At 46.8% G+C, this 57,671-nt stretch carries 51 protein-coding genes and 1 pseudogene (1 of these 52 running past the window's edge); 40 read left to right on the top strand and 12 right to left on the bottom strand.

All coding sequences use genetic code 11. The features are described from left to right. Together ACQSGY_RS26480 and ACQSGY_RS26475 are read left to right on the top strand one after the other, a co-directional pair. A protein-coding gene (locus ACQSGY_RS26480) for an amidase domain-containing protein (RefSeq protein ID WP_427181598.1) crosses the window boundary here: on the top strand, positions 1–311 show its 3' portion. It extends 1,072 nt beyond the left edge of the window; only the last 311 of its 1,383 coding nucleotides appear in the window; the start codon falls outside the window, past its left edge; it ends in the stop codon at positions 309–311. Between the two features lie 102 nt (positions 312–413). After that, entirely contained in the window at positions 414–1,094 is a 681-nt protein-coding gene (locus tag ACQSGY_RS26475) for a hypothetical protein (protein ID WP_427181597.1), read from the top strand. A 243-nt stretch (positions 1,095–1,337) separates the two neighbouring features. On the opposite strand, the gene ACQSGY_RS26470 is transcribed toward ACQSGY_RS26475, so the two are convergent. Both ACQSGY_RS26470 and ACQSGY_RS26465 read right to left on the bottom strand, forming a co-directional pair. Further along, positions 1,338–2,171 (bottom strand): sulfurtransferase, encoded by an 834-nt coding sequence (locus ACQSGY_RS26470; protein ID WP_427181612.1) that lies wholly within the window; start codon positions 2,169–2,171, stop codon positions 1,338–1,340. Between the two features lie 158 nt (positions 2,172–2,329). Then, a complete protein-coding gene (locus ACQSGY_RS26465; RefSeq protein ID WP_427181596.1) occupies positions 2,330–3,274 on the bottom strand; it encodes a DMT family transporter in 945 nt (314 codons plus the stop codon). Between the two features lie 316 nt (positions 3,275–3,590). Between ACQSGY_RS26465 and ACQSGY_RS26460 the strand changes: the two genes are divergently transcribed. From ACQSGY_RS26460 to ACQSGY_RS26450, 3 genes are all read left to right on the top strand, one after another. Then, the gene (locus tag ACQSGY_RS26460) at positions 3,591–4,493 is read left to right on the top strand and encodes a polysaccharide deacetylase family protein (RefSeq protein ID WP_426333146.1); all 903 of its coding nucleotides are present in this window, start codon (positions 3,591–3,593) and stop codon (positions 4,491–4,493) included. 40 nt (positions 4,494–4,533) lie between these two features. Then, positions 4,534–5,187, top strand: coding sequence for a YkyA family protein (locus ACQSGY_RS26455; RefSeq protein ID WP_186323046.1), 654 nt, complete (start codon positions 4,534–4,536; stop codon positions 5,185–5,187). Between the two features lie 153 nt (positions 5,188–5,340). Next, positions 5,341–6,237 (top strand): hypothetical protein, encoded by an 897-nt coding sequence (locus tag ACQSGY_RS26450; protein WP_427181595.1) that lies wholly within the window; start codon positions 5,341–5,343, stop codon positions 6,235–6,237. 193 nt (positions 6,238–6,430) lie between these two features. Here ACQSGY_RS26450 and ACQSGY_RS26445 read toward each other — a convergent pair whose 3' ends face one another. Beyond that, entirely contained in the window at positions 6,431–7,603 is a 1,173-nt protein-coding gene (locus ACQSGY_RS26445) for a mannitol-1-phosphate 5-dehydrogenase (RefSeq protein WP_427181594.1), read from the bottom strand. A gap of 46 nt (positions 7,604–7,649) precedes the next feature. After that, entirely contained in the window at positions 7,650–8,318 is a 669-nt protein-coding gene (locus ACQSGY_RS26440; RefSeq protein ID WP_427181593.1) for an HAD family hydrolase, read from the bottom strand. A gap of 476 nt (positions 8,319–8,794) precedes the next feature. On the opposite strand from ACQSGY_RS26440, the gene ACQSGY_RS26435 reads away from it, so the two are divergent. From ACQSGY_RS26435 to ACQSGY_RS26420, 4 genes are all read left to right on the top strand, one after another. Next, the gene (locus tag ACQSGY_RS26435; protein WP_427181592.1) at positions 8,795–9,742 is read left to right on the top strand and encodes an ADP-ribosylglycohydrolase family protein; all 948 of its coding nucleotides are present in this window, start codon (positions 8,795–8,797) and stop codon (positions 9,740–9,742) included. A 43-nt stretch (positions 9,743–9,785) separates the two neighbouring features. After that, positions 9,786–11,069, top strand: coding sequence for an MFS transporter (locus tag ACQSGY_RS26430; RefSeq protein WP_427181591.1), 1,284 nt, complete (start codon positions 9,786–9,788; stop codon positions 11,067–11,069). 398 nt (positions 11,070–11,467) lie between these two features. Next, positions 11,468–12,415 carry an alpha/beta hydrolase gene (locus tag ACQSGY_RS26425; protein WP_216517018.1) on the top strand — a complete coding sequence of 316 codons (948 nt, stop codon included), beginning with the start codon at positions 11,468–11,470 and terminating at the stop codon, positions 12,413–12,415. Positions 12,416–12,622: 207 nt separating this feature from the next. Beyond that, positions 12,623–12,808: a hypothetical protein gene (locus ACQSGY_RS26420; RefSeq protein ID WP_427181590.1), complete on the top strand. Its 186-nt coding sequence runs from the start codon at positions 12,623–12,625 to the stop codon at positions 12,806–12,808. A gap of 72 nt (positions 12,809–12,880) precedes the next feature. Here ACQSGY_RS26420 and ACQSGY_RS26415 read toward each other — a convergent pair whose 3' ends face one another. Beyond that, a complete protein-coding gene (locus ACQSGY_RS26415) occupies positions 12,881–15,622 on the bottom strand; it encodes a discoidin domain-containing protein (RefSeq protein WP_427181589.1) in 2,742 nt (913 codons plus the stop codon). Positions 15,623–15,966: 344 nt separating this feature from the next. On the opposite strand from ACQSGY_RS26415, the gene sigK reads away from it, so the two are divergent. After that, positions 15,967–16,665 (top strand): RNA polymerase sporulation sigma factor SigK, encoded by a 699-nt coding sequence (gene sigK / locus ACQSGY_RS26410; protein WP_090915017.1) that lies wholly within the window; start codon positions 15,967–15,969, stop codon positions 16,663–16,665. Positions 16,666–16,997: 332 nt separating this feature from the next. On the opposite strand, the gene ACQSGY_RS26405 is transcribed toward sigK, so the two are convergent. Continuing rightward, positions 16,998–17,585, bottom strand: coding sequence for a TetR/AcrR family transcriptional regulator (locus ACQSGY_RS26405; protein WP_427181588.1), 588 nt, complete (start codon positions 17,583–17,585; stop codon positions 16,998–17,000). Between the two features lie 303 nt (positions 17,586–17,888). Between ACQSGY_RS26405 and ACQSGY_RS26400 the strand changes: the two genes are divergently transcribed. From ACQSGY_RS26400 to ACQSGY_RS26380, 5 genes are all read left to right on the top strand, one after another. Then, the gene (locus tag ACQSGY_RS26400) at positions 17,889–19,322 is read left to right on the top strand and encodes a 4-hydroxyphenylacetate 3-hydroxylase family protein (protein WP_427181587.1); all 1,434 of its coding nucleotides are present in this window, start codon (positions 17,889–17,891) and stop codon (positions 19,320–19,322) included. A gap of 38 nt (positions 19,323–19,360) precedes the next feature. Further along, the gene (gene ssuD, locus ACQSGY_RS26395) at positions 19,361–20,518 is read left to right on the top strand and encodes an FMNH2-dependent alkanesulfonate monooxygenase (protein ID WP_427181586.1); all 1,158 of its coding nucleotides are present in this window, start codon (positions 19,361–19,363) and stop codon (positions 20,516–20,518) included. A gap of 173 nt (positions 20,519–20,691) precedes the next feature. Next, a complete protein-coding gene (gene sfnG, locus ACQSGY_RS26390) occupies positions 20,692–21,768 on the top strand; it encodes a dimethylsulfone monooxygenase SfnG (protein ID WP_427181585.1) in 1,077 nt (358 codons plus the stop codon). Between the two features lie 118 nt (positions 21,769–21,886). After that, entirely contained in the window at positions 21,887–23,092 is a 1,206-nt protein-coding gene (locus ACQSGY_RS26385; protein ID WP_289370647.1) for an acyl-CoA dehydrogenase family protein, read from the top strand. Between the two features lie 254 nt (positions 23,093–23,346). Continuing rightward, positions 23,347–24,696 carry an amino acid permease gene (locus ACQSGY_RS26380; RefSeq protein WP_427181584.1) on the top strand — a complete coding sequence of 450 codons (1,350 nt, stop codon included), beginning with the start codon at positions 23,347–23,349 and terminating at the stop codon, positions 24,694–24,696. A 69-nt stretch (positions 24,697–24,765) separates the two neighbouring features. Here ACQSGY_RS26380 and ACQSGY_RS26375 read toward each other — a convergent pair whose 3' ends face one another. Continuing rightward, positions 24,766–25,425, bottom strand: a complete 660-nt coding sequence (locus ACQSGY_RS26375; protein ID WP_427181583.1) for a helix-turn-helix transcriptional regulator — start codon at positions 25,423–25,425, stop codon at positions 24,766–24,768. A gap of 223 nt (positions 25,426–25,648) precedes the next feature. Here ACQSGY_RS26375 and ACQSGY_RS26370 point away from each other — a divergent pair, with 223 nt between their 5' ends. Both ACQSGY_RS26370 and ACQSGY_RS26365 read left to right on the top strand, forming a co-directional pair. After that, positions 25,649–25,948, top strand: a complete 300-nt coding sequence (locus ACQSGY_RS26370) for a winged helix-turn-helix transcriptional regulator (protein ID WP_427181582.1) — start codon at positions 25,649–25,651, stop codon at positions 25,946–25,948. A 62-nt stretch (positions 25,949–26,010) separates the two neighbouring features. Beyond that, on the top strand, positions 26,011–26,370 hold the full coding sequence (locus tag ACQSGY_RS26365) for a HesB/IscA family protein (RefSeq protein WP_248062651.1): 360 nt from the start codon (positions 26,011–26,013) through the stop codon (positions 26,368–26,370). A gap of 73 nt (positions 26,371–26,443) precedes the next feature. Here ACQSGY_RS26365 and ACQSGY_RS26360 read toward each other — a convergent pair whose 3' ends face one another. From ACQSGY_RS26360 to ACQSGY_RS26350, 3 genes are all read right to left on the bottom strand, one after another. Next, positions 26,444–27,265: an alpha/beta hydrolase gene (locus tag ACQSGY_RS26360; RefSeq protein ID WP_427181581.1), complete on the bottom strand. Its 822-nt coding sequence runs from the start codon at positions 27,263–27,265 to the stop codon at positions 26,444–26,446. Positions 27,266–27,373: 108 nt separating this feature from the next. Next, a complete protein-coding gene (locus ACQSGY_RS26355; RefSeq protein WP_188591303.1) occupies positions 27,374–27,796 on the bottom strand; it encodes a MarR family winged helix-turn-helix transcriptional regulator in 423 nt (140 codons plus the stop codon). Positions 27,797–27,927: 131 nt separating this feature from the next. Then, on the bottom strand, positions 27,928–28,998 hold the full coding sequence (locus ACQSGY_RS26350) for an ABC transporter substrate-binding protein (protein WP_427181580.1): 1,071 nt from the start codon (positions 28,996–28,998) through the stop codon (positions 27,928–27,930). Between the two features lie 129 nt (positions 28,999–29,127). Here ACQSGY_RS26350 and ACQSGY_RS26345 point away from each other — a divergent pair, with 129 nt between their 5' ends. Both ACQSGY_RS26345 and ACQSGY_RS26340 read left to right on the top strand, forming a co-directional pair. Then, positions 29,128–30,237, top strand: coding sequence for a FecCD family ABC transporter permease (locus ACQSGY_RS26345; RefSeq protein ID WP_427181579.1), 1,110 nt, complete (start codon positions 29,128–29,130; stop codon positions 30,235–30,237). 1 nt (position 30,238) lies between these two features. Next, positions 30,239–31,006, top strand: a complete 768-nt coding sequence (locus ACQSGY_RS26340; RefSeq protein ID WP_188591301.1) for an ABC transporter ATP-binding protein — start codon at positions 30,239–30,241, stop codon at positions 31,004–31,006. Positions 31,007–31,031: 25 nt separating this feature from the next. Here ACQSGY_RS26340 and ACQSGY_RS26335 read toward each other — a convergent pair whose 3' ends face one another. Then, on the bottom strand, positions 31,032–31,652 hold the full coding sequence (locus ACQSGY_RS26335) for a DUF421 domain-containing protein (RefSeq protein ID WP_427181578.1): 621 nt from the start codon (positions 31,650–31,652) through the stop codon (positions 31,032–31,034). Positions 31,653–32,075: 423 nt separating this feature from the next. On the opposite strand from ACQSGY_RS26335, the gene ACQSGY_RS26330 reads away from it, so the two are divergent. From ACQSGY_RS26330 to ACQSGY_RS26315, 4 genes are all read left to right on the top strand, one after another. Beyond that, a complete protein-coding gene (locus tag ACQSGY_RS26330; RefSeq protein ID WP_427181577.1) occupies positions 32,076–33,278 on the top strand; it encodes a hypothetical protein in 1,203 nt (400 codons plus the stop codon). A 71-nt stretch (positions 33,279–33,349) separates the two neighbouring features. Further along, on the top strand, positions 33,350–34,015 hold the full coding sequence (rnhA, locus tag ACQSGY_RS26325; RefSeq protein WP_427181576.1) for a ribonuclease H: 666 nt from the start codon (positions 33,350–33,352) through the stop codon (positions 34,013–34,015). A gap of 216 nt (positions 34,016–34,231) precedes the next feature. After that, positions 34,232–35,101: an alpha/beta fold hydrolase gene (locus tag ACQSGY_RS26320; RefSeq protein WP_427181575.1), complete on the top strand. Its 870-nt coding sequence runs from the start codon at positions 34,232–34,234 to the stop codon at positions 35,099–35,101. Positions 35,102–35,439: 338 nt separating this feature from the next. After that, positions 35,440–36,429: a serine/threonine protein kinase gene (locus ACQSGY_RS26315; protein ID WP_427181574.1), complete on the top strand. Its 990-nt coding sequence runs from the start codon at positions 35,440–35,442 to the stop codon at positions 36,427–36,429. Between the two features lie 169 nt (positions 36,430–36,598). On the opposite strand, the gene ACQSGY_RS26310 is transcribed toward ACQSGY_RS26315, so the two are convergent. After that, positions 36,599–38,653, bottom strand: coding sequence for a vWA domain-containing protein (locus ACQSGY_RS26310; protein WP_427181573.1), 2,055 nt, complete (start codon positions 38,651–38,653; stop codon positions 36,599–36,601). Positions 38,654–39,223: 570 nt separating this feature from the next. Between ACQSGY_RS26310 and ACQSGY_RS26305 the strand changes: the two genes are divergently transcribed. The 17 genes and pseudogenes from ACQSGY_RS26305 to ACQSGY_RS26225 form a co-directional block, all read left to right on the top strand. After that, positions 39,224–41,392, top strand: coding sequence for a transcriptional regulator (locus ACQSGY_RS26305; protein WP_427181572.1), 2,169 nt, complete (start codon positions 39,224–39,226; stop codon positions 41,390–41,392). Positions 41,393–41,576: 184 nt separating this feature from the next. Beyond that, on the top strand, positions 41,577–42,002 hold the full coding sequence (locus ACQSGY_RS26300) for a membrane-associated protease 1 (RefSeq protein WP_427181571.1): 426 nt from the start codon (positions 41,577–41,579) through the stop codon (positions 42,000–42,002). Positions 42,003–42,126: 124 nt separating this feature from the next. Beyond that, positions 42,127–42,594, top strand: a complete 468-nt coding sequence (locus tag ACQSGY_RS26295) for a J domain-containing protein (protein WP_427181570.1) — start codon at positions 42,127–42,129, stop codon at positions 42,592–42,594. A gap of 42 nt (positions 42,595–42,636) precedes the next feature. Beyond that, positions 42,637–43,188 carry an FHA domain-containing protein gene (locus ACQSGY_RS26290; protein WP_427181569.1) on the top strand — a complete coding sequence of 184 codons (552 nt, stop codon included), beginning with the start codon at positions 42,637–42,639 and terminating at the stop codon, positions 43,186–43,188. A gap of 48 nt (positions 43,189–43,236) precedes the next feature. Continuing rightward, on the top strand, positions 43,237–43,770 hold the full coding sequence (locus ACQSGY_RS26285) for an FHA domain-containing protein (RefSeq protein WP_427181568.1): 534 nt from the start codon (positions 43,237–43,239) through the stop codon (positions 43,768–43,770). An 8-nt stretch (positions 43,771–43,778) separates the two neighbouring features. Further along, positions 43,779–44,636 carry a PP2C family protein-serine/threonine phosphatase gene (locus ACQSGY_RS26280; protein ID WP_427181567.1) on the top strand — a complete coding sequence of 286 codons (858 nt, stop codon included), beginning with the start codon at positions 43,779–43,781 and terminating at the stop codon, positions 44,634–44,636. 3 nt (positions 44,637–44,639) lie between these two features. Beyond that, positions 44,640–46,358, top strand: coding sequence for a PP2C family protein-serine/threonine phosphatase (locus tag ACQSGY_RS26275; RefSeq protein WP_427181566.1), 1,719 nt, complete (start codon positions 44,640–44,642; stop codon positions 46,356–46,358). Next, positions 46,358–47,650 carry a normocyte-binding protein gene (locus tag ACQSGY_RS26270; RefSeq protein ID WP_427181611.1) on the top strand — a complete coding sequence of 431 codons (1,293 nt, stop codon included), beginning with the start codon at positions 46,358–46,360 and terminating at the stop codon, positions 47,648–47,650. Before ACQSGY_RS26275 ends, ACQSGY_RS26270 begins: the two co-directional genes overlap by 1 nt. A gap of 7 nt (positions 47,651–47,657) precedes the next feature. Continuing rightward, positions 47,658–48,347 (top strand): iron-dependent peroxidase, encoded by a 690-nt coding sequence (locus tag ACQSGY_RS26265; protein WP_427181565.1) that lies wholly within the window; start codon positions 47,658–47,660, stop codon positions 48,345–48,347. Positions 48,348–48,380: 33 nt separating this feature from the next. Continuing rightward, positions 48,381–51,032, top strand: coding sequence for a molecular chaperone (locus tag ACQSGY_RS26260; protein ID WP_427181564.1), 2,652 nt, complete (start codon positions 48,381–48,383; stop codon positions 51,030–51,032). Between the two features lie 31 nt (positions 51,033–51,063). After that, positions 51,064–51,837: a DNA and RNA helicase gene (locus ACQSGY_RS26255; protein WP_427181563.1), complete on the top strand. Its 774-nt coding sequence runs from the start codon at positions 51,064–51,066 to the stop codon at positions 51,835–51,837. A 32-nt stretch (positions 51,838–51,869) separates the two neighbouring features. Then, positions 51,870–52,511, top strand: a complete 642-nt coding sequence (locus ACQSGY_RS26250) for a hypothetical protein (protein ID WP_427181562.1) — start codon at positions 51,870–51,872, stop codon at positions 52,509–52,511. 14 nt (positions 52,512–52,525) lie between these two features. Continuing rightward, positions 52,526–53,941, top strand: coding sequence for a phage baseplate assembly protein V (locus ACQSGY_RS26245; RefSeq protein ID WP_427181561.1), 1,416 nt, complete (start codon positions 52,526–52,528; stop codon positions 53,939–53,941). Positions 53,942–53,977: 36 nt separating this feature from the next. Next, positions 53,978–55,084, top strand: a complete 1,107-nt coding sequence (locus ACQSGY_RS26240) for a pentapeptide repeat-containing protein (protein ID WP_427181560.1) — start codon at positions 53,978–53,980, stop codon at positions 55,082–55,084. Continuing rightward, complete coding sequence (locus ACQSGY_RS26235; protein WP_427181559.1) at positions 55,084–55,599, top strand: hypothetical protein; 516 nt, start codon at positions 55,084–55,086, stop codon at positions 55,597–55,599. Before ACQSGY_RS26240 ends, ACQSGY_RS26235 begins: the two co-directional genes overlap by 1 nt. Before the next feature lie 15 nt (positions 55,600–55,614). Then, positions 55,615–56,049: a DUF4280 domain-containing protein gene (locus ACQSGY_RS26230; protein ID WP_427181558.1), complete on the top strand. Its 435-nt coding sequence runs from the start codon at positions 55,615–55,617 to the stop codon at positions 56,047–56,049. 2 nt (positions 56,050–56,051) lie between these two features. After that, a pseudogene (locus ACQSGY_RS26225) lies at positions 56,052–57,671 on the top strand (hypothetical protein); the annotation flags it as partial.

The raw sequence follows: 57,671 nt of genomic DNA, 5'->3' as shown, positions 1-57,671 counted from the left end.
TCTTGGTAAGCAATACTACAAAAGGACCATCTGGTAATGGTATTACATATTCTACTTTCAAATATAATGCTAATACAGGTTATCCATACCAGGTTGGGGATGTGCTGCAATTTTATTTAAGTGGGTCATACAATAACTGGAGACATTCAACAATTATCACTGGTTACTATGAGACGAATACAAATTTAGTTCTTGGTGCATTGGTTACTGGACGATCCGCTAAAAATATTTATAATGATAACCAAAAAGCAGAAGAAGTGTATCCAGGGGAGAGCAAAAGAGTCATAAAATTGACTGGGTACTATAAATAAAACAATGGAAAGTGATCCCCCTCTCTAACTTTTGTATTCGGAGGGGGATCAGATTGATTGCTATGTCATGGAATCGAATAATAGTTTACTGGAGGAAATACAATGAAACGTGTATATCTTTTGTTCATATTAGTTATTGTGTTTACTCTTAGTGCATGTCAAGAGACTGATCTTAATATGGGGATAAGTGAAGAATCAACTGCGGTTGCGGCAGGAGACAACCATACCGAAAATGATGAGGTTTCAGATAGCTTATTGAGTGAGAATAAATCTAATGATTCATCTAATTTTTTGACTATAGAACCCAACAATCTGTCAACATTGGATTTTGAGAAAGCATATAAATTATGTACAGAGGCTTTATCAGAATATTATAAGTCCATCTGGAACGGAATTCAGATGGACGTAAGCAAATATATTGATAATCCAAATCTTAAACAGTTTACTGAAAAAAAGATCACCTCACAATATAATCTGTTTCGCAAAAATAATCTTACCTCTAATCAAATAAAAGAGATCAAGATTGGTGCTGAAAAAGTAGATTATGTTGAAGGGAACAACAGATTTTTCTATCTAAAATTAAATGCACGTATTACGAAGGATGTAGGGAGCTATGCTGAACCTACTGAATTTTTGGTACAAAATTTGAATGGGAAATTAGTGATTGCAGACTGGTATACCTCTGGAAAGGATAGTTACGATTCCACTGTCCGAGGGGAAAATCAGAATATTAATAATCCATATATATGGAACGAAAAAGAATGGGTAAATAAAATAAAATAGTGAATAACATTCATCAATTATTATCAAACTTTACTACAGAGGCCCCTGTTAGCGGGCTTTTTTTATTTCTCTAAAAAAATTAATTTTGTTAACCTGTATATAACCTTTTGGTAAAATCTATATAGAGTTTTCAAGAGGAGATGTTCCTGCTCTTGTGATTGTACAAGCATAGCAAAAGCCGCTTGAAGCTTTTAGTCTCCATGCGGCCATCGCTCAATTTATACGTGTACAAGCTTAGCCAAGTTATTCCCCCGTCGCCACCGGATTCTCCTCATAACTAATCCAGTCGCTCCAGCTCCCGGAATACAGCTTCACATTCGAGAATCCCGCTTCCTCCAGGGCAATCACGTTCGGGCAGGCGGAGACACCGGAACCACAATAAACGATAATGGCATCATCTTTCCCCAGCTTTACGAACCGTTCCTCCAATGCGTCAACACTAGACCAGCGACCATCCGCATTAAGCACGTTTTTCCAAAAATAATTCACTGCCCCCGGAATATGTCCGGCCTTCGCATCGATCGGTTCCTCCAGCCCCGCATAACGGCGAGCATCACGGGAGTCAATCAGCACCGCGCTGCCACTTGCGGAAGCATGCTGTACATCCTCAACACTTGCGAGCATCTGCGGCTGCAACTTCACATCAAATGAAGATGGAATCTGCACCGGCACATCTGTTGTTACCGGGAACTTGGCGTTCTGCCAAGCGGAGAAGCCCTCGTCCATAACATATACTTGTTCATGACCCATATAACGCAGCAGCCACCACAAACGCGAGGCGTTCATTCCGCCTTGATCATCATAGGCGATGATGCGGCTGTTGGAGCCGATGCCCCCTTTGGCAAGGCGGCCTGCAAGCGCAGCCGGATCAGGAAGCGGGTGACGCCCGCCATGCTCGGTTACGGGAGCGGACAGATCCTTTTCGAGATCAAGGTAGATTGCTCCTGGAATATGTCCGGCTTCGTAAGCTTCACGCCCGGCATCCGGCTGACCAAGCAGGAAGCGACAGTCTGCGATGACAACGTCCGGTTCGTACATTCTGGCGAGCAGCCAGCGCATGGATACAATATTTTTCATAACAACAAACACCGCCTTCATATGTAATGATTTTTTTTAAAAACGGATTTCCTTCGCTTAAATTGTTGCATCACCAGAGTCTGCTGTTTGCAGGCTCCGGCCTTTTGCTTTTTTTCATTCCGTATTCCAAAGCGGATCAGCTCTTCCTGGCCCACCCATTACACTGTCTTGGGTTCAACAGAGCCTGGAGCGGCTATGGGAGCATCAGCCGGAATAGGCTGCGGTTTGGTTTTGCCATAACGAATGAAGATCCACACGCCGAACAGGATAACGACACCCGCCGACATTTGCAGTGTACTCAGTGACTCACCGAGCAGCATCCACGCCAGCAGGGATGAGAATACAGGCTCTCCAAGAACACCCATCGACACCGTAGTTGCATTCATATACTGTAACAGCCAGTTAAAGAGGTAGTGGCCGAAGATGGTAGGTACGATCGCGAGCAGCAGGAAGATGCCCCATTCCGAAGCAGCATAACCGCCAAAAGCATGACCCATGAACAGATTGTAAACGGCAAACGTACAGGCAGCAACAAGGAACACCCAGAAATTATACGAAAAGGCACTGAGCCCCGTCCGCAAAAATTGACCCAGAAGCATATGCACAGCTACCGCCATCGTGCCAAGCAAGGATAAAATATCCCCTTTCAGCGCAGTACCTGCCACCTGGAAATCACCAGCACCGATGATGATAGACCCCAACAGCGCTATACCCATGCCGATCAGCATCATGCGGTTGATTTTGGCTTTGAACAGCCAGACCGAGCCTGCCAGAATCAGAATCGGCTCCAGTGCAAGGATGACGGTGGAGCTCGCCACACTGGTTAATCGCAATGATCCCATCCACAGTAGGAAGTGCAGGGCAAGCATGATACCGGAAGCAAGCAGCAAAGCCCACTGACGGAAATCAAGCCGCATCATCTCATGCCTGTGAGGCCAAATGAAAGGAAGCATAACCAGATTGGTTAAAAATAGACGATACATGGCAATGACCGCAACATCTGCGTCAGACCAGCGTACAAAAATAGAGGAGAAAGAAATGGCAATAATGCCGACAAAAAATAACAAATAGATAGATTTGCCGGCACGGTTTATACTTGTCATGGGTGTAGCTCCTTCTTGAAAAATAGATAACCTAAATCATCTCATTATACAGGAGAAGATCATCGCAGGGAAGCTCGAAATAAACTGCCGGAAGCCTGCAAAGTTCGGAGACGTTTTTGCCTGTAACAACGGTTAAAATCAGCTGATAAGCAGTCGTTAGAGAAACATGGAAAAGAGATAAGCAGATTGTAACCGAGCTTGTAACTATTCTGTCATTCACAAGGCCCAGTTTTCTATTAATCTTCTATATAGAGACATTAGTCGAGATAATATTCCATGAATCGGGAAAAAATGAAAGTTAGGAAGTGGGCAGTACGTGAGAGCACAACAAGAAGCAACGAGAGAGTATGGAAATGCGATTCGCAGCATGAGCCGGAAACAAACCCATAGACGAAGAAAAATCCGATACGGCAGGTTAAGTGTAGCTCTTATGCTTATAGTCCTGTTTGTTGCGGGTTTGACATATCTGTTCATTGGTATGACTCACTGGATTAAAACGGTAGCAGCCCCGCCCCCCATTGCGGTAATTGAGCAGCCCGCCAAGCTGGGCATGATTCAGGTTACACCTGAGGCAAAAGAGGAGCCTGCGCGGTTTCTGGGACAGGTTCGCAAGGTGGCGTACATAACATTTGATGACGGGCCAAGTATCTATACAGATCAATTGCTCGACATCTTGAAGCAGCATGAGGCGAAGGCAACCTTTTTCATGGTGGGACGTCAGCTGAATGAGCATCGGGGTGCAGTGAAACGTCTGGTGAAAGAGGGCAGCTATCCAGGACTGCACAGCATGACACATAACTATACAAAGCTCTATAAGAGCGGAAGCTCGGCAAACTTTGTGAACGAGTTCAAAAAAGAGCAGCAGTTGGTGGAGAAGATCATCGGATTTAAACCCCATCTCATCCGCGCGCCATATGGAAGCAGTCCGCAGATCGGTGAAGCTTTCAGAGGGGATATCGCAGCCGCCGGTTTCAAAATGTGGGATTGGACGATAGACTCGCTGGACTGGAACCTGCCGGGTCAGCCGGACAAAATTGTAGCCCGGGTGAGCAGCACTGTACACAGAGATAAAGAAGTGATTCTGATGCATGAACGGGAACAGACCGTACAGGCATTGCCGCGTATTATGAAATTGCTGGAGGAGCGTGGCTACGAGTTCGAGGTCTATGATCCGAATGCACACTGGGTTGTCAACTTCAGCGGAGATACCCGTCTATAACCCATCGTATATAAAGAGTAATGCAAGAGAGGGAGAACAAATGCGAATTACGCGTCAGAACATAATATTTGCAGTCAGCATTCTGCTGCTGCTTCTGCTCAGTGGATGTGGAGATCCGCAGGAGCCGGCAGCTAATCAGGTCAATCGTTTGGTTCAGGGCGGTCAGCAGATTGACCAGAGTCTGAAAGCCATGACCAAATATGAACAAGAGGATATGGAATTATACAAGTCTATTTTAAGCAAAGGTAAAAGTAAAAACAGTAACATCGAACCGCTGCTGGATCAGGCGGAGGCTCATATCAAGGAACGCAGAGAGCTGCTGCAGCAGACTGGCAAGGTCATGCAGGAAACTGCAGAGAAGACGGAGGAGCTTCGTCATTCGCTAGGGGAGCTTACGATCGAGAAGCAAGAGACACTTGCTCACGCAGGGAAAGTACTGGATCAATATGAGGCCAGAGCCAAGACGTTCGAACTGTTTGTTGCCTCCTACGAAAGCAGTCTGGATGCGGAAGAGCAGCTGTACGGACTGATGAGAGCAAAGGCCAAGCCGAATCTGGTCAAAATTAAACGTGCCATTCGAACGCGTAATGAAGAGTACGCCAAGCTGGCTGAAGTACGCAAACAATTCAACCTGCAAACACAGGCGTTCAACGCAGCTCATGCACAACTGGTCAAGCTGGATCAGGCGGGCTAAAGAGCTGACGGGGGATGCGCACTATCCAATACCGTGTTTACGTGATTGATCTGCCTGCCTTTCGTGTAAGTACTAGTATAGAACGAAGCTGTATATTAGTTGGGCAGCAACATGGACAAGCAGCATTGCGTATAAGCTAACGGAGGTGTTCATATGCGAAAAGGGAATACGGTGAAGGTCAGCGCCACATTGCTGGTTCTGCTTATGGGATTCTCGCTTGTGGCTTGCGGCAGCAGTGCACCTGCACTTCAGCCGACTGTGGGGGGTAATACGGAGGAGTCGTCACCAGCAACAGAGCCGCCGCAGCAGGAGAGTGATGCCATTGAAGCGGAAGGAATTCTGACAGGCTGGGCAGACCCGCATACGGTTGAGATTCGTGTGAATGACAAAGCGATGTCCTTCCAGGTGGGAGAGGATATGCAGAAGTCAATGGACGATATGGATGATGAGGATACGGTTCGATTCAAATATGTAGAGAAAACGCTTGACGCTTCTACTAAACAGCTCGTACTCACCGAGATTACCAAGATCGCATCTGCCGATGATGGCAACCAGGGTTCGGGTACAGGAGGAGCTGTAGCGTCTGATCGACCAGCGACGTCAGAACTCGAAGTAACGGTCGAAGGGATAACGGAGAAGCGACCAGTAACGCTGGCGCAGGCCAAAGGATATTCTCTTTATATTTTTGAGCCAATGTCGTTTGATGCAGAAGACCATGAGTTAACGATGAAGATTGATCCTGCATATAAGGTAGAGATTGAGAAGCTGCCTGCGGACTTTAATCTGGATCATTTGAAAATGGATGCGAGGGAAGAGTTGTCCAAGAACGGAGAAGTCAAGGCGTTAACAGCTGAACAACTCAGTAACGGGCCGATGAAAGATGCAAGATTGTTCATGATGTCTCAGAATGAGAAGAAAACGCAATATTTCATCGTTAAAGAACTGGACGGCAACGGATACATTTTCCACATTCATGCACCTGTTGGTGAACCAACCGAAGGTTTCGTGCCTATGGTCTATGCATCAATCAACTCCATAATGAATGAATAGATCAGAGAACTAACAAATACACAGCGCATTTCCTTTCAGTAGAGAGGGATGCGCTATTTTTTTGTTGTCTGGCGGATCGAAGTCAAAAAACCGGAAGGAACAAATAAGACATGGGTTCCTCCCGGCGTTTTTGTCATGGTTCATCTGATGATGATGTTGTAGTTGGGTTGAATCCAGTTTCTGAATAGCGGATTCAGGTGAGAACAGCGTTTATTTTGCTCCTTTGCAGTTCTTCATATCGGGTGAGCACTTGCTGATGAACGGGATGTTCTTCGGGAATACCCATGCGGTCGTGGATGAAAGCAGAGAGGCCATTTTCACGAATGACGTGCTGCATCTTCATGGCTTCCTCATCACGTTTGTCATCAAATAACATCGCGGCTGCCATCGCAGAGGTTAGATGGGGAATAGCAATTCCGAATTCACTGGCCTGCATCGCCGGGCGTACAAGCCGGTCGTGAGGCGAGAGCTTGCGAAGCGGGGAGCGTGCGACCCGGGTGACCTGATCGGTCAGATTCGGATTGGCGAATCGTCCGAGTATCGTATCCATATATTTCTGGTGCTTCTCAGTGTCAAAACCGTGTTTGCGAATCAGCATGGCGCCCGTCTCTTCCATTACATGGCGTACTTTGGCGCGAAGAGCGGAATTGCTCATGACCTGCCTTATCGTTTTGTAGCCTGCAAGATAACCTAAATATGCGGCGACACAGTGGCCCGTGTTCACGGTAAACATTTTTCTTTCAATATAGGGTTCAAGAGAATCGACGTAATGAACGCCATTGATTTCTTTGAAACCCTCAAGCAGAGCCGGGCGGTGTACAACCCATTCATAAAAAGGTTCAACGGTAACCTGCAGCGGGTCCTCGTGGTTTTGTGCCGGAACAATCCGGTCCACAGCGGCATTGGGAAATGAAATATAACGTTCGGCCTTGGACCGTGTGCGCTCATCCAGGAATGGATAGATGCGTTTCTTCAGCCGTGTGCTGCCGCCAATGGCGTTTTCACAAGCGATAATATGCAGAGGATTGTAATTGTTTGCTTTCATGCGGAGATAGATGCCTTTGGCAATAGGCTCGGCAATGTCGCCAAGGGCTGACACACCTACCGCCGTTGTGATCAGATCTGCGGAAGCAATCTCTTCCGCTACGCGATGCTGCTCATTTACGTTAATGGCGGTTACGTTGTTGACGATGGTGGTATCTTGCTGCTTGTTGGCGAGTGTAATGGGATACTCCTGCCTTTGTTGAAGCATGGATATTTTCTTCGGGTTACGTGCGACAAAGCAGACGTCATAGTTGGAAGCGGACAACATATGACCGATAAATCCGCGGCCTATATTGCCCGCACCAAAATGTACAGCTTTCATGTGTGAACTCCCCCTTTGAGATTGGATAACGAAATTCGTTCAGACCTTAGACGGTAGTGACGAGCGGCTTCGAGATCAAATCTTTTAATTCGAGGTCGGTCAGGCAGGATAGCCGTTGGTGTGGCATATCGAATTCAAGTGTCCCGGTAATGGTATTTGTAATGACTACGCAGTGCATACCGGCTGCGGCTGCTGCACGTGCACCGTTAGGTGAATCCTCTATGGCTACAGCTTCGTCCGGATGGACTCCGAGCGCATCAAGCGCCTGATTGTACAATTCGGGGTCTGGTTTTACATGGGCAACATCATCCGCTGTACGAATCACTTCAAAGTAATCTTTCAGTTTCAGCTGCTCCAGATGCTGCTCCACCCAATCACGCCTGGAACTGGAAGCAACGGCGAGTTTGAGTCCAGCTTCGCGTGCCTGCTCCAGATACACCTGAATCCCCGGGCGAACCTGCTCTTTTTCCATTAGCGCAGCATGCTGCAGCTGAACGGATTCCCTGAACGCATCCCGATCAATCGGAAGCTTCAAATCTGTGATAAGGTACTCGTACGGATTAAACGTTTTGAGACTGGTGCCGATACATTGAGAATACATCTCCAGCGTAAGGTCAACCCCATGTTTTTTATACGCATCACGAAATGCAACATACCATGCCGTCTCTGTATCAATAATCGTTCCATCAAAGTCAAAAATCAGTGCCTTGATCATGCATTTATTCCTCCTGTTTTCAGAATTTGTTTTGGGTTTGGAAAATGAAACATTATTTTCGTAAGTTTTCTGCGATTTCATTCCCGAACATTCATTGAATTCGCGGAACATTAGTTGACGCGAAAAGCGATGGATGATAATTAATTTGGGAAAAAATATGCGGTGAAGCTAATAAAACCGTAACATAGGACAAAGTTTAGGGTCAAGCATGTTATGATTATTTACATTGAAAATTTTCATAGAAATGATTTATTTTCAGTAAATTGATGGCTTTGCAAACCGCTAAGCGTTAAGCATGTAAGCGTTATACTGAATAAACGGATTTTTCAGCATCAAAAAAAATAAATTTTTTTATGAAAATAAATGAGATTTGACCGTTCAACAGCTTTCGACACGTTTATAATAGAAGAAATGCATCTGCTTGTCGGGCCGCAAGCATGTAAAGTAAAACAAATAAAGAGGAGGAGCACTACACTATGCTTAACAAGGATCGTTTTGACGGATGTCTCATCGGGCTTGCAGTGGGAGATGCACTGGGAACTACGGTTGAATTCAGTGCCCCGGGTACCTTCGAGCCTGTTGCAGATATGATTGGCGGCGGTGTGTTTGGCCTGGAAGCAGGGCAGTGGACTGACGATACGTCCATGGCTCTGTGTTTGGCGGAAAGCTTGATCCGTCAGCAGGGCTTCGATGCTGCTGATCAGATGCGCCGGTATACGAACTGGTACAAGGTTGGTTATATGAGCAGTACGGGAGAATGCTTTGATATTGGCGGGGCGACACGAAGTGCCTTGGAGCGTTTTGTCCGAACTGGAGAACCTTATAGCGGTTCAAGTGATCCAATGACAGCAGGCAATGGTTCCATTATGCGGCTTGCACCAGTGGCGATGGCTTATGCTCATCAACCCGCAGAGGCTGTTCGCTACGCCGGACTCAGCTCTCGAACGACACATGCTGCGCTCGAGAGTGTAGAAGCCTGTGAAGTGCTCGCGGCGATTGTTGTAGCCGGGCTTCGCGGAGCAGACAAGGCAACTATGTTGTCCCCTGAGACGATGAAGCGCTGGCGTACGGAGCCGGGCATGTCTTTTTCACCTGCGATCGAAGAAGTGGTCTCGGGATCTTATCAGCGCAAAGAACCGCCCGAAATTCAGGGCAGTGGTTATGTGGTTCGTTCTCTGGAAGCTGCATTGTGGGCATTTTATAAGTCATCCAGCTTTGCGGAAGGGGCATTGCTCGCAGTGAATCTGGGAGATGATGCGGATACAACTGGCGCTGTATATGGACAGATCGCAGGTGCCTATTACGGGCAAAGCGATATTCCGGCACACTGGCAGGACAAGCTGGCGATGAAAGAGGATTTTGAACGTTTAAACGAAGCATTATGGTTGAAAGCACACGGCGAAGATGCGCAGGTAAATAAATAGATAAAATAATAGTTATCAGAAAGACGGGAGAAGAGAAATCATCATGAGCAAGACAACACATTCACTCGATGCTTCTGCGGAAGAACCGCAAGAAGGCACAGGGCAATCATCTGCTCCTGTATCGGGTAAAAAGAGGACATTTCCTTTATCGCTGTTATGTTTGACGATCGGAGCATTTGCCATTGGCATGACGGAGTTTATCATTATGGGTTTGCTCCCCAATGTGGCGGCAGACCTGAACGTAAGTATTCCACAAGCCGGGCAGCTTATTACCGGTTATGCGCTGGGCGTAGCTGTGGGTGCGCCGATTCTGACCGTGTTCACTCACAAAATTCCACAGAAAAAACTGCTGGTGCTGTTGATGTGTATTTTCATCCTTGGTAACGCATTGTCTGTCATAGCACCTACTTACGGACTGCTGATATCAGCACGTATTCTGACGGCATTTGCCCACGGTACATTTCTTGGTGTAGGTTCAATTCTGGCTACGAAGCTGGTTACACCAGATCGAAGGGCTGGAGCGGTGTCGGTTGTGCTTGCAGGCCTGACCATTGCCAATATTATTGGTGTGCCATTTGGTACATTTATCGGTCAACAGCTTGGCTGGAGATCTTCCTTTGGAGCGATCACCATCCTGGGTATTATTTCGCTGCTGGGTATTATTCGATTTATTCCAGTTATTCCTCAAGGGCCGCCGGCCAATCTGGGACAGCAATTTCGTAATCTGATCCGGCCGCAGGTATTACTTGTGCTGCTCATCGGGGCAATGGGTTGCGGCAGTTTATTTGCAGTGTTTACGTATATTACACCTCTGCTGGTGGATATTAGCGGTTTTGCCGAGCAAAGTGTAACCTGGATTCTGGTGCTGTTTGGCTTCGGTGTTACGCTGGGCAATATGGTCGGCGGTCGTCTGGCAGACTGGAAGCTCATGCCTTCGCTTATCGTTAACTTTGCCATTCTGGCAGTTCTGCTGGCACTATTAACACTGACACTGCACCATCCGGTTCTGGCGGTCATAACCATTTTCCTCTGGGGTGTTGCAGCCTTTGGCATTATGCCTGGACTCCAGATCCGCATTATGAATATGACCCGCGAGGCGCCCTTGCTGGCGACAACATCAAGCCACTCTGCGTTTAACCTCGGGAATGCAGCTGGTGCTTATATCGGTGGTTTTGCTATAACACACACGGGGTTAATCTCGGTTCCACTCTATGCCGCGGTGATTGCTGCGCTAGGGCTGGCCGGTTTGTTATTCAGTCTGCTGATGCATGATAGGAAGGCTTCGCCTGAAGGTGCAGATGTTATGAATCAGGTCTCGGTGCACTAAAGTCATAGTATTGGACAAGGCCTCTGTTTTCTCTTGAAACGGGAAACGGAGGCTTTGTTGTGCAGCTTATGTAAAGAGAATGAGACGCGCAGACGTATATTCGCATTCTAAAAAGGTATATTTTTCAAAGTAGAAGGTATGATTATTTAAGTATTTGGTTGCTGTACATAACAAGATAGGTGATATAATGAAGTGGTAATTGGAATTCTTTGTAAAATTTGAATGAGTGATGTCTGTTTTTGCATGTCCGTAAAAAGGCAGACAGAGGTGCTACTATTTGAAGAAGGGAGGAACTTCACTTTATATTGTAAGGGCTTTCAATTAGGGGTGCAGCTAAATAGCTGTACTGCAAGGTGAGTGCACGTTTTGAAATCCAATGTTAAAGGAGAATGATATTGATGAATAAACGTCTGTCCCGTGTTTTGAGTCTTTCCATCACAGCTGCACTTCTGGTTCCAACGATGGCATCGGCAGCTGAAACAAGTGAAGGTACTGCTCCGGCCGCGATTCAAGCCACGGTTGATCAGGGTACAGCAAACACCGCTGATATTACAGGTCAGAATGCGCTGGCCAACACTCCGGTTGTGCCTGCACCACCCGGGTATGATGGATATCGGAACAACATTCCGCATGGTAACACAAATCTGATTACGTATTATTCCACGACTGTTGGCAATGCAAGAAAGGCAATGGTGTACACGCCGCCTGGATATACACCAAACAAAAAGTATAATGTTCTGTACCTCCTGCATGGTATTGGCGGGGATGAGTACGAATGGGTTAATGCGATGAAACCGAAGAACATTCTGGACAACCTGTATTCAGAAGGAAAGCTGTCCGATATGATCGTGGTTATGCCGAATGGCCGTGCGATGAAGGATGACCGCCCGATAGGTGACATTTATGCACCGGATAAGGTCGCCGCGTTTGAACGGTTCGAGCAGGATCTGCTCAAGGACCTCATCCCTCATATCGAAGCAAACTATCCGGTGTACAAGGATAAGAACAATCGTGCGCTTGCCGGTCTGTCCATGGGTGGCGGACAATCTCTCAACTTTGGCTTGAAGAATCTGGATACGTTCGCTTATGTGGGTGCCTTCTCGGCAGCACCAAATACGAAGCCTGTGAACCAATTGATCACGAATCCTGGACAGGCAGCCAGCAAACTGAAATTGCTCTGGATTTCCTGCGGAGGAAGTGATGGTCTGTTGTGGGTGAGCCAGAACTTTAAAAATGGTCTTAGCAGTATGAACGTTCCACACATCTGGTATCAAGATGTAGGCGGACATGAGCCAAAAGTTTGGAATAGCGGATTGTATCAATTCTCTCAACGTATTTTCAAATAAGTACACTTCATTCCATCCAAAAGGAATCATCCATAGATCACGTTCAGTGTCGAAGTGAGTCGGATGAGCAGCAGCCTCAGTTCTGTTTGATACAGAATCTGAGGCTTTTGTGTTATCCAGCAATTTGAAGCAGGTTCAAATAAGGAGGAGAGATATTATAATATAGAATGGAGAGTACATAGCGTTGGGAAGAAAGAGAGGGATGAGATGATATATTACAGGGGAGCTTTCCGTGAAACAGACAATGTAATCTATTTCAAAAGTGAGGTGCCGTTGGCTGAAAATGATGTCATTTTGCTGGGGGAGAAAAAATATTTTGTTGAAAGTGTTGAGAAGGAGTTTGTGCTCTTACAGCGAGTCGGATCAATTATTACCGTGCAAATGCCAACATAACAATCTTCCGGGGGAAGCCGCTGCACGTGTTCTGGCGGTTCCCCCGGAGGGTGTTTGATCGATTAGCTCAATTTAGTAAATTTCCAGTTCATTGATTCGAACATATCCGGCTTGATGCGAAGGCCCTTTTCTGCACACAATTTTTATTTTGGAAGTGTTGATCGGACTAAAGCTATGTGAGCGGTATACGTTGGTGTTGTTTGTAATCTTCACAAGTGATACCCAGCTTGAACCGTTCCAGTATTCCACATCATAATCAGACATTACATAACCTTGACTGGTGTACAGATCAACTTTACTTACCTGTTTGCTCTGCCCAAGATCGAGGGTTACGTTCTGTGGTAAAGCAGTGTTGGCATTGTTTGCCCAACTGGAAGCACCGCCAAGAGCTGTACTGCGATCACCATCGTTGATTCTGGCTGTAGAGTATCCGCTGAAGGTGGAGTCTGCTGTTATGGTTGCCGTGCGTGCAAGGTTAGGGCTGCCATAGATTTCGAGCTCATTAATCCGAACATAACCCGGCTGGTGACTTGGCCCTTTGCGAGCAACAACACGAACCTTGGTTGTGTCTACAGCATTAAATGTATGGGAACGCATCAGTTCCTGATTACCTGTAATCTGAACCAGATTCACCCAGGTTGAGCCATTCCAATATTGCAGGTCGTAGTCTGCAAGCGCATACCCTTGGGAAGTGTACAGATCAATGCGGTTGATCGTTTGCGCTGTTTGCATATCTACAACTACATATTGAGGCAAGGGGGTGTTGCGATTATTGGCCCAGCTGTAGCTCTCGCCAAGAGATGTGTTACGGTCACCGTCGTTGATCCGGGAAGCGGAGTAGCCCGGGAAGGTTGAATCTACAGTTATGGATGCATTCCGTGCCAGATTGGTTCCGGTGCCAGGATTGGTTGAAGGATTCTTCACCAGTTTGACCAGATTCCACCGCAGTTCAAACAGCTTGAAGGATTTATTCAGTACAGCCCCTTCCCCCTTTACCAGTGCATCGATGGTTAGTGACATGGTACTTGGTACATCGTTGCTGCTTGTCCATTTGCCCGTTCCCTCAATGCCCGCAAAAACACTCAGCTCCAGTATCTTTTTGCCAACGAGCTTCAGGCCCACTTCAGCTTTGGCGCCTGCCCATGCTGTAATCTGTCCTTCGATCTTATGTGTAACCGTCAGATATCGATCCACACTGCTGTATGGTTTGATCTGGATCGGGATAAATGCGACTGTTTTTCCTTTGACACCTGCCGTGACGGTGTAGCCTTGATCGACCTGAAATTCAAATGTAACGTTTCCGTCAACACCGATGACGAGGAATACCCCGACAGAAACCGAGCCCAGCTTGCCTGCGTCAACATTGAATCCCATGATGGGAACTTTAACTTCTTTCTTGAATTTGGCTTCGCCTTTTAGATAAATATTGGCTTTCTCACCTGCCGTGAATTTAAGGTCATAATTGCCTAAAGCTTTATATTTACCTGTAATTTTAGGCGTGATTAATGTGAGCTTGCCGCCAGCTTCGACAAAGACCTTGTTGCCGTTTGCATTTTGCTGGTTAACGAGCACTTTCTTGAAATCACAGATGAACTCATTCCCGGATTTACGGCAATTGGCAAAATCATTGCTTGCTGTCGCTTGCGTGATCTCGTTCAATTGAATGGCCTCGGCATCATCTGAAGCCGTTTTCGTTTGCGAAGACAAAGACTCACTTTGGAACTCCTCAAAATTTTCGGTTTCGGTCGGACCGGTGACCGATGAGCCGATCTGAATTTGCTTAATAGATGTAGAGTCGGCTTGCTCCGATTCAACGGCTAATGTGTCAGCTTCTGTTGCCTGAATCAGACCCGGTTCATCCAGCACCATATCCGGATCGGGCATTACGATGTTGCGCTCCTCCAAAGAAACTTCCTGCTCGGGGATGTCGTAATAATCGAACAGTTCCTCAACGCCTGGTGTGGTGTATTCAATTAATGCTCCATCCGAGCTGCGGCTGGCACTGGTTATTTTGATCGCACGAGCCGCATTTTCATCAAGAAAAATTTGCCCTGGAGACAGACTGGAGGCTAATGGCTCCGCCTCGTTGGAGGTGAGCAGCAGGCTGCCCTTCTCTTCAACATTTTCAAAAACGTTATCAACTACAGGCAATTTTTGCGAGATGACTGAGGGCATAGGAAGGTTAGACTTGAGCTGGTACTCGACTTGTTCGAACTGTCCTGAGGATTGAAAAGGATTAATAATGGATGCGCCATCTTCGCTAACATTAAACGAAATTCGGAAATAGACCTCAGTGCTTGGTGTATTTATATTACTATTGCCAGCCCAGATCCAGTGTGCACTCGTGTCGTCTGGCATGCCTGCGATCTGATTCCATGGCGAGGCGCCATATCGGCCAAAGTCGCTGGCTCTTGACCAGGCAGAGTCATCAAATTTGGGATCTTCCCAGCCGCTAACGTAATGCTCGGACACTTTCCAGTTCATATCCGTGACGATACTGTCTTCCATATAACGAAGATCAGCGAGGAACCCGGCGTAGCTGCCCCAATCCGTCGCTTTGACTGCAACAACGTTAGTGCCTGACTGGATCGGTACAGGGAAGGTATACGCTTTGGTCCAATCGTTCCCCGTGCCAATCGTTTTTCCGTTTAAATATAAAGTGAATTCATTATCTGCTGTTATTGTAATGGTTGATTCGTTGTTAGATGCACTGTAAACATGCGAAGGCCAAATTCCTGTGAGCATAGGAAGCAAGAGAGAGAGAACTAGAATAGAAACCCAGGACTTCTTGAATGAGGCGTACAGGTTGTGCATACTATTTTCCTCCCAGAAAATAAAGTAGTTTGCAGATAAACAAGAGTGCAAGAAAGTAGGGTAAAAATGAGGCGTCTTACCTCTTTACAAATGGAATATATTTCCTCCTTTCGAGACTATAATAAGGTAAAAAAATCAATTTAACAACATTTATTTACAGTAATCGAACAAAAGATCGAAAGAGAGAATCAGTTCGTATTTTCCGCTAATACGAGGGCCTCATAAAGCTCATGTGTTTTTCAATGGTACGTGCACTTCTGGGCCCCTGCCCACATACAATAGATCGACCCTGTTCCCTTTTGAGCTCAGGCCAGATCGTTGTAAAACTGCAGGAGGTGTCATCTGTGCCCGGATTGTTTACCGCAATTGCCCTGTTCATTAAAGAGTTAACGTTACTTGTCTCGTATGTCAAAAACAATGCGTTTCCCCAGCCGCTTGCTGAGGATGACGAAGCCAAACACCTGCGCCTTATGGCAGAAGGCAATGCCCACTCGCGCAATCTGCTTATTGAACACAATCTGCGCCTGGTGGCGCATATCGTCAAGAAGTTTGACAATACCGGCGAAGATCAGGAGGACCTGATTTCGATTGGAACCATCGGTTTGATCAAAGCCATCGAAAGCTTCCAGCAAGGCAAAGGCACAAAGCTGGCTACTTTTGCAGCCAGATGTATTGAGAACGAAATCCTGATGCATCTGCGTTCCCTGAAGAAAACACGCAAAGACGTATCTCTGCATGACCCCATTGGCACCGACAAAGAGGGGAATGAAATTACACTAATTGATATCCTCGGCACCGAAGCCGATGATGTGGTAGATCGTGTGCAGCTGAAAATTGAAAAAAGCAAAATTTATCGCAATCTGGATATACTCGATGATCGGGAGAAGGAAGTCGTGATCGGCCGCTTTGGCCTGGAGGCTGGCGGAGAGGAGCGCACCCAGCGCGAGATTGCCAAGGAACTGGGCATTTCACGCAGCTATGTGTCTCGAATTGAGAAAAGGGCGTTAATGAAGCTGTACCATGAGTTCTATAAGCAGAAATAGATGTGAATTGTAGAGATGCATTAGATCAGAAGGGCGGCCTTTCGTTATGAAGGAGGGCGGTCCTTTTTGCGTATATAAATGTAATGAGACAGACTCATCACGTCAGGAGCTTTTCCCATAAATACTATTTCGGGATCAAGCCCCTGAGACGCTGGAGCGGATTGATACACAGGTGATCAAATGGAGCTGTTTTGATATATCGGGTCATGGATTTGCTTTAAAAAGAACGAAGATGTAACAGGAATACATACGTACGTTTACGCAATATAACGCAAGGAGCAAACAGAACAATCTCTGAATCGCTGATATGCTCCTTCCGGGGAACGTGTCTCCTAAGCCTGCGCGCCCATGGCCGTGTACACACCTAGTCGGGCAAGACGGGTAAGCTGCAAAGCCATATGATGGGGAGAGTATACTTTGTTATTTTCAAGCCATCGATGAATGATTCCACTGGTGGAGAAGCTGAGATAATCCAGTAAAATGTCCAGCGGTACCTGAACCTTTTGATTTATTCCGATTCGGGTTATCCGTTGAAAAAAATGGGCTTTAATCATCTCATTCAACCTTGTACTGAAATTGCCAACAGGATTGATCAGCAGCATGACCCGGTAGAACTCATCATGCTCAAAGATGTGTTCAAACAAGACCGCAAAGATCGGGTCAGGCTCGGCAAATGAGGGAACCTCATCGATGGCAGCACAATGTTCCTTGAGCACATCGTCCAACAACTGAAATTTCTCATTTACGATAGTATCGAGCAAATCCTCCTTGTCTATAAAGTGGGCATAGAATGTTGAACGGTTGATGTTGGCTTGTTCTGCGATGTCTACCACACTGATGTCCGAGTAATTTTGCTTTGCCATAATGGTCAAAAAGGCTTCGGAGATCATGACACGTGTTCTGTGAATTCTTCGGTCCATGCTTCGGGATTCATTCACTTGTAATCACCTCGAATACAACAAATTGGGATGGATTGTTGGTTAAACAACATCGTTAAGGTCCGTATTAAATACGTCCATGGGAATGAGCTTACAAATCAGCCACCTCCAGATGATGCCAAATTGTAGTTTATTTTGACGTTGCCCAACAGATCAAGGATTTGTGTTTGGTAACCGTCAAAACGGGAATGATTGATTGTTGCGCTCCAATGGATATTAGCTATGATAAACAATAAAACATAGCAAATCAATCGGAAAAATAAAATTTGATTAAGGGGTGACATTTTGAGGGGAGACACTTTCATATCCAGTCTGGAGGATGGGCGACGTGTCTGGCTCGAAGGGCAGCAGGTCAGGAATATTTCCGAGCATGAGGCTTTTAAAGGCACACTGTCTACCATCAGGCAGCTGTTTAACATGCTGGATGATCCTGTGCATCGGGAGCTAGTAGGCTATGCTCCTGATGGACAGGAGCGATATGCACACAGCTCATTTCTCGTTCCGTACACAGCAGCCGAGCTGAACAAGCGCAGTCAGTCCTTTGCGGTCTGGTCTTCCAGTACCAGTGGCATGATGAGCCGGTTATCTGACTATGCCCGTTCCCTAGTCACCGGGTGGTATGCTGCCCGGCACGAATTATCCGAGCTGGACCCGCGATTCGTGGACAAAATCAGTACCTATTACCACGAGGCCAGAGACCGCGATCTCTTTCTGACGACAGCCATCATTGATCCCCAGATTGATCGTTCCAGCGGGCTGGATGATGAACGGATCGCAGAACGATTTCTCCATGTGGTGAAGGAAACGGCGGAAGGCATTGTGGTCAGGGGAGCCAAAATGATTGCAACAGGTGCACCGTATACACATGATTTTCTCATCTTTTCGTTCCTGCAATTCCAGACCCGGCATCAGAAACATGCCCATGTCTTGATCGTACCCGCGAATTCACCAGGACTACATATTGTGTGCAGGGAATCGTTTGCTGATGCCAGAGAACGCAACCATCCACTCAGTGCACGATACGATGAGATGGATGCCGTCCTTTTTTTCGATGATGTCCTGATTCCTTGGGAAAGGGTGCTTCTCTATGGAGATTCTGACAAGGTGCTGAAACTTCGCGGGAACCGTACGGCCAATGGACTGGCTTTTCACCAAAATGTTGTGCGCTTTGTAGCCAAGCTGGAATTTGTCACAGGGGTGGCGTTTGCGGTAGCTGAGTCGATTGGAGTAACCGGATTTCTGCATATTCAAGAGAAACTGGGGGAGCTGCTGACACAGATTGACGTGATCAAGGCACTGATTATTGCAGCGGAGGCCAAAGCTGTGCCTGATGCGGCAGGCGTGCTCGTTCCTGATCTAACGTATGTGGAGACAGCGCGAAATTTGGGAACCAAATATTATCCACGGGCTGTCGAGATACTTCAACAAGTTGGTGCAGGCGGCTTTGTTCAGACCCCTTCCGGGATTGAGGATTTCTACGGTCCGATTTCCGAACTTATGCATTTGTATTTTGAAGGTGCTGCAGTAAGTGCCGAGAAAAAAGTGGAGCTGTTCAAGCTGGCCTGGGATCTCATCGGCAGTCCGCTCGGCGCAAGACATCTGTTATATGAAAAATTTTATGCAGGTGATCCGATCCGTGGGCTTGCATCCCATTACGTTCGACATGACAAATTGTCGTTAACAGCTCCTGTCTGGAAGCTGATTCAAGAGAAAAGCTAGAGCAGAGTAGCCATCATATGAGCAGGAGGAGAGAACAAATGGAATTGTTTTGGTTTATCCCGACACATGGGGACGGAAGATTTCTGGGCACCCGAGAAGGCGCCAGGGCAGTGACCTATCACTATTGCAAGCAGGTAGCACAAGCTGCTGATGAACTTGGGTTTGCAGGAGTGCTGTTGCCTACAGGGAAATCATGTGAAGACGCCTGGATCGTTGCTTCCTCGTTGGTATCGGTAACGGACAAGCTGAAATTTCTGGTCGCTGCGCGTCCGGGGCTGATGCTGCCTACCACGGCAGCACGAATGGCGAGTACATTGGACCGCTTTTCCAAAGGAAGACTGCTGATCAATGTCGTAGCCGGAGGTGACCCGATCGAGCTTGAGGGAGACGGGGTGTTCCTGGATCATGATGAGCGCTACGCATTGACAGATGAATTTCTAACCATATGGCGCAAGGAACTGGCTGGTGAAGAAGTCGATTTTGACGGCAAATATTTAAAGGTCCACGGCGGAGCGGTTCTGTATCCGACCATTCAGAAGCCTTATCCTCCGCTTTATTTTGGAGGCTCCTCTGATGCTGCCATGGAGGTGGCGGCCGAGCATGTGGATGTCTACCTGACTTGGGGCGAGCCGCCTGACCAGGTAGAGGCCAAGATCAACCGAATGCGAGAGCTCGCTGCAAAAAAGGGAAGGAGTCTTCGCTTCGGCATCCGGCTTCATGTGATCGTCCGTCCAACCGCAGAAGAAGCCTGGCAGGCCGCGAATGACCTGATCGCTCATCTGGATGAAGAGACCATTGCTTCAGCGCAGAAGATCTATGCTCGCATGGATTCCGTCGGTCAACAGCGAATGGCCAGTCTGCATAACGGGGATCGTTCCAATCTGGAGATCAGCCCGAATCTGTGGGCAGGCATTGGGCTGGTCAGAGGCGGTGCCGGTACAGCGCTTGTAGGCGATCCCGACCAGGTTGCAGAGAGAATGAGAGAGTACGAGGCATTGGGCATTGAAACCTTCATTATGTCGGGGTATCCGCATCTGGAAGAAGCCTACCGTACTGCCGAGCTGTTGTTTCCGAAGCTGAATTATGCACAATACGGGAACAACGGTGAGCGGTCATTTATCAGTCCTTTTGGCGAGATGATTGCCAATAACACTCTTCCTGATCATGTGGTAAAAGCGCCTGCGGCTTCCAAATGATGCCGTCTGCTTTTTACGATATCTCTACTGAAAACATCATATTCTGGCCGATTAGACGAACTAAAGGCACCTCACATGTATAGGTTGAAGGTGTCTTTTTTGCTGCATTCCGCTCTGGTAGAGAGGGCCTTGGCCCTTGACTATAAATCATTCCATTGAAGAGGTGATTCAACATGTCCATGCAATTTGCGTATTGGGTTCCGAATGTAAGTGGCGGTCTGGTTATCTCCAGCATCCCGCAAAAAACAGGCTGGTCATTTGAGGATAACGCAAGGTATGCCAGAATCGCAGAAGAAGCGGGCTTTGATTATGCGTTATTGCAAACCAGATTTATGGCCAGCTATGGGGCTGAAAATCAACTGGAAGCCATTGCTCTGGCCTCTGCGCTCGCGGTGGTTACAGAACGTTTGAAGCTGATAGCAGCCATATTGCCAGGATTATGGCATCCCGGTCCGGTAGCCAAAGCGATCACGACGATTGATCATATCAGCCAGGGACGGGTTGCCGTGAATATTGTCAGCGGCTGGTTCAAGGGTGAATTTCATGGATTCGGAGAACCGTGGCTGGACCATAACGAGCGTTATCGTCGCTCCGAAGAGTTCATCCGTGTGCTGAAGGAGCTGTGGACGCAAGACAATGCCAATCACCAGGGTGACTTTTACCGTATTCATGAAGCGCCACACAAACCCAAACCGACTGTAATTCCCCCTGTGTTTCAGGGAGGAAATTCGGCGGCTGCACGCGACATGGCTGCACGAGTCTCGGATTGGTATTTCATGAACGGGAATACCATTGATGGTTTCCGTACCCAGATCGAGGATGTGACCAAGCGGGCTGCGTCCTATAACCGTAAGCTGCGATTCGGAGTCAATGCATTTGCCATCGTGCGGGATACAGAAGAAGAAGCCGTGGAGGTACTGCGTCAGATTATTCGATATGCTGACCCCGAGGCGGTGGAGGGCTTCCGCAGTCAGGTCCAATTTGCAGGCAAAGCGTCCCCTGAACAGGAGGGAATGTGGGCGAATTCCAATTTTGACGACCTGGTGCAGTATAATGACGGGTTCAAAACAGGCTTGATTGGTACCTCGGAGCAGGTGGCCGACCGTATCATTGAATTGAAAAAGATTGGAGTAGACCTCGTTCTGATCGGCTTTCTTCATTACGATGAGGATATTCAGGCTTTCGGTGAGAAGGTCATCCCGCTGGTTAAAGAGAAGGAGGCTGCGCTGAGCCGGGTTACGACTACCTGAGCAAACCATCGATTTTTAATAGATGGAATGAATTGAATTGAATTGGATTGGATTGGCACTTCTTTATCGGTGTTATTGAGGGATGAATTTCTATTTTAATTAGAGGAGAGATGACGCAATGAGTATTCAATCAAACACGATCCACACCCTGCCTGACTATGAGCAATTGAGAGCTGAAATTCGGGGCATTGTCGACGAAGTCATTAAACCACGTGCAGAGCTGATTGACCGTGAGGGACGCTTCCCGCGTGAGAATCTGGCCGTGCTTGCCGAGACCGGGTGGAATGGCGTGCTGATTCCCGAGCGCTTTGATGGACGCGGACTGGATCATGTTGCCTTTGCGATTGCAGCAGAAGAAATTGCCAAGGGATGCCCTTCGACTTCACTGGTGTATGTCATGCATGTCGGAGCTGTTCAGACGATAGCCCTTTATGGAAATGAGGATCAGAAGGAGCGCTGGCTAAAGCCGGTACGCAATGGGGCGATTGGTACGTACTCTACTAGCGAGCGCGCTTCGGGAGGTCACTGGTGGTTTAATTTCAGCGAAGCTTCCCGAGACGGAGAGGATTACATTTTGAATGCCGAAAAGTCGTTCACGACAAGCTCGGGACAAGCTGATTTTTATGTGACCCAGACCCGCACTCCAGGAGCACAGACGCCGACAGATGTGAGCTTTTTCCTTGTCGATGGACAACTGGAAGGCATTACCTCGGGGGTATGGGATGCACTCGGTGTTCGGGGGAACCATAGTGGCCCAATCACATACAAAGGCGTCCGGATTGCAGCTCAGGATAAACTAGGTACGGAGGGACAGGGGCGCGAAATTCTGGAAAGTGGTGTATCTCCCGTATATCTGATCGGCCTGGGCTCCACCTGGCTTGGAGTTGCCGAGGCAGCACTTGAGGCTGCATCCGAATATGTGAAGGGCATGGTTCATCGCGACTTTAACAAACGTTTGGCTGACTACCAGATCATCCGCCAGCAGTTGGCTGAAGTGAAGGTGCTGATCTCCAGCCTGAAGCCGTGGCAGTTATCTCTTGCGAAGCAGCTGGACGAGCTTCAGGCACAGGGAAGACCGCAAGTCGAGCTGTTCCTGCCCCTGGTTGAATTCAAAATCCATGCTGCGGAAGTTGCTAACAAAGCGACCAAAGCAGCGCTGGATGTCACCGGAGGTTATGGTTATAAAAAAGGCGTGTTTGAACGCCTCTTCCGTGACGCGCGTGCAGGCATCGCCATGGGTCCCTCCAACAACATTGCCAGAGAGTGGATTGGCAAGTCGCTGGTCGGTCTGCCGCTGGAGCTGTGGTACGAGGGAGGGGATTGATCCTCGCAAGTAACTGAAAAAAGGTGAAGAACCTCAAGCTGCTGTCTGTCTCAAACAGGCGGCAGCTTCTTTACATTCTACTGACCTCGATAATAATTGTAGTCATATACGAATTGAAATCCGCTTCATTTTAAAAATAGTCAAATAAAAATAATCAAAAAGAATGATAGGTATTCGGGGAAGATTATTATATATTAGATGGTATATTATTTTGCATCACAGAGAGCATGCGAGAAAGAGAGTGGTGGTGTACCATGCAGCAAGAAACGTTAACAAGGGGTCTGAAAAACAGACATGTACAGCTGATGGCAATTGGAGGGGCGATCGGAACGGGTTTGTTTCTCGGGGCGGGCAAAACGATCCAGTTAACCGGTCCATCCATTCTGCTGGCGTACATCATTACAGGCATTGTATTATTCCTGATCATGAGGGCGCTTGGAGAGCTGCTGCTGAGCAATTTGCAGTATCATTCCTTTGTCGATTTTGTTCGTGATTACCTGGGAAATATGGCGGCGTTTATCACAGGCTGGACCTACTGGTTCTGCTGGATTTCCATTGCAATGGCAGATATTACGGCAGTGGGCTTATATACACAGTTCTGGTTTCCCAATATTCCTCAATGGATGCCGGGATTAATTGCGCTGGTTATTTTACTTGTAATGAATCTGGCGACGGTCAAGCTGTTCGGGGAGATGGAATTCTGGTTTGCTCTCATTAAAGTGCTCGCTATTCTGGCGTTGATCGTGGTGGGGCTGTATATGATCTTTACAGGTTTTACAACCAATCAGGGCTCGGCAAGCTTTACTAACCTGTGGAGTCACGGGGGCTGGTTTCCGAATGGAATGCACGGCTTCATTATCTCGTTTCAGATGGTCGTTTTTGCATTTGTAGGCATGGAGCTGGTGGGGTTGACCGCAGGAGAGACGGAAAATCCGGACAAGGTCATTCCCAAAGCCATTAATCAGATACCGATTCGTGTGCTGCTTTTCTATGTAGGAGCTTTGCTCATTATCATGAGTATTTATCCATGGAATGCAATCGTGCCAACGGAAAGCCCGTTTGTACAGGTATTTGCAGCGGTAGGTATTGCGGCAGCAGCCGGAGTGGTTAATTTTGTCGTGCTGACATCGGCGGCATCGGCCTGTAACAGTGCGATTTTTAGTACAAGCCGGATGATCTATTCCATGGCCAAGGATCAAAATGCACCTGAATCCTTTGCACGTGTTAATCAGAGAAAGGTTCCAGCCAATGCACTTTTTTTCTCCACGATTGTCATTTTTATCGCGATTGTGCTGAATTATGTGATGCCGGAAGGTGTATTTACACTGATTACAAGCGTGTCTACCGTATGTTTCATTTTTGTCTGGGGCATCATGGTCATCTGCCATATCCGTTACAAGCGCACTCGTCCTGATCTGGCGCGACAAAGTCGTTTCAGACTGCCGTTATATCCGTTTTCCAATTTGCTGATTCTGGCATTTCTGGCCTTTGTCATTATTGTATTGGCGCTTGCAGAGGATACGCGTGTGGCATTGTTTGTTACACCTGTGTGGTTCCTGATCGTTTCGGTCATTTATATGTTGAAAAAAAGAGTGAAGCAGTAACAGGAATCCTGTGTACTTGATATACAACAAAAAGCGAAAGAGCAATCTCGAATGAGGCTGCTCTTTCGCTTATTTTTGAGCCGGGCTCACGGTATAAACGCAGTTTCTTCCTCCGGCCAGAATGTATTCTCCCCGCTCAATCTGAACGTCCTCTCCCAGAACCGTTTTGAATAGTTGCAGCTCATTTCTGCATAACCCCGTACATACAGCGGCTGCGGCACAGATGGGACAATGCTTTTCAATGAACAGGAGACTTCCGTCATCCTGCTCCTTTACTTCCGCCATGTAACCCTCCATCGTGCGAATTTCGGCGAGCTTGTCCAATTTGGACTTGATATCCGATGCACCTTCAAGATGCCGGGCATACTGCACCTGCATGTTCTGATTGCGAACAGCGAGCAGCTGATCCAGCCCGGTCTCTCCAAAAGCTTCTTTCATGGATTGAATCAGGCTGACGGATAAATCGGAATAACCGCTGGGGAAAAAGCGATCGGCCGCAGGCGTCAATATCCATAATTTCGTTGGACGTCCCATGGGGCGGGCTTCTTCGATATGAGTAACAAAGCCTTCTTCCTTCAAGCCGTTGAGGTGTTGACGAATCGCCATTCCCGATAGTGAAAATTGAGAGGAAAGGGACACCACATCCATTCCGCCTTGCTGCTTCAGTGCATCAATAATAGCTCGTCGGGTGCGAGTTGAGGCATCCTTTTTAGCCTGGTTTCCGCCCATGATGTTGCCTCCTTTGAAGCAAGAAACGATGATTCACTACATTTTAAATAAAAATGTTGACAAAGTCAAAGAGGAACGTTAGTTTATACATTGTAAACAAAAATGTTTAATAAGTGTCCGATTACGAAATACGATACGTGTATACATACTCTTTGCTGAACCAACGTTAACGTATTTAGTTCTAATAACAGGGGGGAATGGCTCGCCAGAGGGGGTCCGATGATTGCCTAACGAGAACAGAGAAAAACTTTTTACAGCTTACCACCTGATTGGAACGAAGTGGACGATCCATATTTTATTTGTGCTTTCTCAGGGACCGAGTAAATTCAGTGAGCTTGCCAGAGGCATACCTTTGATTTCGGAGATGGCTCTTACCAGAAGATTACAGGATCTTCAACAGAATGGTTTGGTTCAGAAGACATGTTTTGCAGATCGCAAACCAATTTTCTATGAACTTACACCCAGAGGAGCTGCACTTGCGAACTTTATCCCTTTTCTGGTGGAATGGGCATTGCTCCATTAAAGGTGCGTATTTATAGCGAATTCAAGATCTGGACAGTATCTTTAAACTAGGGGGAGTTAAGAATGAACATTGAGATTAGCACCAGAGCATCTCATCATATTAAACAAATTTTATCCTGCGCCAATAATCAGTCTTCTTTTCTGCGAATAGGTGTGAGTGAAGGCGGTTGCAGCGGTTTATCCTATACGCTTGTGGTGGAAGATCAGCAGACAGAAGAAGATATCGTACTGCATAAAGATAATTTCAACATATTGGTTTACCCAGCCAGTGTCCCGTACGTTGATGGTTTGAAGATCGACTATGAAGAAAGCGGCATGACAGGAGGGTTCACGATGGACAATCCCAATGCCAAAGCGTCGTGTGGATGCGGAGCCAGCTTCCGAATAGCTCGAGATCGCGGCAAGGTTCAGCCGTGTGATTAAACAGAGAAAAGATAGCTGTCCCGGAGTGAAAATTTGCTGAACGGGACAGCTCTTTGCCTGATGATATTTTAATCTAATCAAGCCATTCCAGCATGATATCAACGACTTCTTTATAACGCTGGCCAACAAGCAGGCTTGTATGCGTTGTATCCCGGAGTCCGGCATACTTTGCTCCAAGCTGATCCGCCGTTAATTGGCCTCTTCGATCCTCGTCCTCGGACGACACGGCTTTGATTACGAGAGAGGCACAGGTGATTCGATTCCCGTCAATGGATATGCCTTCTGCCCCGCAGAGGACAGAGAAGGTACAGAAAGCTTTTGCAGATTCCATCTGCAGGTACCGACGTTGAAAAGCGATATCTTCCGTGGATTCGTCAATCGTTGAAAGCTCCTCACGTAAAGGTGCTGGCATAATCATTCCCGGTTGAATTCGGTCCGCTGCTGGATAGGGCAGGGCGTCATGCACTTCTTTGCTTATACTGGTGTCAATGATAATTAATCCTGCCAATTCAGCAGTTTCTGCAATTTTTTGGCTGAGTATGCCACCCATGCTGAAGCCGATAAGGACAGGAGGTTCATGCATCAGGGACAACACCTCACGAATATCCTCCAGGTAATCCTCTACCGTAATACGACTCAGATCTAGCACCCGGCTTTTATAATGACTTCTCAGATTCATCGCATAACAGTCCCATCCCTGCTCCACAAAATGAGGGATATATTTGCTCCACATCCAGCTGCCCGTGTATGCTCCGTGAACAAATAACAGAGGCGCACGCGTAGTTCCTGTGGCAGAGTCCGATGCTGTACTTCCCTTATAAACTTCCATGTAAAGGTCATGGTTTCCGATCCGGTGTACCTCATGTTCAGGCAGGTATTGTGTGTAATCAGTCATATAAAATGCTCCTTTTCAATTTAGTTTGATATCAAACTATTGTTGTAAAAAAAGTTAAAGTCAAACAAACGAAGCAGTACCCATATCGGCTGTATGACCTTGCTTTTTTTAAAAGTTGTCGTGAATTTTGATTAGAATGCGAAGCAATTCCTGTTTTTCCTCGTCTGTAATTCCTGCATAGAAGGTATCCAGCATTCGCTGTGATATATCCTCAAAGACTGGTTTTAACGCTTCTCCCTTGGCAGTTAATGTCACATACACGATACGAGAGTCTGCTGCATCGCGATCTTTAGCAACATATCCGGTTCGCACCAGTTTATCTACAAGCGCAGTTACCGTGGATTTGTCCTTGCGAATTTTCTGGGCAATCTCGGCCATGGTCAACCGCTGATGGTTGTAAAGGGCATAGATAATATCTCCATGGGATGTAGCCAGATCGTGGATGCCCTGAGCGGCCATTTCGGTCAAAATAAAACGACTGGTTTTCTCTTTAATTTTGGAAATAAGTGAAACAGCATCTCTTGTTTTCATACACCTAATATAGTTTGATATCAAACTATTGTCAAGCATAGATCCGGGAAAAGGGGAAGAATTCTTCCTTGTTCCCGGGTCCGTCCATGCATGAACGTAATTCACTTGTGCAGTAAAGTTAAGTCACCAGACTATTGGATCGGATTAGCCTTCATTTCTTTTTCCATTTTTTCAATACCGTCGATAATTTGATATCCGTATCCCCAGAACTGGCTGAAATCGGTCACGTAGATTTGTTTGTTCTGAATAGCCTTCATGCTTTGCAGTGCAGGGTTGGCATACAGATTCTGAATCAGCTTGTTGATATCGGGTGATCCGCTGTAAGCCGAGAGCAGCAGGTAATCCGGATTGGCTGTAATCAACTGTTCTACGCTAACCTCGCCTTGTACGCCATCAAATGCATTTTTCAGCTTCAACAGGCTGAGTGCATCAAGCTGATACGTATCGTTCTGCATGCTGCTTACGGTAATGCTGTCTTCTGTAGCGGGTACAATATACGCAAAGCTGTGCTCCGGCTGATCAGCGACACTGGCTTGGATCGCCTCTGCCCGAGCTTTCAGGCTGTCGATAAATTGTGTGGCTTTATCCTGCACGTCAAAAATCTTACCTAGCTGTGCAATGTCGCTGTAAAGACTCTCCAGCGTTCCCTTGTGATTGGTCGTTTGCATGAAGGTACGGATGTTCATCTCATTTAGTCCGTCTACGCTTCCCACGCCCCAGTCGGCGTCAGCAAACAGATCACCTCGTCCAAAGACCAGATCCGGGCTGGCCCCAACAACAAGCTCCTTACCCACATAATTTTCGGACAACACTGGAATTTTGGCGAATTCGTCAGCTACATCGGGTGTTACCGCGCCATAAAGTGCAGCAACACCGACCATTTTATCCGTCAAGCCCAGCTTGATCAGCATTTCGGCAGCTGATTGAGTATTGGCAACAACACGCTCAGGTGCCTTATCAAATACCTGTGCTTTGGGTTTCCATTCTCCGCCTTCACCAGACATAGCGAAGTTTTCTATCGTAAGCGGATAGGTCGTTTGATTGGCCGTTCCCGCAGGTGCAGCAGTTTCGGTAGTCCCTGTTTGGGAAGCCGTATCTTCGGCTGTGGATGGTGTAGACGTATTGGATGAACACGCCGATAACAGCAGTAATAACAGAGTTAATGCAGCAAAGAAAGTGGATCTGGACGAGCGTTTCAACATGGTAATAACCCCTTTTTGTTTGTATATTAATTGACAAAGATAATCATTCTCAATTATAATCCGGGAAAATACTTTGTAAAGAGCTAATTTAAGTTTCACACAATTTTACTAGAATTTATGGAGGAAGAAATGGCACAGACGATTCAGGCTGGGACACAGCACTTGGGGAAAAAAGAATCCCTGATTCACAGCAAAACAGGTTTTACACTACTTATTGCCGCATTAATCGTGATTGTATTGATTTCGGCAGGTATCGCGGTCTCTATTGGACAAGTTCGTATTCCGCTCGGAGAGTCCTACCGTATTCTTTTAGCAAAAATAACGGGAATGGAGTGGGGAGGTAAGCCGCTTGCAGCAGGCTCCTTCACGGATATTATCTGGCAGATTCGCTTCCCGCGTGTATTGATGGCGATGTTTATCGGTGCGGGTCTCGCCTTATGTGGTGCTGTTATGCAGGCGGCCGTGCAGAATCCACTGGCGGACCCTTACATCCTTGGTATTTCCTCAGGAGCCTCTCTCGGAGCAACCTTTGCCATTCTCATCGGATTTGGTGCAATTAGCTGGCTAGGACAGACGGGAGTTGCCTTTTGGGCGTTTGCCGGAGCCATGGGGGCATCTTTGCTTGTTCTGACACTGGCGGGTATTCGGGGCAAAATGACGTCAGTCAAGCTGGTGCTTGCGGGTATGGTTATTAATGCACTGTGCAGTGCATTTTCCAACTTCATTATCTATTTTGCAAATAATGCCGAGGGCATCAAAACAGTCACATTCTGGACGATGGGCAGTCTTGCCGCTTCCGGGTGGAACAAGCTGCCGCTAATAGGCATCGTTGTGCTCACGGCCATATTGTTTTTCCTGCTGCAATCCCGTGTGTTAAACACGATGCTGCTCGGCGATGAAGCGGCGGTCACTTTGGGGATTAACCTGAGTGTCTATCGCAGACTGTATATGATCTTAACTGCACTCGTGACGGGTGTGATGGTTGCTAGCTGCGGCATGATCGGTTTTGTCGGATTAATCATTCCTCATATCGTGAGAGGGATCGTTGGCTCGGATCATCGTAAAGTAATGCCTGTTTCGGTATTGTTTGGCGCGATATTCCTGATGTGGACAGACGTCATTGCGAGATCGCTAATCGCCAGCGTTGAACTGCCCATCGGCATTATTACTGCGATGATTGGTGCACCGATGTTTATGTATATGCTTGTCAAAAAAGGCTACGGCTTTGGAGGGAAATAACATGCAATTAACAGTCGATAACATATGCTTTTCCGTGCAGGATACGGATATCGTGCGTGATATTTCACTTCAGGTGAGAGAGAAACAATTCGTCGGCTTAATTGGACCGAACGGCTGCGGCAAATCGACGTTGCTCAAAAGCATTTATAAAGTCATTAAACCGAAGCACGGCAGCGTTATGCTGGGAGACACCGATATTCTGAAATCGAGTCCCAAAGTCACGGCCAGGCAGATGGGGGTTGTAGGTCAGTTTAACGAGTTAAGCTTTGATTTTACCGTGCGTGAGATGGTTATGATGGGACGTACACCGCACAAAAAGCTGCTGGAGGCCGATAATGCAAAGGACGAGCAGATTGTGGAGATGGCACTGGAAAAAGTGCAGCTGACCGGACATGCAGGCCGCAATTATACGTCTCTGTCCGGCGGGGAGAAGCAGCGTGTCATTCTGGCTCGTGTACTCGCTCAGCAACCGGAATTTTTGATTCTGGACGAGCCGACCAATCATCTGGATATCAAGTACCAGCTGCAAATATTAAATATTGTTCGCGGACTGGATATCGGCATTCTGGCTGCGCTGCATGACCTTGAACTTGCGGCAGCTTACTGTGATTATCTTTATGTGGTGAAGCGTGGACAAGTTGTTGTTCATGGTACTCCCGCCGATATTTTGACTCGTGAGATCATTGGCGAGGTATTTGAGGTGGAATGTGAGATTTACCAAAATCCGGTCACCGGAGGCTTGGGAATTGCCTATTTGAGCACACGATAACCTGGAAACTGGAGGCTTATAACATTTATTCCAGCCTGGAGTCCACTTGATGTGAATGCTTCCCGCTGCTGACCTCTTCAAAAATATTAGCCGAATCCTCACTCTGCTTCTCTTCGGACAGTTGTTCAAACAGAGGCAACTCTTTACTGGATCGAGTCAAGCCATAGCTTTGCAATAATTGCTCCAGATCTTTTACAGTGACGGGACGCGCTTCCGGTTTCAGAACATAGCCAAGCTGACCATTCGGTTCAACGGTCGCCGTTTCCAGGTCATTTACACTGCGGATTCCAGCCTGTCTTAGATGCATCTCAAGCTGATCTATCGTATACCGCATTCGTTTCAGATTCGGAATAATGACTTCCCCATTCTCAACAACTACTCTGGAGCTGCCGCTCATCATACGTTCGAACAGATTGGATTTCATCTGTAATTGCTCCACAACGAGCAAAGTTACAATAAATACGGCTGCGGAGCCAATCGCTTTGCCCAATTCATGATTGGCAATCGGCTGTACGATGGTTGTACCGATCGAGATCATAATAACGGTTGTTGCCACACTCATCTGTGAGATGGATTTGCGCCCTGCAATGCGCAGCAGAATCATGCCAACGAGAACAAGCAAGACGGATTTCCAGATCCAATCCATGCAAAACATCCTTTCTTTTCTTAGGGCGTGTCTTGAAACCTACTGAAGTGCATCTTTTACCGCCTTTTCGCCCCCTGCTGCGTCACTTTCCCTTGACGTGCCCCGGCACGCCTGCGGAAAACTTCCTGGCTTGGAACGAAAATTCAGTAAAATCTGCTTCCTTCAGCGTTTTCAGACACGCCCTAATTGAACGCTGATTATTAGACTGTTCCGGGAGGGATTGGATTATGCGATACAACACGCTTATATGAATTTAAAAAGGATATAAAGGGATATATTGTAACTTTTTTCACAGGACAAATCATCCAGGTTCGCTATACTCATACGATCTTCCACTTGATGGGCGGCACGGTTGTGCTATGAAAGGAGAACCTGATGAATCGAGCGTTACGATATATTCGACGGATAAAGGTGGCTTGCAGTATGCTGTGTATCTTGATGCTCTTGAGCGCATGCAGTAATGCAACCAACGGTTTAACAATGAACTGGAGGCCTGATCTCGAATTAATCCTAGAGCAGTTTCCTGAAAAAGAGATTGGGCTGAGCAGCGACTCACAGCGTGCTGAACATTTTGAGAAGCAGGTAAGTTCTATTTTATCCAACTTGAACAGTTACAGAAGTGATGATGAAGTGAAGATGGAGCTTTTTAAAGCGATAGCGTCCATTCATCAGTTACATACACATATTGATCTGGATGACAGGGAACAGGTGCTGCCATTTCATTTTTTTTATCAGGAAGGAAATATGTATGTGAACGGCGTTCATCCTCAGTACAAAGATGTCATGTACGGGAAGCTGATCAAAGTACAAGATACAAATATAGAGGATGTAATGAAAGTGTTAGAGCAAGTCATTGCCTATGATAATGTGTATGGGCTTCAACACAACCTGCCTCTTTATCTACTATACCCCTCTGTTCTTCATGGCCTAGGTATCATTGATAACAAGGATGAGATCAAGCTGACGTTTCAGAAGAAAGATACAACAATCATTGAATATGCTGTCGCTCCTGTAGAACCGCAAAATTATTTACCGCAGATGCTTGCCCGAAGAACGTTCTCGTTTAATCAAACCAATCTGAATCTGAACTATGATGTTCAATATCTCCCATCGGATCGGGCGTTATATCTACCTTACAGAATGTGTGTGGAAGATAAATCATATCCAATTGCTGCTTTTGAGCAAAATGTATTAAAGACCTTACATAGTAATAAAGTGGAGAAGCTAATCATTGATCTCAGAAACAATCCTGGCGGAGCCTCATGGGTGCTCGATCCGTTGATTGACAAGTTGGAAGAGGTTCCGGCACTAACGGGTAAGGTTTTTGTACTAATCAACCAGGGTACAGCTTCTTCAGCCTTACTCAACGCGTATACCATGAAACAAAAGCTGCAGGCCACATTGGTTGGTTCGCCAACTCAGAGCAGTCCGAACAAGCCTGGAGAAGTGAAAATTTTCAAACTGCCCGAATCAGGATTAAATATCTCTTATAGTACAAGGGAATTTCATTTGGTAGAGGAGGAAACAGATTCTCTGTACCCTGATATTCGGGTTGACCTCACGATAACTGATTATGAGGAGGATGTGGACCGGGTGGTACAGACGGTATTGTCACTTAACCCGTAACGAACTTTCATTTTACCTGCTCCATCGTTTACAATAGGAAATTGATGCAGTGAACAAAGGAGCGGTTAAGCATGGCAAAACAGAAATATTACGTGGTATGGGAAGGCAAGAAACCGGGCGTATACAGCACTTGGGCGGAATGTAAGGCTCAGACGGATCAATATGCCGGAGCCAAGTATAAATCATATGAATCCAGGGAAGCCGCTGAAGCGGCATATCGCGCCGGATGGAAGGGCAACTGGGGATCGAGCGCAGGCGGAGCTGGCAGTGCTTCCAAGCTCAAGTCCAAGTCGGGCAGCAGCAGAAGTGCAGGGATGGAGACCTCGGAGGAAGTGGATTATGACAGCATTTCGGTCGATGTAGGAACCCGCGGCAACCCGGGGCCGGTCGAGTACAAAGGGGTCGATACACGCACAGGCGAAGTGCTTTTTTCCGTTGGGCCGATCTCGAAAGGCACGAATAATCTGGGCGAATTTCTGGCTATTGTGCATGCACTGGCTTATCTCCAGAAACAAGGCAGCAACAAAACGGTATATACAGACTCGGTGAATGCGATGAAATGGTTAAAACAGAAGAAGGTTGCCACCACGCTGCCACGGGACAACTCAACAGAAGAGATCTGGCTAATGATTGATCGGGCGGAGCAATGGCTTCGCACGCATACGTATTCGAACAAAGTGTTAAAGTGGCAGACGAAACAGTGGGGCGAAATCAAGGCGGATTACGGCCGGAAATGATGGTTTTCAAACGGAAACAAAAAAAGCTGGCATTGTCTATTAGAATCGATATTTACAATTTCCAATTTCCATTCTATAATCATCAGCATATGATAAGTCACACATATGGAGGAGCCTGTCATTCATTTACGGGCCCTCCTTATCTTTTTGGATCGGGGATGCCCCGGTCTGGTCACTTGAAACAGGTGAGCCGAGTATACATTGCAGGAGGCAGACATGAGTTCCATTTATAGAAGTGAAGAAGGAAAGAGCAGTATTCTGGAGGAGTACGAGGTTTATTTGAGTGAGCTGGGTGAAGGGATTACAAGGGAGTATGTGGAGACACGTTTTGGCAGAACGCATGTATTGCTGACCGGCCCAGAAGATGGCAAGCCATTATTTATTCTTCAGGGCGGCAATTGTGTGAATCCGATGACCCTGTCCTGGTTCTCTTCATTATTTCAATCCTACCGGATTATTGCGCCTGATACGATTGGTCATCCGGGCTATAGCGAGGAAACGAGCATTTCGGCACGTTTTGACAGCCTGGCTTTATGGGTTTCCGATCTGCTGGACCACTACGAGATTGAAAAAAGTGCGTTTATCGGTCCTTCTTTTGGCGGCGGCATTATTCTCAGACTGGCTACGTATATTCCGGAGCGGATTGCATGCTCGGTGCTGGTGGCTCCGGCGGGTCTTGCGGTGAATTCCAGAATGAAAACCGTTCATGATATTACACTTCCACTCGTGAAATATCGGATGACTTCTTCGCCGGCTTCTTTGCAAAAAATAACGGATAACCTGTCATGCCATTGTATGAAGGAAGCGGACAAAAATCTGATCGGCAAAATATTCAAGCATGTCAGTCTGGAGCAGGATTTGCCTAAGCTGGCGGAGCGGGAAGAGCTTGAAAATTATAATTCGCCTACATTGCTTCTGGTTGGAGAGAAGGACGTCTTTTTCCCGGGTGATAAATGTATTGACCGTGCCCGGCAGATTATTCCGAATGTGCAGGCGGTTAAATATGATACGGGACATTTCCCTTCTCAGGACGTGCTGCAGGATATGAACGCGGAGATTCAGCAGTTTTTGAACAAACATTATTAAGTAACAACAGCAGAAGCATCAGGATAGCAAAATAGACAGTTTGAGGGAACGTAAGCAACTGAAACGTGGGGCAATTCGTCTTTTAACAAATTAAATTAACGAAATTGCCCCTTCTGTCGATACTATTTATAGAAGAGCGCGTATATATCTTTGAATAGCCAATGGAAGCTTGAACAAATACGCACGTTCTGTAAGCGATGTTTCAAATGACGTGATTGGGTTTATATAGATGGTTGGCGATGAATTGCCATCCGTCTGGACTCATCCATACTGAGTTTACGAACAATTTGCGGTTTGCGGCAAGTCTTACAATCGACAAGGTTGAAAAGAGGTTTGTTATGAAAAAGGATAAGTGGAATATGGCCTTGCAGCGCAATGTCATTTTAAACGATACATATCAGGTTAGACAGGTTCTGACCAGCAGTGAGCTGGCAATTGTGTATGCGGGGCGGAATCGGCATACGGGCGCCAAAGTGGCAATCAAGGAGTTTTTCCCCCATCGATTGGCTGCACGTCAGACGGATAAACGTACGGTTTTTTGCGCAACACGTGGATATGGAGGGCAATTTCAGGAGCTGCTGTCAGCATTTCTGCAGGAGGGAGAGCTGCTGTCTTCGCTTAAACACCCACACATCATTGCGTACGTGGATCACTTTGAGGCGAATGATACCGGATATCTGGTTACCGAATATTGTACGGGCACGATCCTGACCGATTATTTGAATGAGCGCGACCATGCACTGGAGCCGGATTTTATTACCTATACGCTGCTGCCACTAGTAGATACGCTCGATTATATACATAAACAAGGCATTCTTCATCGGGACGTCAAACCTTCCAACGTCATGGTGACGGAGGATGGCAAGCCTATATTGCTGGATTTTGGTTCAGCTGTCCGCTGGCCGATGCCGTCCGGGGCAAAGCCGGCTATATTTACCTCCAAAGGATATTCACCGCTTGAATTCTATTCGGAAAAATCCGAGCAGGGACCGATGTCAGACATCTACAGCTTGTCCGCGCTGCTTCATTACTGGACATGCGGGCAGCCGCCAATGGATGTAAAGCAGCGTTTATTCCGTGATGAGCTGCCCTCGGTACGCAAGCATAATGAATATGTGAATCCATGGCTGGCAAGGGTTATTCACTGGGGGCTAATGGTTCGTTCAGAGAAACGCTGTACCTCCCTGACCTGGGTGAGAACATCCCTGCGAGTTCAGGCTTTGGTGTGGAAGGTCCGCAAGCCAGGTAAGATGGAATGGAAGTTTGAGGATAACGAGCATACTCAGATATTCGAGCCAGAGCCGAAGAAGCAGCACGAAACGGCCTGAGCACTCATGTCGTATGTCATTAAAGCAGATGCACAAGGGTATCTCAGTGAAATAAATTAACAACATAAATAGGCCAGTTCGTGCCCTTGGATGGGATGAACTGGCTTCTTTCTTTTTTATTTTCAGGGTGAGAGAGCATATTTCTAGGGGGCACTGGTTAATCTTTCGTTTACTGCGGATCTTTTTTCTGCCCCACATAGATATTGGTACTTGGCTTGATGGCTTTATAACGAATTTCGATCTCCGTAACACCATCCTCAAACGTAATATACATCTTTTCATTGTATTCTATTGCTACCGTATGTCTGCGTTTTACTGGAGTTCGACCTCGAACGACTGTACAGTTCGTATCGTGTCGTAGCAATAGCGTTTCTTTTTTTCCTGCTTCCAGCCAGATGCGTTCTGACTCGGGTACTTTGATCCCGATGTCCATGCGATCAAATAAGTCACTTAGACTAACCTTTCGGCGATCCAGGGATGTGAGAGGCCAATTTGTCACTGGTATATCCTCCCCGTTCGCTGTAGCTAGAAAATACCCTTCCAGTCTTCCACGGAATGTGGGTTTTGGTTTCAGCACGAACCAATACAGTGCGAAAATACCTCCAGCAAGAAGAAGGCCGAGTCCCGAATATAACAGGATCGTTTCACGCAAAGAATGAATTCGCAATGCTATCGCTGTAGTTACACTTGCCCCTTCTGTATCCGTTGCTGTCACCCTGATCGTCGAACTTCCAGTGTGAAGAGAAGAAAACCGCAGCAATTTACCTTCAATGTAGGCATCTCCGAGTTTGCGCTCATTTTCATCTTCGGCGAGGATATAGGTTAACGGATCATTATTAGCATCCTTGAAATAGTTGCTCAGGTCAACGTCTGTATTTCTGTCGTCTTTGGATAACACGATAGATTCACCGGTGGCTGAGGGGGCTTGATTTGTAATGTCCACTTCAACCGGAGTGATATCCCGATAGAAGTCTGGGCCGTCGATCCGTAGTCCCCATGTGTACAGATCCGACTTGGGAAAAGTGTATTTTCCTATAAACCCGCTGCCTGTATTGTTCAAAGGGATACGTTCCGTTTTCCCGTCAGATGGAGTTACAATGAGCTCCGCTTCCAGTCCCTTATACACATCCAAGTCCTTAACGGGTTTAGGGTCATCAGTCTGATCATAGAGAGAGGCCTCAAAGGTTATACTTTTCCCCTTGACTGGTTCCGTCGTTGCCATATTTGCAACGGCAGACAGATTGTAATTGCCGAGCAGGTTGATCTTGACCAGATCCCCGCTACGACCTTTAAACTTCAGTTGGAACTTTCCTTTATCTGGACGAATGATCTTCATTAAGGCATATTTATCAGACCGAATGAAGCTGACATTACTCGATTGATAATAGAGCTGGGCTTCTGAGACAGCATGATCAGAGAGCATGATAATGTTAGCATCCGCCATGCTGGAGTTGGGAATATCTACGCTTACCTCCTGCATAGCCCCGGTTGCGGTTACAGCCGCGACAGATACAAGAACGGATTGAAGCTGATCTGCAAAAATACGATTGAAAATCTCAGGCAGGTCGTCTGCACTTCCGGTGATAAATGAAGTGCCGCCCGTCTCCTTCGCAATGCGCTCCAGTTCTGCAGGGTTAACTGTTCCATCACGGTTAAGTCCCACAGTATAGATGGGATAACCGACTTGTTGCGCCATCTCAATAACCTTGTCCACATCCTTGGATGAGTCCGCAGATGTTCTGCTCGTTGATCCTCGCAAATCCGTTTCTCCGTCAGAGAGCAAGATCATAAATGGTTTACGTTTACCCGGATGAGATTGTTCAAGCAGATTAGCACCTCGGCGTAAGCCAAGTCCCAGGTCTGTATATCCTGAACGTTTTAAGCCATCAATACGGCTCCGAAGATGATTGCGAGCCCCAGAGGATGAAATATCCATCAGTGGTATGGATGAAGTGATCCTGTCATTATAAGCTACGAAGCCCAAACGGGTCTTAGGTCCACTACTCATATCCATAAACATATGTATAACTTCTTCTGCAATGCGATCTTTGTCGGTCTCATTCATGGAATAACTCACATCCAGAACAAACATGGCATCTAGCCCTTCATATGCATGGGTCTTGACAGATGCTTCTGCGTGGATTTCCCCGATATCCCATGGTGGAGTTATAAAACTGATTAGCAAGAGAGTGAATATTATTTTTTTGAATTTTAGCGATATCATTGTGAGGCGTTGAATCTCCTTTCTGTTTTGAGTACTGTTGCTAGAGATTATACTTGTTTTGTTAAAATACGATTTTGGTACACGATAAAGCGCCGTTATGCGTAGCTTTGATCAATGAAGAATACTGCAACATTGCATAAGTTAAGGTGCTCATCTCTTAATCAGGTGGGAAACTCCATTGGTTTTAAATCATTCAATATCATCCAAATTATAGGATATTCTCTATACATCGGCATGCTCTGAAGGGAAGTGAAGTGAATTATGGAAAATAGTTCTATAGGTGTATCTAAGTTTTAAAAATGATCTTATAGACCTATATATGGGATTATTGACAAAACATATTGCTGATGATTAAGATTGATTCCATAAATCTCCAAAGCAAACGGCATAATCTGGTACATAAGTTCCAGTCATATGTTGACAGCTCGTTCTATTGGACCTTATATCGCCTGGAAAGGTGAGTCTACTTCATCGTGTCTAAAGGCTGATAGAGTGTGCGGAGTGTCAAAAATTGATGGAGGGGGGAAAGCATTCGCCCGAATGAACCATCATTCGGGGGATGTTGCCTGAATGGATATTATTAACCAAACGAACCGAACGATGCTTTTTGAAGAGATCAATCCTGAGAAAATGGATTTGATTACGATAGTCGGTGATGTAAAAGGGATCGACAGCTTGAATGATGACAAGATCAAGGAGATTAACGAGCACCTGCTTGTGCGAAGCTTCGATGAGTTTTTGGACAAGTTTTCTCCTAGTGTGTATTCCTTCTTCAATGCAGTAAACCAGAAGGTTATGTATACGCTCACAAAGCCGGAGGGGATTCCGGATGAAGCCATCTCCGAGATCAAAGTTGATCATAGCAATGATTTTTTGAGAATGCTGTTTACTTTGATTGATACTAAACGAAGTCAAGGTATTACGAATGTGGATTTCAAGTTTGAAAATTTACTGGATATGATCTCACCGAAAAAGGTTATGGATGATATTCGGCAGGTGCGGAAAGAAATTCATTACATGTACAACCAGTATGAGAAGCTGGATGACGGAGACCCTAAGAAATTGGATGTCGGGGATAAACTTAATGTCATGTTTGAAGATGCCAGCCGGAACTATAACAATGTCATGGCGATGCTGCCACTGGCTATCGAAGATATCAAAACTCGCTTGTTGTTGGGCCGCGCTCAAGAAGAAACTTCTTCTGAAGCGATTCAGGTAGGACAACTCACGATTGGTGAGAGCGGAGAATTGAAAATTATCGAAGCTCCAAAGAGTGATAACAACGAGTTGATGCTACTTGATGAGTCGACGAGTACAGAGTTGACTCAAGTGTTTGCCGAAGATTATACCTCACTCTCGGAGGCGCCTTCACCATATGTACAGGACCTGGTGGTTCGTACATTCTGCCCGCTGCCTGCAGTTCAGACGGATGTGGATACGGCAGTTGAGGTACAGAATTACAATACATACCTTGAATTTTACAAGAATGCCAAGGATGACTTTGTGAAAACTGTAAAACCGCTGGTTGAGAAAATTTTGGGTGTCAAAATGTTCTTTGACCAGTATGCAACTAAAAATAAAGGTATGTTGCCTTCCATGCTGATTGCAAATGCCAAGCTGGATATGCTTGTCAAGAGCAGCAACATTCCACGGCTGGAGACCTATCTCAACACAGTCAATGCGAAGAATGATTTTACAGACACCATTTGGTTTGGTATTGTGCCTTCTGTTGAACTGGAGAAAACGGGACAAGTTCAAGTCAGCCGATCCCGTTTCCGTGGTAACGAGAAAGTTGTTAAACAAGACGGAAACAGCATGGAATCTCTATCTATGCTCCTGCAAGTCGTTAAGGATTACAAAGTGCAGGTATTCTTCAGCTTTGAATCTGGAGAAGAAACGACATTCAGCAGTATGGCTACCGCAGGTATCGATAAATATATCGATAAATGCGCGGTATTAACTCGAAAGGACTACAGCGAGTTCGCCATTCCGAGTGCTCCCAATTTCACCATTATTCCGAAAGAGAAGTCCGGTGTCGTTATCGACAGCCGTATGCTCCAGACAGAGAATGGTGTGGAATTATCCAGGGAGAAAGAAGATATTTTGAAGCTGTGGATTGAAGGGGTGTACGTTGGTGCGTCTTATGTAGCTGCCGGGATTGTGGCTGCATATCAGTGCCCCGAGTATCTGCGCGGAGCATTCAAAACCGTGAACAGGGATTATCCAGGTGTGCGTTTTGATATTGAAGCTGGCGATAATAGTCTGCGTGTAGTTACCACGATGACCAAAGAAATCTCCGGATTTACGAACACCATCAAGGATTCGATTAACCGAAAGAACTTTGGATTTATTTTCTCATCGGAAAATGCTCAAATTCAGGATGTCGATATCAAGCGGATCACGGTATACAAAGCGAGAAGCATGGCGATGTCCGAAGATGGATTTGATTCCTTGTATAAAACTCTCGTAAGTACGTATATTGAACGCTTGCTCCGTTTCCAGACGGGTGATTTCAAGCATGAAAATATCGTCAAATTCTTCAGTAACAATCCGAGCAGTCAGAAAAGCCGGTGGCTGGGAACCCGAGGGTCGATCAATTCGATCATTCAGGAAGGTGACGACATGAGCTTCATCATCGATGAAAAGAGCAATATGTGTCACATTGATCTGGTATTCAATGGAAACGTGAAGAATCTGGAGGTTATGATTACCAAAGGAACTAGCGCGATGAAAGCGTAATGGTTTAGGGAAGAACTGCGTTTGAATATCAGGTTTGATTCCTTAAACAACAAATTTTAGATATTAATTTGGTGTTAAAGGCGGCCTTTATTGGCTGACCTTATACATATATTCCGGTACCTTTGCCTAGTAGGGAGAGTGTGCCGGACACATTGTTTTTCTAATTTTAAGGAGGTTTTTATTCATGGGTTTTGTATTGAAAGTAGAAGGCGCAGAAACAATCGAATTGGGAATGGATAATATCCAGTCCGTAGTGTATGACACTGATACACCGGATGATTCCAATGCCAGATCCACAGATGTAGGTGCAACACTTCGCATCAGTGGCAAAATTATTACAGCAACAGACGGTGACAATGCTGATGACACGATGAAACTTGCACTGTGGTCCCTCGTTCCAGCTGAGAAAGCAGATTGCTACCGTAAAGTAACCCTGGAAGTAGTCGCAGCTGATCAAGTGGTACGTAAAATTTACATGCCGAATGCGTTTGTTGTGGATTACACAGAACGGTTCGGAGATACCGAGGGTGTGGGTGAATTCAGTCTCTACGTTAAACAGAAAAAAGACAAAACTGAATTGACTAAAATTGAAGGTGGCTTCCCGCTATAACGTGGGGCGCTGATGTTCCGGTTCAGTAATGACTGGCCCAGAATAACGCTGTGATGTTAAGGGGCATTCGTGCCCCTTAATCTTTATTTACGCAGATTACGGCAGAGAGACAGGAGTGCATACGATGAAAGATTATTATGCCGTTCTCGGTGTAGAACGTGAAGCTTCTCCGGATCAGATCAAGAAGGCTTATCGTCAATTGGCCAAAAAATTTCACCCGGATGTCAATAGGGGAGATACCCAGGCCGAAGCACGATTCAAACAAGTACATGAGGCTTACAGCACACTCGGAAATCCCGAGTTAAGGGCAGCGTACAATCAACATCAGCAATCTCGATCTTCAACGAATCGACAAGAGGCAGGAGATGCAGCATCCAGCACTGCACAAAAAAAGAATAGATATACAAACAATGGAGCTATCAATCCCGAGAAGGTATGGTCTGATCCATCACGAATGCAGGAGCAATTTGAACAATTTTTTGGCTATCGCCCCAAAGGCAAGGAGAATTCAAACCGTGGCAAAGCCGATCCAGACAAGGGAACGGATATGTCCGCCCTGTTTAATCGATACTTCGGGGTTCGAAAAAAGTAAGCCGGTGGCCTGTAATGGATCGTGCCGGTTCAGGCGGAGGTTATGGAAGTGAAACGAGGAAGGTCGATAATGACAATAGGGCTTGACGTGTGTATCGCCATCATATCGTTAGCCGTGCTGTACTATATATTCATCATTAACCGGGACATAAGCGCTCAGTGGATAGCTGGAAGTATTGTAGTTCTTTCCGGGGGAGCATACCTGTTTTTTAAATACATACCTGCCACCAAGGGAAAAAAGAAGATGTTGCCTTCGCGTGTGGTGAAACTCGTGCTTTTGGACGACGATGGTACAAGCGTCAAGGAATGGTACATTCAGGGTGAGACAAGTGTATTGATTGGAAAAAGTTCAAAGAACAGTGAGGCGGACATTGATCTGTCCGATACTCCATATGCTTCTCTCATCAGCCCGCAACATGCTGTGCTGAATAAAGCTTCTGGCCAGTGGTTCATCGAGGATATTGATTCGGCCAGCGGCGTAGGTTTGCGTAAGAGGAATCAAAGCAAATCATCCAAATTGGAAATCGAAGAACCGAGCCTGATCGAGGCAGGGGACTTAATTTATATTGCCAATACCCGAATTTTGGTGAAATGAAATAACGTTGGCGTAACATTATACAAACTTACGGGGGAATGAATAGAAATGAGTCTGACGAGATGTGGAAACGGGCATATGTTCAGCACGAGACGGCACGGAAATACGTGCCCATACTGTAATCTGGCTGTCGAGTCACCAGCGTCCGGCAATCATGAAGCAGCGGGAGTGATTCCACGCGCACCTCGCACATCAGAGGAAGACAGAACAATGCCATACCTGGGAGAAACGACAGGAATTGAACCGGTAACGGGGTGGATGGTGTGCATCGAAGGTCCACAGATGGGCCAGGATTATCGGATTATGGCTGAGAAGAACTTTATTGGACGATCTGAAGAGATGCATGTTCGCATCCTTGGGGATAACACCATTTCCCGGCGTAATCATGCTGTCATTGTATATGACCCCAAAAAAAGAAATTTTTATCTGCTGCCTGGTGATGCTTCCGGTCTTGCCTATCACAACAATGAAGCGGTCTATTCTCCGGTGGAACTGGCTGCCTACGACGTCATTCAATTGGGACGTAGCAAATTCATATTCATTCCATTATGCGGTGTGCATTTTGAATGGGAGCAGCAGTGAATACCTTCATGATCTTGTGGAACGACAAAGAGCTAACGCCATATTGGGTTATTGCAGCAGGCTGTTTGTCGATCTGGTTGTTGTTATTCGTCCGAAGTCGTATTCCGGTAAGGCAGTGTGACGATAGACAGGTGGGGATTCAGATCGGGAATGGACAGACCATGGGTGCTCGAAGTGAGCAGGATGATTATTTTGCTTGTGCTGTGCAGTCTTATGGTGTACTCGCGGTGCTTGCCGATGGAATTAGCGGCTTATCTGGCGGGAAAGTAGCCAGTACGACTGCAGTAGAAACATTGATTCGCGAGTTTGAAGAGTTGGAGAGGTTTCCTGATCCTGAAGAATTTTGGAATACTTCTTCCCATACTGCAAATCAGGCCATTCTTCGCAATTTGCGTGGCGTTCCTGGAGGAACAACGTTGGTATCGGCCATGATTAAGGGCAAAGAGCTGTATTGGGGGGCGGTAGGAGACAGTATTTTGGCCGTGTTTCGTAAAGGGGAGCTGCTTGCTATTAATCACAAACACACGCTGGAAACCCAACTTGAAGAACAGTATATGTCTGGAGAAATATCGGAGCAGGAAGCGTTGGATAATCCGCAGCGCAAAAGGCTGGTCAACTATTTGGGGTATGACCATTTCAAACAAATGGAAATTGCGGACGAGCCGTTTACACTGCAGCCGGAGGACAAGATTGTGTTGTGCAGTGACGGGGTATACAACTCCCTTACCGAAATCGAACTGGAGACTATACTGGCGCAAGACATTCCGCCGTTTGATGCAGCCCAGACGATCATTGATTTGATTGAAGAGAAACAACTCGTGCATCAGGATAATGCCACGATTATCATTTTGGAGCAAGGATGGTAACGGATGAGGAAGGAGAACAGTGAATTCAAGACGGCTTTTGTCTCGGAAGCCGGTTCTTTCCTGAAGAATCGGGATTTTTACGGTTGCGTCGAGCTAGAAGATTGGGCCTGTTATGTCATTGCAGATGGTCTGGATACAGATACGGAAGTGAATAGCGCCCAGATTACAGTGCAGACCATTCTGGAATCCTTTTTGGAAAAGCCAACCATGTCCAAACGCAAATTAACAGAGTATATCAAGATAGCGCATGAATGGTTGCAGTATGAGAGCCGCCGAGTAAGACTCAAAGCCGGATTTGTTATTGTTGTGACAGATTATACACGCATGGTGTGGGCATCTGCCGGACACAGTCGATTATATCATTTTCGTGGAAATCGACTTGCTTTAAAAAGCAAGGATCACAGCGTTGCTGCTCAACTGGCAAGTGAAGGAAAGATTGCAGAGGATCGTGTGGATCAGCACGATGAGCGTGGCAATCTGAATGAATATGCGGGTAAACCTGGCATGATCAAACCGTATGTATCGGATAAGATCAAACTTGCCGATGGTGATCTGCTTGTGCTCTGTACCCCAGGACTATGGGAAGGTGTTCAGGATGCCGAGATGATCGATGCGGTTGAAGACGCCAATGACCCGCAGACGCTGGTAGATACTCTTGAAGAGGTGATGCTTAGTAAGCAGCGTACGCGTATCGAGAATTATAGTGCTGCAGTCATCTATGTGAATAAGATTTTTCATGAAGAGCCCAAGAATCGCAAGAAGTGGATTAAACGGATTGCCATCATGCTGATTATGTTTCTGATTTTGGGTGGAGCCGGCATATTCTACGCGGTGAAAAGTGCAGCCAAAAAAGCCGAATTGGCCGTAGACATGCTGCAATATGAACAAAATGCAGATCAATATGTCAAGGAGCAAGAGTATGCCAAGGCGGTTTCAGACTACAGCCTTGCACGCAACAATTCCATCAAAATCAAGGACCCGATACATAAAAAACTGTTAACCCAGAAAATGTCTGCTGCCCAGACGCTGGTTGATGGAGAAGCTCACCTGAAAGAAGGGGACATTACCAAAGCGACCGCCAGTTACACCAAAGCTTTGGAATTGACCGAATCTTATAGCATGTTCAACCGTGAAGTTATTCAGCAGCGCTTGGAGCAGATGACCATCTTCCAGCAAGTACAGGATTGGATCACGGAGGGGAACCTGAAACTCCAGAATGGGGATTACAGTGGAGCAATCATTTTGTATAAAAGGGCGAGAACAGCTGCCACGGAGACAGGCTACAAAGATGCGCTGAAGGAAATAGGTACTCAACTGGAGACGGCCGAGACCAAACGTGCAGATATCAAGCGGCAATCCCGGCAGCTTCAGGCAGATACGCTGGAACAGAAGGGCGATCGCTTCAATGAAGCTGGAGACTATAGCGGAGCTATGGATGCCTATGCTTCGGCACAGGAAATATATCAGGAAATTGATATGCTGGAACGCGTACTGGCCATGGAGCGGAAAATAAACAAGCTGGATGAGAAATTGAATCCACCTGTCCCGGCGGCTGATCGTACACAGGATACGACAGGATCAGATACAGCAAACAGATCAAACATAACCTCGGATATGAACGGGAGTACAGAAATCATAAGTACTGGCAATCCAGCGGGAAGCACCAACACCACTGAGGCTGACGTGAATGAACAGGAGACATTGGAAGGAGGAGATTCATGATGAAAGACATGATTCGTGACCGTCTTAACAAGATGGAGGATCTCGAACAACGCCGTATGCTCAAAGATCTCATGACAGGCGTTTTTCTCAATCTTGTTGAGTATCAAGAGACGTTGAACAAGCAGATCGAGCAGCGTGTTTTTGATGAGGTGTTGCCGCAGGAAGAGCGCCATGATGTATATGTCACGTTATGTGCGCGGGAAGACCTGGACCCTATTCATGAATTCTTGTACCCGATCATTCCTGAGGATGTCGAACCACAGACCGTCTTTTTGAGTGAAGCTTCAGAAGCGCTGGCGCGTAAGGAAGAGATGAAATTGTTCACGTTCTACATGGAATGTGGGCAACAGGAGCTCCAAGCTCTGTTGCAAAGTAATCGCACATTTCGCGGGCAGCTTGTAACCAGTGAAGGCAGACATGCCATAACAGTTCGCTTGAAACCAAGCACAGTTTATATTTCCAAAGTGGAGGAGTTGTATCGGATCTTTTGTAAGAACAGTCTGCCATGGAAGTCGATTAACGCACCTTATGTGTTCAAATTCGTTGATTGTGTTCTAGTCGGTTCCGATGATGGAGATACATGGGACAAACAGCATGTGGTCAAGGAGCTGTCCATCCATCTGGAGGAGTTCGAGTCTTATAAAAGAACCAATATGATTCCGCTTTGGAATATCCAGAAACTTGATATGAAAACGGGAGGTTTCCCTGTTCCGGCTTCGGACCGAATCAATTATGAACATGTGCTGCCGCTCCGCAAAACCGGATCGGAACACGGGTATCTGGTGGATGGAGATGAATCACATATTCGGTATATCAAAAGATCGGAAGATGAGATCACCATCGTTTCTCCGCTGGAAAAATCCGATTCCTGGACGGTGCTGAAAATAGCTGGATATGTGGAGACTCGAATTGGCAGAATGGACTTTCCGCTGTTTACCAATGCCAAACGGGAAGGCTTTGCGGGTAAATATGCACGCCAGGAAGGGCGCTCTGTTCGGTCCAAAGGGGAAATTGCCCGCATGGTTCACGCTTATCAGGCAGCAGAGGGTTTGGCATTGGAAGATATACAAGTGGTTGCGCCAGGCCCCGCTTTGGGAGTTACTTATCCACTTAATGCGTTTGTTAGCGATCATGTCCGTGTTGAAGCAGATAAACATCGAATGATTCTGAGATTCAGCAAGCATAGACAGCAAGCGGAAATGGATATTTTCCGGGATGATCTGCTTAGCTTTCTGGTATCCGAAATCCAGCTGGCTTTCCCCGAATACCGCTGTGAAGGGGAATGGGTGTGATAACAACATGAATTATATTTGGGACCTCATCATCCGGGCCAAGCGTAATGGAATGGACATGCGTGAAGTAACCTTTGTACCGGCACGTGTATATTCGCCTTATATGGAAATTAGCCATACCGATTTGAACGCTTCAAGCGTCGAAGGCTTTATTGAAATCAATCCGTATTATCGCTTTTTTGATATTTTCCGGGATTTGTTTGATATCAATAACGAAGAGCAGCTGGAGTTGCGCCAGGCGCTATTTGATCTGGTTATTCATTTTTTGGCAGACATGGATTTGATGCAGGGTATGAACAAAAGGGAGTATTACATTCGATTCATTCTGAAGGATATGCATTCGGGGATATATGGAGATCGGGTTCGGCGGCGATTGGCGCTGTTCGAACAGGAGGAGCAGGAAGTGATCGCCTGCAATATGCTCCGTTTGTATGATACGGGAGAGGCCGTTCATCTGCTGAGGAATACCCTTGTCCGAATGTTCCCGCGTTCAATTCTTTATGCCAATTGTGAGGAAAAGGATGAATTGCTTTTGTATATTGGCCAGGTGGAACAAGCGGAAGCGAAGGAGAAGCTGGAACTGATTCTTGAACTCTTTCTACCGGTTCGTTTCGACACGGAAATATACTGGCAGCATCATTTTGGCATTCTGGACGTGGATTACACGATGACACAGGACGGAATTGCCTTATATTAAGCAGCGCCAGCAGTTGTAAGGAGGAAGTTATCGATGAACGGCTATTCATACCGATTGTATCCTGACGCGACGAGCAGGGAACGTTCCAGAGGCACCATGCGTTATACACGCGAAGAACTGACGGACATGACCACATTCCAATTACGAAATATTTGCTACAAAGAACGGTTGATTGAAGGGCTGGGTGCTCGGGCTGGGCGGGAAGAACTCATTCAGATTATTTTAAAATTTTTGGGAGCTGATGATGTATTGTGGATCGACCGGCCTGCCGAAGGCGGATTCGACCGTGTACAAAATGCGATTTCTCGTCATATGACGTCGCCCATGAGCAGTGATGGAGGTATCAGTGTGCCTGCAAGGCTGATTCTGTACGAAGGATTGAACGTGGACAAGCTGGATCGTTATGTAGTTACGGCACCTGGAGGGTTAAGTGAATCCAACGTACTTTTAGTCAATGAGAGCATGGAGTTATGTGGTATCTTCAATCTGGTTAAGGACGACTCCTTATCAGGCACATTTTATTTGACAGCAGGAAGTGGATCGACCTGGAAGAGATCGGGAAACAGACAGTATAGTCTTCTCTTTTTCCGTAAACGCGATTCGGAATATTTGTATCAGACCTATTATTCAAGCAGACCACTTCCACCAATTCATATTCAATATATTCAAATACCACTGGCAGATCTGGACATCCGGGAGCTTGAACCGACAGAAGCCGTGCTAGCGATTGATTTTGGCACCTCCAATACGACGGCAGGCGCCTATTTGCATAACGGTTATATTCAGGCGCCAAGCAGCCAGGATTTGTTGAATGGACGAGTTCGTTTGGATGCCATCAACTACGTATCTTTTCCCGATCCTACATATAAAGCTACGGACTGGATAGAGATTCTTCCTACAGCCATTGGTGTGGCAGATTGCTCAGAGCCAGCAAATATTCGTTACGAGTTTGGCTATGAAGCAATACGAAGCATGCGTCGAGGTGGATACAGCAGTCGCGCCAGTGTGTTCCGAAGTATAAAGCGCTGGGTGAACAATTACAACAAAACGGAAGAAATCGTCGATGTTCATGGGAATGCAGCCAAGGTTTCGCGTATAGATCTGCTTCGTGCATACATGAATTACATCATTCGTATGGCAGAGCATCAGTTCAAGTGCAAGTTTCGTAATGTGCATTTTACCAGCCCAGTGAAGATGAAAACACAGTTTTTGCAGATGTTCGACGAGATGCTTCCGGATTATCGGATTGAGCAAACATATGCGCTTGATGAGGGTATGGCTGTGCTTTACAACACCCTTGCTGACGGAATGGAGCGCGGTGCTTTCATGGAAGGGCAGACGTATCATGCACTTGTAATTGACTGTGGTGGTGGAACTACCGATTTGTCATCCTGTGCCTTTACGATCGAGGACGGGCACATGGCGTATAAGCTGGATGTCCACACGACTTACGAAAATGGGGACACCAACTTCGGAGGTCACAACATTACCTATCGCATTATGCAATTCATGAAAATCGTGTTTGCTGACTTCTACAGCGGACGTCGTCAGGTGACGGATATTGATAGCTTGATTGAGGCACCCGGTGCGGATGTGTTCCGTCAGGTGGATGAAGAGGGCGTGAAGTTTGTATATCAGAAGCTGGAGCAACGATATCAGGAGGCAGAGCGGATTATTCCTACCGCATTTGGGCTTAGAGAGAATTGTTCCAGGGATGAGTATTTGCGGGTGAGAGGTAACTTCTACTTTCTGTGGGAAATCGCTGAAGAGATGAAGCAACAATTTTTTCGCAAAACAGGCATCTTACGTAACCGATTCCACTCGGAAATGGAGGACGATGGGGACAGTGATCTGCAGATCACCACCATGGAACGTTGGTTTCTCTCGGTAGAACGGAATGGTGAGCTGAAGGATGAGTATGAATTTCCCGATGTGGTGTTCAATATCAAGGAGATTACTCAACTGATTAAAGCTGATATTTATGAAGTGGTTCGCAAGTTTTTGGATGATTTCTATCACCAGGGACGGATGAGCCAGTATTCGATTATCAAGCTGACAGGGCAGTCCTGCCGCATTGATGTATTTCGGGAAGCACTGAAGGAGTTTGTTCCCGGCAGAAGCATTGAGTTTCGTCAAAAACCTGCGGAAGGGCGTGTGCCAGATCTCAAACTTGCGTGCCTTCGAGGAGCAATTCGTTATCTGAATGCCCGCAAGACCGGAAGCATTCAAGTTGACATTACGCATGATGCTGCAGTAATCCCATATACCGTAAGCGCCTATGCGCATAATGGACGCGAAAAGATATTGATCAACAGTCTGGATCGAAGTGATGGCATTCCGGGCAGCATTTCCCGCCCATTCGAGACGGCAGAAGTGGAATTGTTTTTGAGTGGAAGCGATGGTCAGCTAAGACAAAAATTCGTCTATGTCAACCGTCCTGATTTCTATAAAGAGGTACTTTATGAAGACATCCGGGATCGATACGGAGATAAAATTCCGCAAGAGGATACGGACTCGATCATAAATGGGGAGACGAAGTTTTTTGTTTATCCGGATGATCGTCATTGGGGCTTTTATGTGCTGCCTGTGGCTCGTAGGAATGAACGGCTGTACCTGGGATCGCAGAAGCTGCTTCCGTTTGAAACCGACTTGTCGGAACTGGATTTCTTTGACGGAATGAAGTGAGGACGACGAGCAGAAAGGAGGGATGTCGCTCATGTTTACCTATTCGTATCCGCATTTTAACAAGGGAAGAATCCTGAAATCATCGATGCTGGAGAGACTACGTGATTTTCCCAAAGATTACATTGAACTGTACTTTCGCGGTTATGCAGATGGCATTCTTGCAGGTGTTGAGATAGAAGTGTTTCCAGACAAGCTGGTTGTTGCTCCTGGAATGGTTCTACATAAAGGAAGAGTCTATATGCTGACAGAGCCTATGGAACTGGCATACCAAGCTACGGGGCGGGTTAACGTGCTTAAGCTTCGATTTGCTGCGGACGAGACTGTGAATGACATGACGTTAAGCCGATCAGAACTGTGTCTGGATGAAGAGATAACGTGTACTGCAGGAGAGTTGGAGTTGGCTCGATTCAAGCTAAAGGAAGGGGCACGGCTGCGCCGAGACTATCAGAACTTCGCTGATTTGGCAACCGAGTTCAACACGCTGCATGTCATTCATGCTCCTTATGCAGCTGAAGGGGCCAGCACACTATCCCCGGTAATTATGAAGGATTATGCACAAAGAATGCTTCAAACAGGGACGGATGATCCCCGGGATCTGGTCTTCGCCATGATGTGTCTCAACGAAGGCATCGTTGCACGCAGCGTCATTCTTCATTATATTTCCAGTCAATTGGGGCTGGAGAACAGAGATTACGATAATGCACAGATTCATCGATATCTGGATCGTCAATTGCTGAATGCAGGTCGGGGAACAGGGCGTTCAGGGCATCAGACGGGTGGATTACATCGAATGATTGTTGATTGATTCAGCACAAGGAAAGGAAGTGTGTTCTTCATATGGAATATCTCGATCGCAAAGTAATCCCTATATTATTTAACCATCGTGAAAACGAAGAAAGGAATCAGAATGACAAATTGGAAGGAATACATAATTCGGCGTATAAGTCCTCGACTGCAGATACAGCAGAGCTGCCCGAGATGCTTCAGATTGGCAAGGAAAGCGTTTTTCTGAAACGTACGGAGCTGTACGATAGCAGGGTAACTGTATCTCTTCCGCGATCATTACGTCTAATCTCAGAGAAGGAAGCGAGTATGAAATATCCTTCGTCTCATCGGCCGGAATGGATATATACCAATGACTCCGGTACCGTCAATTTTACGTTCAACAGGCTCGAACATCGCATTTTGGAAGAGGAGCTGACTACCTTTACTGAAACGATGGCCAATGTTATTCGCGGAACGCAGCCTGTCAGACAATGGGAGAAGCAAGGTGTTCGAAGGACTGAAGCGGGACGAATGATCGGTTACTGCCAGTTTTCCGTTCAGGGGCTGAATAATCAGATTTATAACCATATCGTTTTTTCGATTTTGGACCAGTCCGTTCTGGTGTATGGATTTAATTGCACGGATGAAGAAAAGAGGATTTGGCTGGAACCTGGCGAGACGATTCTGAATTCACTTGCAATCCATGGAAGTTGAGAGGAGTTGGGAACATGAGTTTGACTTATGAGAATCTGATTATTGAACCCTATGAACTTCTGCATCTGCAGGAACTGACAATCCGAAAAAAGATGAATGAGCACACCCGGCTCGTGTTTAAGGGCATGGTGTCTGAAGAATGGAAGGATCGCTATGTCGATGTTACAGATATGGATACCTCGATTGAAGTGTGGCAGAAGGATGAGGAGGGCAACAAGAAGCCTCTGTTTAAAGGCATTCCACTAGCTGTTGAAGTACAGGTTGTCAGAGGGGTTTATACACTCCAGGTGGAGGCCATCTCGCATACATACCGAATGGACATTACCAAACGAACACGTACTTTTCAAAATGTCAAAATGAAGTTGCCTGATTTGCTTGAGGAGCTGGGTCAGAATTATCCGGGTCTGGACGTGATTGATGAGGGGACGGGGGGAAGCCAGATCGGGAAGGTTGCTGTGCAGTATCAAGAAACGGATTGGGCTTTTCTCAGAAGACTGGCTTCTCGATTTCACACCAGCTTGATGCCGGCGGCTCAGTTTGAGAGTCCCAAATTTTATTTTGGCGTTTTCGAACACGGAAATTCAATTGATCTGGATCATACACGTTTTACAATCCGCAAGAACATGGCACCTTTCATGTACTTTACGGAAAATGATTCAATAAAGGTCAACGAATCGGATTTCATTATATACGAAATTGAGACAGATCAGGTGATGGAGCTTGGACATCATATTACCTTCCAAGGCAGAAGTCTATATGTGACGGAGGCATATACCGAGCTTGTGGGAGGATTAGTGAAGCACCAATATGCACTCAGCCTTCATAGAGGTTTAAGACAGAAGACATATTACAATCCGCTGATTGCCGGTAGCTCTTTACTGGGTCGCATCCTTTCGGTACATGGTGGTCATGTCAGAGTTCAGCTGGACTGTGATGAACAACAACAGGAGAATGAAGCGTTGTGGCTGTTGTATCAGTCCCCTTACATCGCAGAGGGTCAGACAGGCTGGTATGTCATGCCTGAAGTGGGTGATCCGGTGGCCGTCTATTTTCCAACGCAAGATGAAGAAGAGGCCTATGCGACAGCAGCACCCCGTCTGGATAACAAGGTAACCGGAACGAACCAATTGAATAAACCGGATCACAAAATCTTCCGTACGCCTTATGGGAAAGAGATTAGGCTGACCCCGGATTCCATTTCCATTAGCAGCAAAGAAGGTGAGGTGTTCATTCGTCTCAGCGGGAACGAGGGCATACAGATCATAGGAAACCAGCAGGTCCAGATGACTGCCGGTGGCAATATCTCGCTCAAAGCCGGGAAGAAAATAACGTTATCTGCGGATTCGCAATTGTTGCTCAAAGGTGGGGGAGGAACATTCAAGCTGGACGGTCAGGCTAAAATGAGCGGATCGGAAGTGAAGGCCAACTAACCTAGCATGGCATACAGGGCAGAAGGGGGAGTTCCAATGGATCGCAAGGAATCCGTGTTACATTTTTATACCCATCAGGTGGAGCCGGCACGGGCCAGGCTTATGGATGATTTGCAGCATACGCTGCATACAAGGCATACGGAATTGACAGCCGATTTCCTGAGTCATTTCAGGCTTTTGATTCAGGAAATCAGCGATGCCCAGAAGCGTGGAGCAAAAGGGAGGATCGCTTACATTCAATATTCTATGCTGCGAACAGAGCTTCTTGGGGGGGCGATGAACATCCTGGTCGAGGCTTGTGATGCTTCATGGTTGCTGGATCGAACGCCCATCCGTTCGTTCTATTCTTCTCAATGGGCCTATGAGTGTCTTGAACGGATGCTCAATGGATTACGAGAGGAACTCCCTCGCTATCAAGGAAGTGTTGCAGCGGTAGAACTGGATCGAATTATGCTGAGGGAAGCGGCACTGATGAATCGTTATCTTGTGTATTTTATACGTCGTTGCTTTCGTGAGCTGGAGGATGTTGAATGGCACTCCCTTATGGAAACAGAACAGATATTCGAAGTACGTGTGGGAGAATATCTGGATGCCAGCGAGTGTGTATTTCGTATCGATGGAAGGAACAGGAGCATTGCAGAAATTGGTGAAGCATTGGAAGAAAGCGACGGTCTGGAGGTCATGTACGGGCATTTTCAGGAGCTGGATATGAGCAGGATGGTATGTAGCGATCTGGATTTTCGTTACAGTCGCTTCGAACGTATTGATCTGCATTCTACCGATTTTCAACGCTGTGTCCTGATAGGGACACACTGGCGCAATTGCAGTCTGGAAGATACCGATTTCACTGGAAGCATTCTATATGGCGCAGATTTTAGCGGCTGCTCACTGGAAAGAGCCGTATTCAGGGAGATCATAGGGGAAGCGGGACATCCGGAAGGATTAGCTCAGGGACCTGCTTATGATGCGCTTAACTTCGAGAATTCGAACCTTTCGGGTGCTGACTTTCGTGGGGCCAGTCTTCGTGGAGCTGTATTCCGTGGAGCGAATCTAACCAATACGTTATGGGAGGGTGCTGATGTGGAGGGAGCAATTTTTGACGAGGCCGAAAGGAGGATACCGCTATCCGATACTTTCGCCTAATGACCGACCCCAGATGGATAAATCGCGTCGAGACAGAGCCTGTCGGGGAATTGCAGCGCAGGGCCTGGAATCAGGCTTTCCATGATTCTGGCAGTGAATATACCGCTATGAATCTGTATGTGCGAAGCGGGCTCCATATGGATTATACGGATTATTTGGAGCACCCGGTTCCAATGGTTTCAGATCAATTACTTGAAATAATTATGCTGTATTGTCCACAGCTCAAACGAAGGGCTGCTGTATTAACAGACAGGGAGCGCATGACACAGGAGACATACTGGGCTATTCACCCTCCTGCACTTGCAAACGTGTTATCCCCCCATACCCGTCGCCGTATAGATGGGACGCTGGAGCGAATTGTACTGAAACAGGAATTCCCCGAGGCACCGTTTTTTCAATTAATGGAGCTGCGAGAAACTGTGATCGGTGTCAATCTGGCGTTGGCGGAGAGCATCCTGCGACGAGATGTTACAGGAGTGCAATTCATTCCATTGGAACTGGAGCACACAAATTAGAAAGGAGAGGTTAAGATGGCGCAAAGTCGAGGTCAGGATGTTCAGATTCATGCAGCTGGAGAAGGCGCTAAAGGATATGTCGTTGCAGGTGCAATTCTTAAATGTAGTTGCGGGACACAGCGCACACGCCTGAAGATACCGTTCAGCCATGGCGTATACATCAAGGGAAAGGCAAAGATGACCGTTGAGGATTATGTCCCAGGTGTTCATATAGGCTCGTTTGGCAACTGTTCCAACCCGCTTAATCCTGCGGTAGCTGCAAGTACGATGGTTGATATCTATGGAGTTAAAAAAGCACCATGTGTTCCCGTGCTGACTATGCCCTGGCTTCACGGAAAGGGTGATACTAAGGTGGAAGGGAAAGCTGCCCTGCTCAGTCACTGTACGCACAAGTGTCTGTATGGCGGAGATATCGTCATAGAGGATGACGGACAGCAATTGGACTTTTAACGATGAGTGAAAACAGGGGAAAGAAACTTGACCAGATTGGGTATGAACAGATCCGTTTATATTGGCCTTATCGTGCACAGAGGCTGGAAGGTGTACAGATTACCCGTCAGGTGAACGAGCATGCGAAACTTTACGTTAGCGGCATCATTCCGGAAGAGGATGGACCTAACATTCTTCAGGTACAGGCTGAGGGGGAACCGATTGTACTCAGACAAGTCGATGAAAACGGCAGATCGGTGAGGAGACTCTTTCACGGGGTAATGATCTCGCTATCAGTTCATCTGTCGGGAGGGGTCTATCGATTTGAGCTTGAAGCTTTATCTAATTCCTATCAAATGGATATCCGAATGGAGGAACGAGCCTTTCAAAACAGAGGGTGGACGTTCAAAGAACTCATTCAATTCATTATGAAGTCTTATCGCTACTCAGATGTCATAGATCAAGTTACCGGAAATACCCAATTAAGTGGACTTGTATTACAATATAAAGAGAGCGATTGGATGTTCCTGCGCCGGCTTGCCTCAAGGTTCGGCACAGTGCTGGTGCCCGAAATCACGGCCGCATCACCTAAACTGTTTATCGGGTTGCCATCGGGGAAGGTGTGGAGGTGGCCAGAAGACCAGCCTTATCAGGTTCGCAAGGAGCTCGCTGGAATGGACTGGCATAGCTCTGGAACGGAGGAACGATATATTGTTCAGGGTTCCAGAGGCACACAAGGTCTGTTGCAGTACACGCTGGCAAGTGCCGAGACTTACGCATTGGGAGACAGGGTTGAACTTCCGAATGGTAAAGAGCTGACCGTGGTGTATGCTCATTCGCAGCTGGAGTCGGGGCTGCTTGTGACAACCTACCGCATGATACCCGAAGAGCATATTCGCGTACCCAGATGTAATCTGTCCGATCTGATTGGCTTGTCATTATATGGCGAGGTGACCCGGGTGATTGGTGATCACGTTCAGATCCAATTACCCATCGACGAGGGCCCCGTGGCACAAGGTGCCGCCTGTCCCTATCCGGTAGCACCAGCCTATGCAGCGGAAGGACATAGTGGACTATACATCATGCCGGAGATCGGGGATACGGTGGAATTATATTTTCCGAGCAGCCTGGAATCCGGGGCGTACATTCGTCATTCCATCTCAGAGGGCAAACGTTCCGCTAACGGGGGGACAGACCATAAAGTCTGGGGGCATCCTGCCGGAAGTTCGATCGGAATGTCGCCTGAGGAGGTTACCCTGCAGGCCAGATCAGGTTTATCGATTACCTTGAATGATCAGGGTGTCGTATTGAACAGTCCAGGTAATCTATCGATTCAAGGAAGCAGCATTCATTTTGCGGCTGGGAAGATTGAAGCCACGGCTCCAGAAGCGATCTGGTTGCTTGGTGGTGGGGGCAGCTTTATTTTGGATGGGGAGGCCAACGTTCGAGCGGGTCTGTTGCAGCAGGAGGGGAGCAACAAAGCACCTGTTCATGTAGCGGATCTGCCACCCGAGCCTGAGCCACCGCTGATGCCCATAGAGCAGTACGAAGCGGCTCAGGCCGCAGCCGCGGCTGCGGATGCAGCAGTGACCCAAGCTTCGATGACAAGCCCGAAGGATGTATCCTTGGTTGGAGCAGCGCTG

It is taken from the genome of Paenibacillus sp. TC-CSREp1 (assembly GCF_050171015.1).
GTDB classification, from domain to species: Bacteria; Bacillota; Bacilli; order Paenibacillales; family Paenibacillaceae; genus Paenibacillus; species Paenibacillus silvae.
The sequence above is the reverse complement of the archived record's forward strand: the minus strand, read 5'-3'. Positions and strand labels throughout refer to the sequence as shown.

What these genes read in the sequence shown, in the direction of transcription:
- ACQSGY_RS26355 (WP_188591303.1), bottom strand. Translation starts at nt 27,796, where the DNA reads ATGAAAACAAGAGATGCTGTTTCACTTATTTCCAAAATTAAAGAGAAA.
- ACQSGY_RS26405 (WP_427181588.1), bottom strand. Translation starts at nt 17,585, where the DNA reads ATGGACCGAAGAATTCACAGAACACGTGTCATGATCTCCGAAGCCTTT.
- rnhA (WP_427181576.1), top strand. Translation starts at nt 33,350, where the DNA reads ATGGCAAAACAGAAATATTACGTGGTATGGGAAGGCAAGAAACCGGGC.
- ACQSGY_RS26235 (WP_427181559.1), top strand. Translation starts at nt 55,084, where the DNA reads ATGACCGACCCCAGATGGATAAATCGCGTCGAGACAGAGCCTGTCGGG.
- ACQSGY_RS26365 (WP_248062651.1), top strand. Translation starts at nt 26,011, where the DNA reads ATGAACATTGAGATTAGCACCAGAGCATCTCATCATATTAAACAAATT.
- ACQSGY_RS26415 (WP_427181589.1), bottom strand. Translation starts at nt 15,622, where the DNA reads ATGCACAACCTGTACGCCTCATTCAAGAAGTCCTGGGTTTCTATTCTA.
- ACQSGY_RS26265 (WP_427181565.1), top strand. Translation starts at nt 47,658, where the DNA reads ATGAATTATATTTGGGACCTCATCATCCGGGCCAAGCGTAATGGAATG.
- ACQSGY_RS26230 (WP_427181558.1), top strand. Translation starts at nt 55,615, where the DNA reads ATGGCGCAAAGTCGAGGTCAGGATGTTCAGATTCATGCAGCTGGAGAA.
- ACQSGY_RS26240 (WP_427181560.1), top strand. Translation starts at nt 53,978, where the DNA reads ATGGATCGCAAGGAATCCGTGTTACATTTTTATACCCATCAGGTGGAG.
- ACQSGY_RS26375 (WP_427181583.1), bottom strand. Translation starts at nt 25,425, where the DNA reads ATGGGCGGAAACCAGGCTAAAAAGGATGCCTCAACTCGCACCCGACGA.
- ACQSGY_RS26285 (WP_427181568.1), top strand. Translation starts at nt 43,237, where the DNA reads ATGAGTCTGACGAGATGTGGAAACGGGCATATGTTCAGCACGAGACGG.
- ACQSGY_RS26465 (WP_427181596.1), bottom strand. Translation starts at nt 3,274, where the DNA reads ATGACAAGTATAAACCGTGCCGGCAAATCTATCTATTTGTTATTTTTT.
- ACQSGY_RS26445 (WP_427181594.1), bottom strand. Translation starts at nt 7,603, where the DNA reads ATGAAAGCTGTACATTTTGGTGCGGGCAATATAGGCCGCGGATTTATC.
- ssuD (WP_427181586.1), top strand. Translation starts at nt 19,361, where the DNA reads ATGGAATTGTTTTGGTTTATCCCGACACATGGGGACGGAAGATTTCTG.
- ACQSGY_RS26345 (WP_427181579.1), top strand. Translation starts at nt 29,128, where the DNA reads ATGGCACAGACGATTCAGGCTGGGACACAGCACTTGGGGAAAAAAGAA.
- ACQSGY_RS26295 (WP_427181570.1), top strand. Translation starts at nt 42,127, where the DNA reads ATGAAAGATTATTATGCCGTTCTCGGTGTAGAACGTGAAGCTTCTCCG.
- ACQSGY_RS26310 (WP_427181573.1), bottom strand. Translation starts at nt 38,653, where the DNA reads ATGATATCGCTAAAATTCAAAAAAATAATATTCACTCTCTTGCTAATC.
- ACQSGY_RS26280 (WP_427181567.1), top strand. Translation starts at nt 43,779, where the DNA reads ATGATCTTGTGGAACGACAAAGAGCTAACGCCATATTGGGTTATTGCA.
- ACQSGY_RS26330 (WP_427181577.1), top strand. Translation starts at nt 32,076, where the DNA reads ATGCTGTGTATCTTGATGCTCTTGAGCGCATGCAGTAATGCAACCAAC.
- ACQSGY_RS26455 (WP_186323046.1), top strand. Translation starts at nt 4,534, where the DNA reads ATGCGAATTACGCGTCAGAACATAATATTTGCAGTCAGCATTCTGCTG.
- ACQSGY_RS26430 (WP_427181591.1), top strand. Translation starts at nt 9,786, where the DNA reads ATGAGCAAGACAACACATTCACTCGATGCTTCTGCGGAAGAACCGCAA.
- ACQSGY_RS26270 (WP_427181611.1), top strand. Translation starts at nt 46,358, where the DNA reads ATGAAAGACATGATTCGTGACCGTCTTAACAAGATGGAGGATCTCGAA.
- ACQSGY_RS26450 (WP_427181595.1), top strand. Translation starts at nt 5,341, where the DNA reads ATGCGAAAAGGGAATACGGTGAAGGTCAGCGCCACATTGCTGGTTCTG.
- ACQSGY_RS26335 (WP_427181578.1), bottom strand. Translation starts at nt 31,652, where the DNA reads ATGGATTGGATCTGGAAATCCGTCTTGCTTGTTCTCGTTGGCATGATT.
- ACQSGY_RS26340 (WP_188591301.1), top strand. Translation starts at nt 30,239, where the DNA reads ATGCAATTAACAGTCGATAACATATGCTTTTCCGTGCAGGATACGGAT.
- ACQSGY_RS26320 (WP_427181575.1), top strand. Translation starts at nt 34,232, where the DNA reads ATGAGTTCCATTTATAGAAGTGAAGAAGGAAAGAGCAGTATTCTGGAG.
- ACQSGY_RS26260 (WP_427181564.1), top strand. Translation starts at nt 48,381, where the DNA reads ATGAACGGCTATTCATACCGATTGTATCCTGACGCGACGAGCAGGGAA.
- ACQSGY_RS26290 (WP_427181569.1), top strand. Translation starts at nt 42,637, where the DNA reads ATGGAAGTGAAACGAGGAAGGTCGATAATGACAATAGGGCTTGACGTG.
- ACQSGY_RS26305 (WP_427181572.1), top strand. Translation starts at nt 39,224, where the DNA reads ATGGATATTATTAACCAAACGAACCGAACGATGCTTTTTGAAGAGATC.
- ACQSGY_RS26420 (WP_427181590.1), top strand. Translation starts at nt 12,623, where the DNA reads ATGATATATTACAGGGGAGCTTTCCGTGAAACAGACAATGTAATCTAT.
- ACQSGY_RS26245 (WP_427181561.1), top strand. Translation starts at nt 52,526, where the DNA reads ATGAGTTTGACTTATGAGAATCTGATTATTGAACCCTATGAACTTCTG.
- ACQSGY_RS26475 (WP_427181597.1), top strand. Translation starts at nt 414, where the DNA reads ATGAAACGTGTATATCTTTTGTTCATATTAGTTATTGTGTTTACTCTT.
- ACQSGY_RS26300 (WP_427181571.1), top strand. Translation starts at nt 41,577, where the DNA reads ATGGGTTTTGTATTGAAAGTAGAAGGCGCAGAAACAATCGAATTGGGA.
- ACQSGY_RS26275 (WP_427181566.1), top strand. Translation starts at nt 44,640, where the DNA reads ATGAGGAAGGAGAACAGTGAATTCAAGACGGCTTTTGTCTCGGAAGCC.
- ACQSGY_RS26350 (WP_427181580.1), bottom strand. Translation starts at nt 28,998, where the DNA reads ATGTTGAAACGCTCGTCCAGATCCACTTTCTTTGCTGCATTAACTCTG.
- ACQSGY_RS26435 (WP_427181592.1), top strand. Translation starts at nt 8,795, where the DNA reads ATGCTTAACAAGGATCGTTTTGACGGATGTCTCATCGGGCTTGCAGTG.
- sfnG (WP_427181585.1), top strand. Translation starts at nt 20,692, where the DNA reads ATGTCCATGCAATTTGCGTATTGGGTTCCGAATGTAAGTGGCGGTCTG.
- ACQSGY_RS26255 (WP_427181563.1), top strand. Translation starts at nt 51,064, where the DNA reads ATGTTTACCTATTCGTATCCGCATTTTAACAAGGGAAGAATCCTGAAA.
- ACQSGY_RS26385 (WP_289370647.1), top strand. Translation starts at nt 21,887, where the DNA reads ATGAGTATTCAATCAAACACGATCCACACCCTGCCTGACTATGAGCAA.
- ACQSGY_RS26425 (WP_216517018.1), top strand. Translation starts at nt 11,468, where the DNA reads ATGAATAAACGTCTGTCCCGTGTTTTGAGTCTTTCCATCACAGCTGCA.
- ACQSGY_RS26315 (WP_427181574.1), top strand. Translation starts at nt 35,440, where the DNA reads ATGAAAAAGGATAAGTGGAATATGGCCTTGCAGCGCAATGTCATTTTA.
- ACQSGY_RS26380 (WP_427181584.1), top strand. Translation starts at nt 23,347, where the DNA reads ATGCAGCAAGAAACGTTAACAAGGGGTCTGAAAAACAGACATGTACAG.
- ACQSGY_RS26470 (WP_427181612.1), bottom strand. Translation starts at nt 2,171, where the DNA reads ATGAAAAATATTGTATCCATGCGCTGGCTGCTCGCCAGAATGTACGAA.
- ACQSGY_RS26440 (WP_427181593.1), bottom strand. Translation starts at nt 8,318, where the DNA reads ATGATCAAGGCACTGATTTTTGACTTTGATGGAACGATTATTGATACA.
- ACQSGY_RS26360 (WP_427181581.1), bottom strand. Translation starts at nt 27,265, where the DNA reads ATGACTGATTACACACAATACCTGCCTGAACATGAGGTACACCGGATC.
- ACQSGY_RS26250 (WP_427181562.1), top strand. Translation starts at nt 51,870, where the DNA reads ATGGAATATCTCGATCGCAAAGTAATCCCTATATTATTTAACCATCGT.